This is a genomic window from Paenibacillus sp. J31P190, assembly GCF_059692075.1.
Genome location: NZ_JCAUAS010000013.1, coordinates 57,672 through 115,342, shown reverse-complemented (window position 1 = coordinate 115,342; position 57,671 = coordinate 57,672). Strand labels below are relative to the sequence as shown.

General features: G+C 45.4%; 47 protein-coding genes and 3 pseudogenes (1 of these 50 only partly in view). 35 read left to right on the top strand and 15 right to left on the bottom strand.

The annotated features are described in order from the left end of the window. Positions 1-163: 163 nt before the first annotated feature. The 4 genes from AC58U0_RS21940 to AC58U0_RS21925 all read left to right on the top strand — a co-directional run bounded on the left by AC58U0_RS21940 (position 164) and on the right by AC58U0_RS21925 (position 3,562). Positions 164-973 (top strand): transporter substrate-binding domain-containing protein, encoded by an 810-nt coding sequence (locus AC58U0_RS21940; RefSeq protein WP_497381103.1) that lies wholly within the window; start codon positions 164-166, stop codon positions 971-973. 97 nt (positions 974-1,070) lie between these two features. Next, complete coding sequence (locus AC58U0_RS21935; protein WP_497381102.1) at positions 1,071-1,727, top strand: amino acid ABC transporter permease; 657 nt, start codon at positions 1,071-1,073, stop codon at positions 1,725-1,727. Then, entirely contained in the window at positions 1,724-2,446 is a 723-nt protein-coding gene (locus AC58U0_RS21930; protein WP_497381101.1) for an amino acid ABC transporter ATP-binding protein, read from the top strand. The genes AC58U0_RS21935 and AC58U0_RS21930 overlap by 4 nt, the downstream gene beginning before the upstream one ends. 126 nt (positions 2,447-2,572) lie before the next feature. Continuing rightward, positions 2,573-3,562, top strand: coding sequence for an asparaginase (locus AC58U0_RS21925; protein WP_497381100.1), 990 nt, complete (start codon positions 2,573-2,575; stop codon positions 3,560-3,562). Between the two features lie 31 nt (positions 3,563-3,593). Here the strand turns inward: AC58U0_RS21925 and AC58U0_RS21920 are convergent, their stop codons facing one another. The 4 genes from AC58U0_RS21920 to AC58U0_RS21905 form a co-directional block, all read right to left on the bottom strand. Beyond that, positions 3,594-4,103, bottom strand: a complete 510-nt coding sequence (locus AC58U0_RS21920) for a DinB family protein (RefSeq protein ID WP_497381099.1) — start codon at positions 4,101-4,103, stop codon at positions 3,594-3,596. Positions 4,104-4,107: 4 nt separating this feature from the next. Then, positions 4,108-4,503, bottom strand: a complete 396-nt coding sequence (locus AC58U0_RS21915; protein WP_497381098.1) for a VOC family protein — start codon at positions 4,501-4,503, stop codon at positions 4,108-4,110. 62 nt (positions 4,504-4,565) lie between these two features. Next, entirely contained in the window at positions 4,566-5,540 is a 975-nt protein-coding gene (locus tag AC58U0_RS21910; RefSeq protein WP_497381097.1) for a helix-turn-helix transcriptional regulator, read from the bottom strand. A gap of 118 nt (positions 5,541-5,658) precedes the next feature. Next, complete coding sequence (locus tag AC58U0_RS21905; protein WP_497381152.1) at positions 5,659-7,410, bottom strand: sigma-54-dependent Fis family transcriptional regulator; 1,752 nt, start codon at positions 7,408-7,410, stop codon at positions 5,659-5,661. Between the two features lie 241 nt (positions 7,411-7,651). Between AC58U0_RS21905 and adh the strand changes: the two genes are divergently transcribed. The 5 genes from adh to AC58U0_RS21880 all read left to right on the top strand — a co-directional run bounded on the left by adh (position 7,652) and on the right by AC58U0_RS21880 (position 12,910). Beyond that, on the top strand, positions 7,652-9,172 hold the full coding sequence (adh, locus tag AC58U0_RS21900; RefSeq protein ID WP_497381096.1) for an aldehyde dehydrogenase: 1,521 nt from the start codon (positions 7,652-7,654) through the stop codon (positions 9,170-9,172). Between the two features lie 12 nt (positions 9,173-9,184). Next, entirely contained in the window at positions 9,185-9,550 is a 366-nt protein-coding gene (locus AC58U0_RS21895; protein ID WP_497381095.1) for a DUF779 domain-containing protein, read from the top strand. A 1,229-nt stretch (positions 9,551-10,779) separates the two neighbouring features. Next, the gene (locus tag AC58U0_RS21890; protein WP_497381094.1) at positions 10,780-11,979 is read left to right on the top strand and encodes an Alp7A family actin-like protein; all 1,200 of its coding nucleotides are present in this window, start codon (positions 10,780-10,782) and stop codon (positions 11,977-11,979) included. Then, positions 11,976-12,413: a hypothetical protein gene (locus tag AC58U0_RS21885; RefSeq protein WP_497381093.1), complete on the top strand. Its 438-nt coding sequence runs from the start codon at positions 11,976-11,978 to the stop codon at positions 12,411-12,413. Before AC58U0_RS21890 ends, AC58U0_RS21885 begins: the two co-directional genes overlap by 4 nt. A 38-nt stretch (positions 12,414-12,451) precedes the next feature. Next, positions 12,452-12,910, top strand: coding sequence for a hypothetical protein (locus tag AC58U0_RS21880; protein WP_057303609.1), 459 nt, complete (start codon positions 12,452-12,454; stop codon positions 12,908-12,910). A 95-nt stretch (positions 12,911-13,005) separates the two neighbouring features. Here the strand turns inward: AC58U0_RS21880 and AC58U0_RS21875 are convergent, their stop codons facing one another. Then, a complete protein-coding gene (locus tag AC58U0_RS21875) occupies positions 13,006-14,064 on the bottom strand; it encodes a phosphotransferase (protein ID WP_497381092.1) in 1,059 nt (352 codons plus the stop codon). Between the two features lie 198 nt (positions 14,065-14,262). Further along, positions 14,263-15,822 (bottom strand): annotated as a pseudogene (locus AC58U0_RS21870) (catalase); the annotation flags it as partial. 158 nt (positions 15,823-15,980) lie between these two features. Here AC58U0_RS21870 and AC58U0_RS21865 point away from each other — a divergent pair. From AC58U0_RS21865 to AC58U0_RS21845, 5 genes are all read left to right on the top strand, one after another. Continuing rightward, a complete protein-coding gene (locus AC58U0_RS21865) occupies positions 15,981-16,970 on the top strand; it encodes a substrate-binding domain-containing protein (RefSeq protein ID WP_497381091.1) in 990 nt (329 codons plus the stop codon). Continuing rightward, positions 16,967-18,430, top strand: coding sequence for a sensor histidine kinase (locus tag AC58U0_RS21860; protein WP_497381090.1), 1,464 nt, complete (start codon positions 16,967-16,969; stop codon positions 18,428-18,430). The genes AC58U0_RS21865 and AC58U0_RS21860 overlap by 4 nt, the downstream gene beginning before the upstream one ends. Next, on the top strand, positions 18,405-19,772 hold the full coding sequence (locus AC58U0_RS21855; protein WP_497381089.1) for a response regulator transcription factor: 1,368 nt from the start codon (positions 18,405-18,407) through the stop codon (positions 19,770-19,772). Before AC58U0_RS21860 ends, AC58U0_RS21855 begins: the two co-directional genes overlap by 26 nt. A 259-nt stretch (positions 19,773-20,031) precedes the next feature. After that, positions 20,032-21,483 (top strand): sugar porter family MFS transporter, encoded by a 1,452-nt coding sequence (locus tag AC58U0_RS21850; RefSeq protein ID WP_497381088.1) that lies wholly within the window; start codon positions 20,032-20,034, stop codon positions 21,481-21,483. A gap of 754 nt (positions 21,484-22,237) precedes the next feature. After that, entirely contained in the window at positions 22,238-22,891 is a 654-nt protein-coding gene (locus tag AC58U0_RS21845; RefSeq protein WP_497381087.1) for a cupin domain-containing protein, read from the top strand. Between the two features lie 430 nt (positions 22,892-23,321). Here the strand turns inward: AC58U0_RS21845 and AC58U0_RS21840 are convergent, their stop codons facing one another. The 3 genes from AC58U0_RS21840 to AC58U0_RS21830 form a co-directional block, all read right to left on the bottom strand. Then, complete coding sequence (locus tag AC58U0_RS21840) at positions 23,322-24,521, bottom strand: MFS transporter (RefSeq protein WP_497381086.1); 1,200 nt, start codon at positions 24,519-24,521, stop codon at positions 23,322-23,324. 121 nt (positions 24,522-24,642) lie between these two features. Continuing rightward, positions 24,643-25,806, bottom strand: coding sequence for an MFS transporter (locus AC58U0_RS21835; protein WP_497381085.1), 1,164 nt, complete (start codon positions 25,804-25,806; stop codon positions 24,643-24,645). Positions 25,807-26,441: 635 nt separating this feature from the next. Beyond that, positions 26,442-27,470 carry an NADH:flavin oxidoreductase/NADH oxidase gene (locus AC58U0_RS21830; RefSeq protein WP_497381084.1) on the bottom strand — a complete coding sequence of 343 codons (1,029 nt, stop codon included), beginning with the start codon at positions 27,468-27,470 and terminating at the stop codon, positions 26,442-26,444. 350 nt (positions 27,471-27,820) lie between these two features. Here AC58U0_RS21830 and AC58U0_RS21825 point away from each other — a divergent pair, with 350 nt between their 5' ends. Continuing rightward, the gene (locus AC58U0_RS21825) at positions 27,821-28,528 is read left to right on the top strand and encodes a DUF421 domain-containing protein (protein WP_497381083.1); all 708 of its coding nucleotides are present in this window, start codon (positions 27,821-27,823) and stop codon (positions 28,526-28,528) included. A 97-nt stretch (positions 28,529-28,625) separates the two neighbouring features. Beyond that, positions 28,626-29,996: a sodium-dependent transporter gene (locus tag AC58U0_RS21820; protein WP_497381082.1), complete on the top strand. Its 1,371-nt coding sequence runs from the start codon at positions 28,626-28,628 to the stop codon at positions 29,994-29,996. Between the two features lie 129 nt (positions 29,997-30,125). On the opposite strand, the pseudogene AC58U0_RS21815 reads toward AC58U0_RS21820, so the two are convergent. Together AC58U0_RS21815 and AC58U0_RS21810 are read right to left on the bottom strand one after the other, a co-directional pair. Next, positions 30,126-30,299 (bottom strand): annotated as a pseudogene (locus tag AC58U0_RS21815) (small acid-soluble spore protein H); the annotation flags it as partial. A gap of 108 nt (positions 30,300-30,407) precedes the next feature. Beyond that, positions 30,408-30,827, bottom strand: a complete 420-nt coding sequence (locus tag AC58U0_RS21810; protein ID WP_497381081.1) for a hypothetical protein — start codon at positions 30,825-30,827, stop codon at positions 30,408-30,410. A 245-nt stretch (positions 30,828-31,072) separates the two neighbouring features. On the opposite strand from AC58U0_RS21810, the gene rlmN reads away from it, so the two are divergent. The 3 genes from rlmN (at position 31,073) to AC58U0_RS21795 (ending at position 33,836) form a co-directional block, all read left to right on the top strand. Then, a complete protein-coding gene (gene rlmN / locus AC58U0_RS21805) occupies positions 31,073-32,170 on the top strand; it encodes a dual-specificity RNA methyltransferase RlmN (protein WP_497381080.1) in 1,098 nt (365 codons plus the stop codon). A 209-nt stretch (positions 32,171-32,379) separates the two neighbouring features. After that, a complete protein-coding gene (locus AC58U0_RS21800) occupies positions 32,380-32,982 on the top strand; it encodes a DNA-3-methyladenine glycosylase (RefSeq protein WP_497381079.1) in 603 nt (200 codons plus the stop codon). A gap of 146 nt (positions 32,983-33,128) precedes the next feature. Further along, entirely contained in the window at positions 33,129-33,836 is a 708-nt protein-coding gene (locus AC58U0_RS21795) for a dioxygenase family protein (protein WP_497381078.1), read from the top strand. 486 nt (positions 33,837-34,322) lie between these two features. On the opposite strand, the gene AC58U0_RS21790 is transcribed toward AC58U0_RS21795, so the two are convergent. Further along, positions 34,323-34,829 (bottom strand): hypothetical protein, encoded by a 507-nt coding sequence (locus tag AC58U0_RS21790; RefSeq protein ID WP_497381151.1) that lies wholly within the window; start codon positions 34,827-34,829, stop codon positions 34,323-34,325. A 369-nt stretch (positions 34,830-35,198) separates the two neighbouring features. Between AC58U0_RS21790 and AC58U0_RS21785 the strand changes: the two genes are divergently transcribed. Next, positions 35,199-35,729, top strand: a complete 531-nt coding sequence (locus AC58U0_RS21785; RefSeq protein WP_497381077.1) for a glycosyltransferase — start codon at positions 35,199-35,201, stop codon at positions 35,727-35,729. Positions 35,730-35,809: 80 nt separating this feature from the next. Here AC58U0_RS21785 and thrC read toward each other — a convergent pair whose 3' ends face one another. Continuing rightward, a complete protein-coding gene (gene thrC / locus AC58U0_RS21780) occupies positions 35,810-37,198 on the bottom strand; it encodes a threonine synthase (RefSeq protein WP_497381076.1) in 1,389 nt (462 codons plus the stop codon). A 134-nt stretch (positions 37,199-37,332) separates the two neighbouring features. Continuing rightward, a complete protein-coding gene (locus AC58U0_RS21775; protein WP_497381075.1) occupies positions 37,333-38,373 on the bottom strand; it encodes a copper amine oxidase N-terminal domain-containing protein in 1,041 nt (346 codons plus the stop codon). Between the two features lie 175 nt (positions 38,374-38,548). Here AC58U0_RS21775 and AC58U0_RS21770 point away from each other — a divergent pair, with 175 nt between their 5' ends. From AC58U0_RS21770 to AC58U0_RS21735, 8 genes and pseudogenes are all read left to right on the top strand, one after another. Further along, entirely contained in the window at positions 38,549-40,294 is a 1,746-nt protein-coding gene (locus AC58U0_RS21770; protein WP_497381150.1) for an ABC transporter ATP-binding protein, read from the top strand. A gap of 26 nt (positions 40,295-40,320) precedes the next feature. Next, positions 40,321-42,069 (top strand): ABC transporter ATP-binding protein, encoded by a 1,749-nt coding sequence (locus AC58U0_RS21765; protein ID WP_497381074.1) that lies wholly within the window; start codon positions 40,321-40,323, stop codon positions 42,067-42,069. Between the two features lie 422 nt (positions 42,070-42,491). Continuing rightward, positions 42,492-42,935, top strand: a complete 444-nt coding sequence (locus AC58U0_RS21760; RefSeq protein WP_057303588.1) for a MarR family winged helix-turn-helix transcriptional regulator — start codon at positions 42,492-42,494, stop codon at positions 42,933-42,935. A gap of 85 nt (positions 42,936-43,020) precedes the next feature. Next, positions 43,021-43,422 carry a DoxX family protein gene (locus tag AC58U0_RS21755; protein ID WP_057303587.1) on the top strand — a complete coding sequence of 134 codons (402 nt, stop codon included), beginning with the start codon at positions 43,021-43,023 and terminating at the stop codon, positions 43,420-43,422. A gap of 63 nt (positions 43,423-43,485) precedes the next feature. Continuing rightward, positions 43,486-44,445, top strand: coding sequence for a ring-cleaving dioxygenase (locus AC58U0_RS21750; RefSeq protein WP_497381073.1), 960 nt, complete (start codon positions 43,486-43,488; stop codon positions 44,443-44,445). After that, positions 44,442-45,050, top strand: coding sequence for an alpha/beta hydrolase (locus AC58U0_RS21745; RefSeq protein WP_497381072.1), 609 nt, complete (start codon positions 44,442-44,444; stop codon positions 45,048-45,050). Before AC58U0_RS21750 ends, AC58U0_RS21745 begins: the two co-directional genes overlap by 4 nt. A gap of 68 nt (positions 45,051-45,118) precedes the next feature. Next, the gene (locus tag AC58U0_RS21740) at positions 45,119-45,730 is read left to right on the top strand and encodes a flavin reductase family protein (RefSeq protein ID WP_497381071.1); all 612 of its coding nucleotides are present in this window, start codon (positions 45,119-45,121) and stop codon (positions 45,728-45,730) included. A gap of 81 nt (positions 45,731-45,811) precedes the next feature. Further along, positions 45,812-46,147, top strand: a pseudogene (locus tag AC58U0_RS21735) (FtsW/RodA/SpoVE family cell cycle protein); the annotation flags it as partial. Positions 46,148-46,391: 244 nt separating this feature from the next. On the opposite strand, the gene AC58U0_RS21730 reads toward AC58U0_RS21735, so the two are convergent. Then, positions 46,392-47,387, bottom strand: coding sequence for an LLM class flavin-dependent oxidoreductase (locus tag AC58U0_RS21730; RefSeq protein WP_497381070.1), 996 nt, complete (start codon positions 47,385-47,387; stop codon positions 46,392-46,394). Positions 47,388-48,070: 683 nt separating this feature from the next. Here AC58U0_RS21730 and desA point away from each other — a divergent pair. The 7 genes from desA to AC58U0_RS21695 form a co-directional block, all read left to right on the top strand. Then, a complete protein-coding gene (gene desA, locus AC58U0_RS21725) occupies positions 48,071-49,105 on the top strand; it encodes a Delta(5) desaturase DesA (RefSeq protein ID WP_497381069.1) in 1,035 nt (344 codons plus the stop codon). Positions 49,106-49,246: 141 nt separating this feature from the next. After that, the gene (locus AC58U0_RS21720) at positions 49,247-49,873 is read left to right on the top strand and encodes a TetR/AcrR family transcriptional regulator (protein WP_497381068.1); all 627 of its coding nucleotides are present in this window, start codon (positions 49,247-49,249) and stop codon (positions 49,871-49,873) included. Between the two features lie 68 nt (positions 49,874-49,941). Then, positions 49,942-53,052, top strand: coding sequence for an MMPL family transporter (locus AC58U0_RS21715; protein ID WP_497381067.1), 3,111 nt, complete (start codon positions 49,942-49,944; stop codon positions 53,050-53,052). 865 nt (positions 53,053-53,917) lie between these two features. Then, positions 53,918-54,880: an ABC transporter permease gene (locus AC58U0_RS21710; RefSeq protein ID WP_057303904.1), complete on the top strand. Its 963-nt coding sequence runs from the start codon at positions 53,918-53,920 to the stop codon at positions 54,878-54,880. Between the two features lie 18 nt (positions 54,881-54,898). Continuing rightward, positions 54,899-55,780: a carbohydrate ABC transporter permease gene (locus AC58U0_RS21705; protein WP_060645456.1), complete on the top strand. Its 882-nt coding sequence runs from the start codon at positions 54,899-54,901 to the stop codon at positions 55,778-55,780. Between the two features lie 153 nt (positions 55,781-55,933). Continuing rightward, positions 55,934-57,517: an extracellular solute-binding protein gene (locus AC58U0_RS21700; protein ID WP_497381066.1), complete on the top strand. Its 1,584-nt coding sequence runs from the start codon at positions 55,934-55,936 to the stop codon at positions 57,515-57,517. A gap of 88 nt (positions 57,518-57,605) precedes the next feature. Beyond that, positions 57,606-57,671: the start of a response regulator transcription factor gene (locus AC58U0_RS21695; RefSeq protein ID WP_497381065.1), read on the top strand. Its footprint extends 975 nt past the window's final position; the window shows 66 of its 1,041 coding nt (coding positions 1-66); the start codon lies at positions 57,606-57,608; the stop codon falls past the right edge of the window.

The window sequence follows — 57,671 nt, the reverse complement described above, 5'->3', positions numbered from 1 at the left end:
ATTTTCTAATGAAATTACTAGTCGCGTATGTAAACTATATTTTCATGTCATGTAATTGTTTTTGTAGGATTCTGTATGTTGCTGTAGAGCGGGAAGTAGTATGTAATTACAAAGTGATCAAATTAATCGATCTCAAATTTAATAGAAGAAAAGGGGTTCTTACATGAAAAAGGGTTTATCAGTAGTACTGGGAACTGTTTTAGCTTTAACACTTAGTGCTTGTGGAAATGGTGCTGCAACGGATAATAAGTCTACGCAGACTACACAGCCTGCACAAACAGCAGCAGCAGTTAAGAAATACACATTCGGTACAGATGCGACGTATCCCCCTTTCGAGTTTCAAAAAGATGGCAAGTACATTGGGATAGATATTGATTTAATCAACGCAATTGCCAAAGAAGAGGGATTTGAAGTTGAATTAAAACCTATGAATTTTAAAGGAATTATACCAGCTATTACATCCAAACAATTAGATGGCGCTATTGCTGGCATCAGTATTACGGACGAACGTAAACAGGTTGTTGCCCTTTCGGATCCGTATTACACAGCCGGACTTTCGCTAATCGTCCGAGAAGATAATACAACAATCAAAACGCCTGAAGACTTGAAGGGGAAAGTCATTGCTATTAAAAAAGGTACTTCGGGAGCAAAACAAGCAGATGAATATGGTAAAAAATATGGCGCTACAGTGAAGTATTTCGATGATAGTCCGGCCATGTATCAAGAAGTCGCCAATAAAAACGCCGATGTAACGATTGAAGACTTTCCGGTGATCTCGTACAAAATTGCAGTTGATCCGAATTCCAAGCTGAAAATTGTTGGGGATCGTTTGAACGGCGATAACTATGGTATTGCGGTGAGTAAAGAAAACGAAGAATTGATGAAAAAAATTAATGATGGAATCAAAAAGGTAAAAGCTAACGGAAAATACGATGAAATTATCAGCACTTATATGGGAAAATCCACTAAATAGATAACACAAGCGCTAACCTTTTGTCACCCAATGTTCGATGGGCCTCAGAAGGTTAGCGTCATTATGAATTCCATTAAAAAGGAAGGGTTGGGATCTGGTGACTTCCTCGTTTCAGGTTATTTTAGATGCATTACCCATGCTGCTGAAAGGCGCTCTAATTACCTTTAAAATTGTTATCATCTCTTTACCGATCGCTTTTCTTATAGGTTTAATTACGGGTTTGATGAATGTTTCTTCTAGTAAAATTCTTCGGGGTATTGCTACTTCTTATGTTGATATCATTAGGGGAACACCGCTGTTAGTGCAGGTCTTCTTTGAGTATTTTGGTATACCCGCTTTCTTTGATATTCGGATACCGGCAGAGACCGCAGGTATTATTGCCATCAGTTTAAATGCTGGTGCTTATATAGCTGAGATTTTCCGTGGGGGTATTAACTCTATTAACAAGGGACAGATGGAAGCGGCGCGTTCATTAGGGTTAAGTAAATGGTTGACGATGCGATTGGTCATTTTACCGCAAGCGATTCGCCGGATGATACCTGCTTTTGTCAATCAATTCATTGTAAGTATTAAGGATACTTCCCTTTTGTCCGTCATCGGAATTAGCGAGTTGACACAGAGCGGGGAGATTATTATCTCTGCCAACTATCGTGCTTTTGAGATATGGGGAGTCGTAGGTGTCATCTACTTTATTATCATCTATGCGTTATCCCGCTTAGCTTGCGTATTTGAGAGGAGGTATGCTTCCAAATGATCGTCGTACAAAACTTGAAAAAGAAATTCGGTACGAACGAAGTACTGAAAGATATTTCAACTACGATCCAAGAGAAAGAAGTGGTTTGTGTTATTGGACCTTCTGGATCAGGAAAGAGTACATTCCTGCGTTGTCTGAATCTTCTTGAGGATGTGACGTCTGGAAAAGTTGTGATCGGCGATGTCGAAGTCACTTCACCTACCACGAATATCGATCAATTACGTCAAAATGTAGGCATGGTTTTTCAGCTCTTTAACTTATTTCCTCATCTGACCGTATTGGAAAATATCATGCTGGCCCCGAAGCACATTAAAAAGGTAGATAAACAGCAAAATGAACAAATAGCCATGAAACTGCTGAACAAAGTCGGCTTAGCTGGGAAGCGGGATGCGTACCCTGATCAGTTGTCTGGTGGACAACAGCAGCGTGTAGCTATTGCCCGTGCGCTGGCTATGAATCCGCGTGTGATGTTATTCGATGAACCGACTTCGGCGTTAGACCCCGAGATGGTCGGTGAGGTGCTGCAAGTGATGAAGGATTTAGCCCATGAAGGGATCACCATGATTGTCGTCACGCATGAAATGGGCTTCGCGCGCGAGGTGGCAGATCGTGTCATCTTCATGGATGGAGGGTATATCGTAGAAGAAGGATCACCTTCCGAACTATTCGATTCCCCTAAACACGAACGTACCCAAGCATTTCTTAGCAAAGTCCTATAAATGGATTTATAATAAGGTAATATAAACTCACCTCTAGCAGGTCGCTCATTTTTGAACGGTCTTGATAGAGGTTTTCTACTTGTTGTTTGTTTATGTAACCGAAAATCATGCGAAAGGAGCGTTTCTATGAAAAAGATACTTTTGTTAGCTACGGGTGGAACGATCGCTTCTGTGGTTGGGGAGGATGGATTGACCCCGGGGATGACGGCCGATGAACTGATCAGCTATTTGCCGGCACAAAATAACCTGTATCAGGTAGACAGTAACGTTCTGATGGAAATTGACAGCACGAATATGCAGCCTGAGTTTTGGGTCCGCATCGCGGAAGCCGTGTACAACAATTATGAGGATTATGATGGATTTGTGATCACGCATGGAACGGATACGATGAGTTATACATCAGCCGCGCTTTCCTATATGCTGCAAAATATGAGTAAGCCGGTTGTTATTACAGGTTCGCAGGTTCCTATCCACAACAACCACACAGATGCCATCCAAAACATGCGCAACGCTGCCCAGTTTGCTTGTGAAGACATTGGTGGTGTATTTATAGTTTTTGATGGCAAGGTGATTAACGGAACAAGGGCTGTGAAAGTGAGAACCCGCAGTTACGATGCCTTTGAAAGCATTAATCATCCGTATGTGGCTTACTTTGAAGGCGATGAAATCAAGTACACTTCGTCTGCTATACCTGTGCACACTAAAGAGATAGAGCTGGACATAGCGCTATGTCCCGATGTTTTTTTGTTAAAGCTGCATCCTGGTACGAAGCCTGAACTTTTTGACTATTTGAAACAACACTATAGAGGTGTGATTATTGAAGGCTTTGGTTTAGGAGGGGTTCCTACCCAAGGTCGCAACCTTCTTCCGAAAATCATTGAGCTTATAGAAGCTGGAGTCGCTGTTGTCATTACAACACAATGTCTGGAAGAAGGCGGCGATTTGACACTATATGAAGTTGGGCGAAGAGTAGGCAGAGAACAGATTATTTCGTCGAAGGATATGAATAAAGAAGCGATCGTTCCGAAATTGATGTGGGCATTAGGCAAGAGCAATGACCTCAAAGAGATCAAGGAATTGATGGAAACGTCGATCGCTGATGATACCACTTTATAAAAAGAGAGTTATTTCGATAGCGGATCTTATTTCATTTATTTACATCATATAAGTAAAACACATAATCACTAGATACTCCTGCATGTCCGAGCTGACGGAGCATAGATGTGATGTTGCCGCGGTGGTATGTGCCGTGATTAACAACGTGCTGGATAAGCTCTTCAATGCTGGCATGCAGGACGCCATATTTCGGATTCGGAAAGTCTTTCACAGCTTGCCAATCGACATCGCTATTCAAAAAGATTCTGTAAGCCTCGGCTAGCTCCAAGAAGGCGGCCTCTAATTGTTTCAAGCTCTTCCCTTTGGTCTTTTCTTCAACCGTAACGATCAGCTCTCTGATTTGCTCATAGCTGTTTCCCTTCATGCCGGATAACCAGACAGTATCCACTCTGTAGATGTGCACAAGGCCGGCATGTATGGTTGGAAATACATCGCTCAACTCCTGCAGCAAAATTTCCTCCGGCAGTTCCTCTAAACGAGTGAAAACCCGCTTATTAGCCCATACATGATACTCGTAATTTTTGAGAATTTGAGTAGACATCGGATCAATCCTCCTTCTTAGTTGCTTGATAGAGTTCTATTAATGTGCCGTCTGCATCCCGAAAATGGGCAAGTCGTCCATTCCATGTCGGATGATGAAATGGTTCTTTGACGAATTCGATGCCTTTATTGGATAAACGTTGGTAGGTATCATCTATATTTTCAACTTCAATATTGAGTACAAAATTCGTTGCATAGCTGCCATTTTTACCCAAATCTTCACCCAATGCTTCACCCATGGCTTTGCGGGACAGCAGCTCGATACGAGCTGCGCCCGTGTTAAACAACGCGTACTCCATCGACTCTTCATACCAGTCCGCTTTCAATTCTAATAGATCCCTATAAAAAGCTGCGCTTTTGTGAAAATCATCTACCAAAATACGAACTTGTAATAAATTCATGATCGTTCCTCCTTAGGTTTCACCTAAGACCCATTGTAGCCCATCTTCACTGACAGAAATGGTCAGTCAAGCTGCGCAGCCGCATAATAATTGTGTAAATTTTTCGTTACCTCAATCATTTGGTTTTGGAGCAGCTGCGGCTCTTTAATGCGAAGGGTCCCCCCATAAGTCAGAAGAAAGTAGGGGAGATTAAACAAGATGTATCGCTCTTCCAGTTTAAAATGAGCTTCAAGCTGCGAACGTTCTACCAACGCATGAGCCAGAAACCAATGACCACATAAGTCATCTAGTGCTTGCTCTCTTCCTGTAATTTTGACAGATATGAGCTCATCCGGCTTATCCGAATCAGGCAGCACACTGGAAAGGATAAATTGGCGCGCCGAGAAATCAGCAGGCCGTTCAAACGTCTTATCCGTCGTAGCCAACTTTCGAATACGATCGATACGAAAGCTTCGAATTTCTTTGCGAAGATGACAATGACCTACCACATACCATTTGCTTTTCCAGCAAACAAGCCCGTAAGGATCCAAATGACGAGCTTCTGTTACAGATCCGTAGCCTTTTTGATAATCCATCAATATTGTTACGCTCTGAGCCACCGCCATTTCCACTTCTTGAAGCAGGGATACTTGCGAAGCATCAGCTTGGGGAAGAATGACGTCAAGACCTTGCTCATGTAGATGGATTTGATGGCGTTGTTCTTCATTGGTATACATTTTCAGCTTGGCGACGGCCTGACTTAATTTCTCACCAAACGGATACCCCGCCTCCTGGGCAAAAGCAGCCGCATGAATTAATGCTTTTTGTTCATCGAGATCAAATACGAGCGGTGCTTCATTGAACTGACCGAGCAAGCTATAACCGCCATGATGCCCGGAATCAGCAATAATCGGGACTCCGCTGGCACATAAAGCATCGATGTATCGATAGACGGTTCGGATGTTAATCTCCAGCTTCTCGGCAAGCTGCTTAGCTGTTATTCGCTTCTGAGATTTGAGCAACCACAGGATAGAAAGCATATGATCAGCTTTTGACATAATCCATACTCCTTTCCTAGGTAATGCTTTCCATATAGCACCATCATACCATCGATAGACCGATGAAAAAAACACCCAATCTCCAAGAGATAGGGCGGTAGGTCTAACTAATATTTCGTTAAAATAACGTTATGCCGTACTCCTCAATCTTGCGATATAGCGTCGTTCTTCCGATTTTCAATTGTCCGGCGGCCTTGCTAAGGTTCCATTCCGAGGCCTTCAGCGCCTTTTTGATCGCCGTGATTTCTGCATCCTTCAAGGTAAGTGGGTGATCTTTGCCTGATTCTGCTTGCACAGCCTCATCGGATTCTTCGAACGAAAGATGCTCAGCGTCAATTGCCTGTCCTCCAGCTAGGAAGACCGCCTGCATAAGAATGCCGCTAAGCTCTCTTATATTGCCCGGCCAGCTGTAGGTTGACAGCTTCTGCTGCGCGGCTTCCGTTAGGAATGGACAGGGCGAAGCATGCTTTTGGAGTAAATGCCCGGCTACTGTCAAAATATCGCTTCTTTCCCGTAAGGACGGCAGCGTAATATGTATCCCCTTCAACCTGTAATACAGATCGGCACGAAATCGGCCTGCCTTTATCTCCGTGGCTAAGTCCTTATTCGTTGCTGCAATGACTCTAATGTTAATTGCTTTGCTCTTCGCGCTGCCTACCGGAGTAATCGTGCCTTCCTGGAGTACTCTTAATAAAGCAGCCTGCGCACGTAGAGGCATGTCGCCTATCTCATCGAGAAAAATAGTACCCTTATGCGCGGCCTCGAATTTCCCGGCATTGCCGTCTTTGTTCGCTCCCGTGAAGGCGCCGCGAGCGTAACCGAACAATTCACTCTCGATCAGGCTGTCCGGGATGGCGCTGCAATTCAGTGCAATGAACGGCTCTGCCGACCGGGGGCTAGCGGTATGAATGGATTGCGCGAACAATTCCTTTCCGACGCCGCTTTCACCCAGTAATAAGACTGGAAAATCAGTCGCTGCCGCCTTCTTGGCCAGTTCTTTCTTCTGTATGAGGGTCGGACACGTGCCGATAATATCTCTAAACGCATACAAATGCTGCTCGTTTGCCGTCTGCTTTTGAATGGAGACGGACTGCCACAGCTTCTGATGCTCATTATGAATGGTTTCGACCGAAAAGCCTTCCAACTTCGTAAACACTTTGCCGATTGCGTCACTTCCAACAATGCGGATGGCGGCATGATTAGCACGAAGGATGCGGTTATCCCGGCTAAGAGAGAGCAGCGGCAAAGGATGATTAAGTGAGGAATGCTCGAGTTCTCTGAGGGTAATGAGGTGCTCCTTCTTCGATTCTTCCAGCAGAATTTTGTTCTGCAAAGAAAGGGCTGCCATACAGGCAAGTGTAAACGTATAGGCGTGGTAATTCTCTTGTTTGCCGCTAATATTGATGATACCGATCAGTTCGCCGATGGAATTGAAGACGGGGGCCGAGGCGCAAGTCAAGAAATGATTGGAGTTGAAATAATGCTCTTCGGCATGCACACGGACGGGTTTTTTCTCTGCGAGGGCGACACCAATGGCATTGGTTCCTTTTCTTCTCTCGGCCCAATTTGCTCCTACTTGCAGCTGAACCGCTAATGCCCGGCGGGAGAAATCGATGTCTCCGACCGTGTGAATAATGGTTCCCTCCGAATCGATTAGCAGCGCCATCTGGCCGGATTGCTTGATGCCTGTGTGCATTTGTTCGAATATTTGTTCCGTGTAATGAATGGTTTGCTCATTTTGCCTTAATAGAGATTGCATGTGGCTTCCGGTTAAGATGGTATCGTCAATGGGGTCGGTGGGCATTAAACCAAATTCGTGACAGCGCTTCCAAGATGACGCCGCTGCTTCTGATAAAAAGTTATTTTCCACGGATAGCAAAAATAAAACACCTCCATTGCAATCGGTTTCCTAACCCGATCATATCATAGTTGCTTTTATTAATGGAGTGCTGAAAGAAAGAATGTCCCAAAATGGAACACTTCCGTTGTTTCAGAGCGGAACAAAAACGAGTAAGCGTTCGCCATATTGCCTTATTGGACGGCATTCCAATAGGTTGGCACGATCCTTGCTTATTTATTTAACGTATTCCATTTTAAGGAGGCTGAGCTAAATGATTTATGCACAACCTGGACAAAACGGATCAAAGGTTACATTTAAAAAACGGTACGAAAATTTTATCGGAGGACAGTGGACTGCGCCTATTAAGGGCCAATACTTTGACAATCCATCTCCTGTAAATAACCGTGTTTTCTGCGAGGTTCCACGCTCATCTTCAGAGGATATCGAGCTGGCGTTAGATGCTGCGCATGCTGCAAAGGACGCATGGGGGCGCACGTCCGTTGCGGAGCGTGCCGTCATTTTAAATAAAATAGCTGATCGCATGGAAGCGAATTTGGAAATGCTCGCGGTTGCCGAGACCTGGGATAACGGAAAGCCAGTTCGGGAAACGCTTGCGGCTGATCTGCCGCTGGCGATCGATCATTTTCGCTATTTTGCAGGATGCATTCGCGCTCAGGAGGGCTCGCTCAGCCAATTGGATGATAATATGGTGGCTTACCATTTTAATGAACCCCTTGGCGTCGTGGGTCAGATTATACCGTGGAACTTTCCACTGCTTATGGCGACGTGGAAGCTTGCTCCGGCACTTGCGGCTGGAAATGCGGTCGTCCTGAAGCCAGCTGAGCAAACGCCGGCATCCATACTGGTGCTGATCGAGCTCATCCATGATTTGCTGCCGCCTGGCGTACTTAATATCGTCAACGGCTTCGGACTTGAAGCCGGCAAACCGCTTGCCTCGAGCAGTCGCATCGCGAAAATCGCCTTTACTGGCGAGACAACGACAGGCCGCTTAATTATGCAGTATGCTTCGCAAAACCTGATACCGGTCACCTTGGAGCTGGGTGGCAAGTCGCCGAACATTTTCTTTGAGGATGTGGTCGTACGTGATGACGCTTTCTTCAATAAAGCGCTCGAAGGCTTTGCGATGTTCGCCCTGAATCAGGGAGAAGTCTGCACCAGCCCGTCACGCGCATTAATTCAGGAATCGATTTATGATCAATTTATGGAAAGAGCCTTGAAGCGAGTCGCTGCCATCAAGCAAGGCAATCCTCTAGATACGGATACGATGATTGGCGCACAAGCCTCAACCGAGCAGGTTGAGAAAATTATGAGTTATATTAATATCGGTGCAGAGGAAGGTGCTGAATGCCTGATCGGCGGAGGTAGGGCAAAGGTGGATGGAGATATTTCCGAAGGCTACTACATTCAGCCGACCGTTTTGAAGGGGCATAACAAAATGAGAATCTTCCAAGAGGAGATTTTCGGACCGGTTCTTTCCGTTACGACGTTCAAGGATCAGGAAGAGGCTCTGGCGATCGCGAATGACACGCTCTATGGACTTGGCTCCGGCGTATGGACGCGCGACATGAACACGGCCTACCGGATGGGGCGTAGCATTCAAGCCGGCCGCGTATGGACGAATTGCTACCATGCGTATCCTGCCCATGCGGCCTTCGGCGGATATAAGAGCTCGGGCATTGGCCGCGAGAATCACAAAATGATGCTCTCCCATTACCAGCAAACCAAAAATCTACTCGTCAGCTACAGCCCCGACGCACTGGGCTTCTTCTAAGAGAGCCGTACGATGACGATAGAAGTGAGCAAGGTTGTTGCTACCGATGCCGCTCTAGAGCTAATCGAAATCTTAAAGGCCAAGCATGGACCTGTTATGTTCCATCAATCCGGCGGCTGCTGCGATGGCAGCTCTCCGATGTGCTACGCGCAAGGGGAGCTCCTTATCGGTGACAGCGACGTATGGCTAGGGGATATAGGCGGCGCACCTTTCTATATGAGCAAGCCGCAATACGATTATTGGAAGAATACGATGCTCATCATCGATGTGGTGCCTGGCAGAGGCGGGATGTTTTCGCTTGAGGGGCCGGAAGGGCGACGTTTTCTGACTCGCTCGAGGATGTTCTCGGATGAGGAACGGCGTGTGCTGTGCCTCTAAGTTTTTTATCGGGTAGGATCGGGAAACCCCTGCTTCCTTGACAAAGGGAACAGGGGTTTTTGTGCTGCAGGCAGCCTTTTACAAGAAAGGCTTCTCTCCTATTGGGCCTATATGATCATGAAGCAAATCGTAGACAGGCTGCATGCTGACGTGACAACGGTTTAGAGAGCAAATGAATTTGCAGTCCTCTTCAAGGAGGGAAAACCGTCTATAAAAAACTTAACTAACCTATTTTCCGATGAATAGGCAGCCGTTAGGCAGCCTTCTAGCATTGTTAACTCTGGATTTTGCCGAGCTGAGTGAGATTGTTGATACATGTATAACCATTTGGTAAGGACTTTGTTTTCCTGGTGTTTTTTTTTCTGGTTTTTGGGATAAATGGGGAATTAGCAAGGCAAGTTGTACAGCGTGCAACAATTTCCTTGATTTCTTCCTGAGAAGTTAAGGATGTTGTATGTTGGAGATTGTCGATTCATTGATCCAATCTTGTTTTACATGGAGGTGTCATAAATCGGGACAATCTTCATCTATGCTCAATTGAGATTGCTAGATAAATGAATCCCTATTACCGGTTGAATGATGTTGTAAAAAGTACAACAATTGCTGCCTAAATCTCGCCTTTCTCCCTTCGTTGTTGCATCATGTACAACAATTTGGTCCTATACAGGCCATTTCGCAACAAATGGGTTCAAAATTGTTGTACAAACTACAACTTCAAGCAGCCAAATAGCCTTTGTGCGTTTGAATTGTTGTAGATAATACAACATTGATAACCGTTATAGTCTATTTGCCTTCACGAAAGCAGAATGATTCTAAAATCGAATTTTGGCGTTTTGAAACCCAGTTGTGAGAGGCATAATGAATCAATCGACAGTCTCTTTTTTGCAGCATTCGCATGGAAAAGGTGTTATTTGCTTGTGTAAAATTGTACAAAATACAACATTCCACGGACAAGCATGCGAATGTCTTAACATAATCATAGTGTAAATTGCGTTGCATTAACCTCTCCAAAAACCAAATAAAGTTTAAACTTTAAAGCTTAAATCTTAACGTTTGAATCGTGAAGTTTAAAGCTTAAATCGTAAAGTTTAAATCTTAAACTTTAAACTTTAAAGTTCATTCCAATTAGCTGCTAAAAATACCAATTACTCCAAATACCCTCCCAATTGGCCCTAGTTACGCGAATCTTTATATAAACTCAAATAAGGCCACCGGAGAGGGGAATAGACTTGACAAAGAACGAAGTCTTAACCACTACCATCACGCTGTCTATCGATAATGGCAGCAGTCACGTTAAAGTGATTTACGACCATTTGGACTGTAACTTTATTTTCCCTAATGTGCTGGCACAACCGTTTGGTGAACGATTTCTTTTGATGGAACAAGGTGATCCCTTGGATTTCCTTGACGTACAGATTACATCGCCTTCGATTGAGAGCGATCAGTACCGACATGTTTACGTGGGTAACTTAGCGATCGGTGACGAAGGGATTATTCACGAAATTGTCGGGGATAAAGCGGTGCAAAAGAAGGCCCAAAGACCCGAAACGATGGTGACGCTCCTTACGGCTGCGGCGTATGCCATTGCCAAGAAACATGAGGATGCCATCAGGCGGGGGAAAAAGCGGATTAAAGCCGCTGTCAACTTGGGTACAGGTCTGCCGATTCGTGAAATAACGAAATTCCGTGAGGAATTTGCTCATAAGATTACAGGAGGCGTACATTCCGTTACATTCGGGACAACCCCCGTATTTAAAGGGATAACGGTGGAAATGGAATTTTCGCTTCCTACTGATATCAGCATAGACGATGTATCCGGTGTTTACGACCTAGAGGCCACTTCCAAATCGCATCTATCCCACAAAGGCTTCGGCATTGCGGATGTAGGTGGTGTTGACATGGATATCGCGTTCTTCAAACCCGGCCTTGATCTGGATCAGCGGCACTCTACTGGCGCTAAGATCTACCTCAATGATGCATTAGAGAGCATTCGCAACGAGGTTAATTCGCAAGGCGAGGAATTGATCGCAAGCACGGCGGAATTGACCCTCATGCTGGTCAACAAAGAGTATGAGATATATGCGGAGGGTAAGGTTGTTTTTGACATGACAAGCCTGATTAACCGGCATATGCGCATTTTAGCGGAGAAAGTGCTGAAATACGCCCGCAACTCCTGGAAGCATGTTCGCTATGCCAATGAGTTTTGGTTTATCGGCGGTGGAGCGGTCGTCTTGCAACCTTGGATTGAGAAGCTAAACGCTGAGCTGGGCTTGCCCATTAAGTTTGATACCGTGGAACACAGCCAATTCCGAAATGTGCGAGGCACCTTTCTTATGCTTGACCACGCGCTGCAACACGCGGACGAATCCGCCGCGGCAGCCAGTGCTGATTCTGAAGGATTGTCGGAGCGCGGGAGCGGTTCGGATTGAAAAAGCGTAGATCCACCGTTTACGTTCGCTCCGGTAAGGATGTTACACTCTATATTCCGTCTGATACTCCGCCGGAGGTTATCGATTATTTAAACCAACTGAAAATGGAAGGCATATTCAGTCAAGGGATCATGGATATTTTGACAAGATATGTTCGAGAAGAGCAATCGGGCAGAAGAACGATTACGGAATTATTTCCCGGGAAAGAAATGGTCTCGGACTTGGATGAGACCGTTTCTCTCGCAGACAGCTATAGTGGCATGGAGTCGGCAGAGCCTATTGAACCTGCTCATGAAGCGAATGATGATTTCAACCAGTCGAAGAAGGAGATCCCGGGTGCCAATGATCAGAAAAAATTCAGCTTGGCACAAATATTCAAGCAGTCTCGGCACAACTCGGGTAAGCTGGTACAACCCTCGGATGAGGGAAAATGAGTAGGTGAACTCCATGATAATGAAAAGGAGGACATCGGATGGACAACGGACAAGCTAAGGACGCAGCGCGTCATTTTAATCTTTCAGATGAAGTTTTTCACCATCCCGGCATGGATATTTATGCACAAATGACCTTTATCGTCTTGAAATGTTTTTCTTCGGAATCGAACATTCCAGGATTATCTGATATTGCTAAGCTCGGTCGCATGAGTCTCAAGCAGGCGACAAAGGCATTGCAACAACTCGTGGAGCTAAGAATTGTCTCCCACAAAATATTCCGCCGTATGGTGGGAGATTTCCAAGACGATCGGCTTTCCTGGGCTGCTAAGGGCTTGCTTACGTTTTGCAAAGAGAACCCGAACATCAACCTAGACGATTTAGTGGAACTATCCAGTGAATCGGGCGAGGATGAACATAGCATACGCAAGGCTCTTAAGGAATTGTACGAATATGGGTACTTGGAAGAGTACCCTGTATGGAGCAAAATCGCTAACTAAGGTATGGCGGACATAAGAATCAACTAAAAGGCATCCTGTAGGGTGCCTTTTAGTCATCTCCGTACCGTATTAAAGGCAATTTCGACGAAGATTGTTCAATCTGTGATTTCATTGACGACTTCATGGACATCTTCATGCTCAATCTCTTTAGGGATTGATTTTGCCCATTCATCTATTAAATCCATTGCTTTTAATCGGGGATCCCAGGTTTTTTTCAAAATATCGAGCATTTCACGGCTTCTTGATTCATGAGGGAACTGAGTAGCATGCCAAGCTTCTCGAGGCAATCCATATAAGGACGAAATTAATTTGCGCTCGGTCTCGTCTAATGGCCGCCGTTCTTCATACCCTTTTAACAACGCTAGTATGAAATCGGGATTGAATTGTGTAGTGTTCATGAGGGCTTTCGCTAGATCTACATAGATGGAACCCACTTTAACACGGTCCCAATCGATGATGAATAGTTGGCCGGTTTCAGAAATAATGACATTAGGGGAAGTAATATCGTTGTGTATCAATGCGGGACGGTTCGCTTCCTTCTCCAAAAGATTAACGATCTCGGGGCTGTTTAAGTTAGCCCATGCCCGATCGGTAAGGCGCTTACAGTACTTTCCGTATATTTTGTACCATTTGCGGTTCCGTTCATGGTTTTGAATAGCTTCATTCATCCGTCTACGAAAGAGGCGATCTTGGATTTTCCATAATCCGATTTGTTTATGCGTGAAGGGCCCTTTAGTGTCAAGGATACCACTGGATGTAGTATGTAGGATGGCAAGGGCCCGGCCAAGCTCTTCAAAATCTTCGTTCTTTTCCAAATTCCTCCCTTTTATCCATTCAGTCATATAGAAGGGGCGTTCGCGGTGTAAAGTCCATAACTTCCCAGAACGGGTAGTGAGCCATTTGGGCATGTAAGTGAATCCACTATTCATCAAGAGCTCTAGATACGTTGCTGTTGTTTTCATTTGGTGTACGGTACTAGTACGGAGGAGTGTATTTCGAAAAAAAGGCTTCAAGGCATAGGTGCCCATTTTCGTTTGTACTTGAATAATCGCGTTTTCTCGGTAAAAGGATGCAACCGTGCCTGATCTCAACGCTCGAAGGCCGAAGCGGCGAGTAATTTTGCGAATTCGGTGTTTCGTATAGGGATTTGCCATACGCAACCTCGCTTTATATAAGATGGGGGAAAGGAGTAGATATTAGCTAGACTATTCATCCCGGGGTACGGCTGTATGGTCTAATACCACGAGTGCAGCAAAAAACATTCAACTGGGGCAGCGAGGAAAACGAAAAAAGACCGGAAGGCTGTGGGCCTTACCGGTCATTTCTGTAAACAGGCGTTTCGTCTTCAATTTTTAATATCCGTCTGTTCGCTTTCCTGAGTTTTCGGCAATTTCAGCGCCATTTCTTTCAGAAGCGGAACCGAGGTGTGCCGAATCGGAGTTAGCTTGAGCAAGACCTTCAGAAACACGTCGACCGTAATCCGAATCGGCCTTTGTGAAATGTTCAATCATTTTATTCCGGATAATCGGCTTGCATATCTTCAGCGCATCTACCAAATTCGCAATCAATTCATCGCGTTCCCAATCTTCAAATTTACGATAGGTGTCTCCTGCTTGCCCAAAGTCGTTGGTTCGGCTGATTTTTTCACGGACTAATTTGTCATTATACATAGGTTGATGTTCTTTGCCGGAAGGAACCGCTTCTTTTAACCCGCCAAGTGAGGAGGGCTCGTAATTCACATGCGGATTTTGCCCAGGGGCCCGATCCACCATGATGGCCATTTGCCCATCTCGTTGGTTCGTAGCTACACGTGTTTTGGGGGCATTAATCGGCAGCTGAAGGTAGTTCGTTCCCACGCGGTATCGCTGGGTATCGGAGTAGGAGAAGGTTCGGCCCTGCAGCAGCTTGTCATCAGAAAAATCAAGACCATCGACCAGAACTCCCGTACCGAAAGCTGCCTGCTCGACTTCGGCAAAGTAATTTTCGGGGTTTTTATTCAGCACCATTTTGCCCACGGGTAAAAAAGGAAATTGTTCATGATCCCAAAGTTTAGTCGGATCCAGCGGGTCGAAGTCGAGCTCAGGGTGCTCGTCATCACTCAAGATTTGAACGCAGAGCTCCCACTCCGGGTACTCACCGCGCTCGATAGCTTCATACAAATCCTGCGTGGCATGACTTACGTTTTTACCCTGTATGCCTTCTGCTTCCTTCTGAGTCAGGTTCTTCATCCCTTGCTTCAGCGGTTCCCAATGATACTTGACTAAAACGGCTTGTCCTTCTTGGTTGACCCACTTGTAGGTATTCACACCAGACCCTTGCATTTGTCTATAGTTGGCTGGAATCCCCCACGGAGAGAACAGGAATGTGATCATGTGAGTGGCCTCAGGTGAGTTCGATACAAAATCGAACATTTTCTCCGGGTTTTGCAGGTTGGTAACGGGGTCCGGTTTGAAGGCATGAACCATGTCCGGGAACTTCAACGGATCACGAATAAAGAATATCTTCAAATTGTTGCCGACTAAGTCCCAGTTGCCGTCCTCGGTATAAAACTTTGTGGCGAATCCACGTGGATCACGAAAGGTTTCCGGAGAGTAATTGCCGTGAACGACCGTAGAAAATCGGACAAATACAGGGGTCTGTTTACCAGCCTCTTGAAAAAGCTTGGCCCGTGTATAGGTGGAAATAGGATCATTCCCCACTTTGCCATAGGCCTCAAAATATCCATGAGCACCGGCACCTCGTGCATGAACAACACGTTCAGGAATTCGCTCCCGGTCAAAATGGGATATTTTCTCGATATAGTGGTAGTTTTCGAGCGTTGAAGGCCCTCTATTTCCAATAGTTCGTATGTTTTGATTATCTGAAATCGGATGACCTTGTCGATTCGTTAAAGTCATTTCTTCATTTTCTTTGTCCATTATCTCCAAATCATCCTTCCTTAAATTGTCAGTAGTACCTTTTGCCATGTATAGGAAATTTATTCATCATCGAATACTAAACGTGATTTCCGTTTTATCTGCAGGCTCTGTATAATAAATCTATATTTTTTACTAAACCTCGGGGGTGCTCCATGTCAAAGAAAAAGTGGACGGTGGGGCTGATAGTCATAATTGTTGTTTTCTGTTATTTTTTATTCCAGTTTTTATCTTCTACACTTAAGATCGATCATCTGGTTGGGCAAATGGAACAAAGCAAGGTAGATGATAAACCTATCAAGCACGTTGTGCTTATAGCTCAAGAGATCGACAATCCATTCTGGAGAACGGTGGAACTGGGAGCCAAAGAAGCCGCGGCGCAGCTGGGTATGAAGATTGATTACATGGGGCCGATTCGTATAAATCCTGCTGAACAAATGAATCTACTGGAGAAGTCGATTGCTGCCAAGCCGGATGCTATTTTGGTCCAAGGAATAAAGGAGCAGCGCTACGATCTTCTGATCAGCAAGGCTTTAGATCAAGGTATTCCAGTGCTTACAGTAGACGCGGATGAACCGGCGAGCCGGCGCCTTGCCTACGTGGGAACAGATAATTGGGAAGCGGGCAAACGCATGGGGGAGCTTGTGGTGAAAGCTGCTGGCGGCAAAGGCCGTATCGGTGTCATGATCGGCAGCGAACTGGCGGATAATCAACAGCTGCGACTAGAGGGTTTCCGTTCAATTATTCGAAATACACCAGGATTTGAAATCGTCTCTGTCCGCTCATCAAATATTTCAAGGATTCAAGCCGCTAAGCAGACAGAAGCGATGTTAAACCAATACGCAAGTATTCAGACGATGGTCGGATTTAGCTCCTTAGATGCTGTTGGTATCGTGGAAGGACTGAAGGCAACGAATCGATCAGATATAAGCGTGTACGGATTTGATGACCTGGAGGAAACCAAGATGGGCATCGTCCAAGGAGCAATTCGAGCATCGATCGTTCAGCAGCCCAAAGAGATTGGATTCAAATCCGTTTCTTTGCTAGCAGAAATTTTCAAAGGGGATTCCATTCCGGTCCAGCACTTCACCGCTACGGATATTCTGGATAGAAACCAATTGAAGTTAAGTGTGGGCAGCCCATGAATATACGTAGAATGCTATTTATTGTTATCCCGATGCTTTTTATATTGAATAACGCGGTTGCTTATTTCATCTTTGAAAGCGGAAAAACGGTGCAGATGAGCTATAATGTGATGCTGGATCGGGTATTATTGTACAAGCAAATTGCCGGACAGACGCAGGGGAATCTTCGTGCTTTGAATGTTTACTTAATGGATCGAACAGAGAACAGCCGCAAGGCCTATATAAGTCAGAGGGATGAGCTTAATCAACTGCGGGAAAGCATGTCTGCACAAGGGACGATTATTCCAACTACTGATCTAGCAGTCCGCAGTTACCGCAATATGATCGATACTTTTATAGGGCAAGAAGCGGGTGTCATAGAGGCTTTAAACAGCCAAGGCTCTTTGGCTTATGCGGCTTTCTACGAAGAGGCTGAGCAGACAGCCGCGTACATCCAAACAGAAGGACACCATCTTATTGATTTGGAACTCAGTTATTACCAGCCTTTTTACAGACAAATTCTTATCCAAACCGATGTTATGAATCATTGGGGCGTCGCTATTTTTATTTTAAATACGCTGATAAGCGTCTTGTTTGCTTATTGGATTTCCCTAGGTATTACCCGACCGATCAAGCAGTTGGCCTTAACGGCTCAACTAATCTCAGACGGGAATTTGCAAGCTCCCCCTCCGCAGATTAGCGAGCATAATGAGTTTGGAATGTTATCAAAAGCTTTTGGGCGCATGCAAGACAATTTGAAAGAACTGATTATGAAAGAGAAAGAAAGCTTGGAAAAGGACAAGCTGGTCAAAGAATTGGAGCTGGAGGTTTTGCAAAATCAGATCAACCCGCACTTTCTCTTTAATTCCTTGAATGTCATATCCAAGCTTGCGCTGCTCGAGGGTGCTGAGAAAACAAGCGATCTCACGGTATCCATGTCGAATCTTCTTCGATATAATCTTCGAAGATTGGATCGTCCGGTGACGCTCAGGGATGAGGTCGAGCATGCCAAAGAGTATTTTACCATCCAACAGGCACGCTTTCGCGACCGGATTCAGTTTGTAACAGAAATTGACGAGAGCGGACTGGACGTGTACGTTCCCATGCTAACCCTTCAACCGATACTTGAGAACGTTTTCGTCCACGGTATTGAGGGAATGGAAGAAGGGGCTGAGATTAAGCTGGGCATTGCGTGCGGGCCTGGTGAAGTAAGGGTCTCCCTATCAGATAATGGGATCGGTATGAGCGAGGAGGTCCGTGAGTCTCTGCTTCACTTCGAATCCGAGCCGCTGCTTGGCCAAGAAAAGGGACAATCCACTGGCTTAGGGACGCGCAATGTGTTTAGACGTCTTGAATTATTTTATGAAAAAAAGAATCTTGTAGATATTCACAGTGAGCCGGGCCAAGGGACGACTGTCCTCATTCGGATTCCTGCTTCAGGAAAGGAGGATGGAGATGTATCGCCTACTGATCGCAGATGACGAAGCTTTAGAGAGAGAAGGCATAGAGTGGATTGTGACCCGAATGATGCCGAATACCTTTGAAATTATTCATGCAGAGAATGGCCGCGTGGCTATTCAAAAGGCAGATGAATTTCGGCCGCATATCGTGCTGATGGATATTCGGATGCCTGGCATTCAAGGACTTGAAGCGTTAAAGGAAATCAAGGCTCATAGTCCGCAGATCAAGATGGTTCTGGTTACAGCCTATGAACATTTTGAATACGCCAAAGAAGCCCTTTCCTTGGGGGTGAAGGAGTACCTGATCAAGCCGGCTAAACGCAATCAAATCGTCGCACTCCTCCAGCGGCTGGTAGCTGAAATTGACCAGGACCAAAGAAAGCGCGACGAGGAGTTCGCAATGCGTGATAAGTACTTCCATCTGCTCCCGTTGGCGGAAACGGAAATGGCTCTGGTCTTTATGTCAGACCAAGTGAATGAAACCGAGGTGGGATATCTGGCTGATATCCTCGAGCTTTCCATAGATAAAGGATGTGCGCTTGTGCTCGCTTTGCCGGAATTCGGGCATACATCCGAGCAGGAATTAAGCCTCGAAAAGAAAAAGGTTTACGAAACGGTAAAAAGCTTCGCCAAAGGATTTATCAAGAATAGGGTCGGTTGTGTGGTCAGTTCCATGGTCCATTGGCACATGGTCATTTTTCTACTCGAGAAGGCAGACATCAAGGGTGAAGAATTGCGCGATGAGGCTCATTCCCTAGGTGCTAAGCTGGTGGAGACACTCCACCAACAGCGCAGTATCGACGCTAATGTAGGCATTGGGTCCGTCCAAGTGGATGTTGAGGGAATAAGGAGATCGTATTTTGAAGCAGTCTTCGCATCTACGTATCCTAAAAAGTGGGGCAACCTTTGCTCATTTGAGGATCTGAAAATGCTCTCCCAGGAAGGTGAGCGGGAAACGGCTGATAAGTTGATTGCAGAAAACACTACCGAACGTACTTATGTGGAATTGGCCATCAAACGAATTCGTGAGGAACGTGAGCAGCGAACATGGAGTGTCCTAGACAACGCCATCACGTTCATTCAAGATAAATTCCGCGAGGAGCTTTCCCTCGAAGATGTTGCGGAGCATGCCCATTTGAACCCGTATTATTTCAGTAAAGTATTCAAGCAGCAAACGGGAGAAACCTTCATAGATTATGTGACAAGACTGCGGATCGAAAAGGCCAAAGAATTCATAAACGAAGGGCAATTCAGTTTAAAGGAAGTCTGCTATATGGTTGGTTATAAAGATCCAAATTATTTCAGCCGAGTATTTAAAAAGGTCACAGGGGTAACGCCTACCGAATACCGCAACCAACTTTAACAAAGATAAAGGTTCATGCAGAGATGCATGGACTTTTTTGCTTTTACACAACAAAAATATGCTAGTCTGCCGCCCTATATGAGGCGGAGAATTGCAGGCATCAATATTATGCTTGTAAACAGCAAATAAGTGAAGGGAATAGGCCCCTAGCTTGAACAAAACGCATGGTATAATGAGTCTCGCATTATACGGATTGACTATTTTTTCACGATAAAAGACTCGCACGCAGGTGCGGATAAGTCAGAAGGGATAATCGCTTATGAGCTCACATATAAACAATCAAGACCAACAAGTAAGCATGAAGTTTGTCACGCTAGTTTCGATGGTTGCCGCTTTGGGCGGTTTATTATTTGGATTTGATACAGCTGTTGTATCGGGTGCAGTCGGTTTTATGAAAGAACGTTTCGACCTCAGCGAGGTGCAAGTGGGGTGGGCGGTCTCTAGCTTAATCATCGGGTGTATCGTTGGAGCAGCTGGATCCGGTATGCTGGGGGACAGGTTCGGTCGGAAAAAAGTGCTGATTATGGCTGCGATCCTATTCATTATCGGATCCATCGGTTCCGCCATTCCAGATACGTTCACCGGTTATATTATTGCCCGGATTATTGGCGGACTGGGGATTGGTATTACCTCAACGCTATGTCCTCTTTATAACGCGGAAATAGCGCCTGCCAAGTATCGCGGCCGTCTTGTAGCCCTTAATCAGTTCGCAACGGTGACGGGTATCTTCCTCGTATATTTCATTAATATGGGCATTGCGGGGTATGGCGACGACGCATGGGATATTTCGACAGCTTGGCGATGGATGTTTGGCTTCGGGGTTCTTCCAGGCTTGCTGTTCTTAGTACTGCTTTTCTTTGTACCTGAAAGTCCGAGATGGTTAATTAAACAGGGGAGAGCAGCAGAGTCTCTTCCGATTTTACTTAAGATTCACGGCGACGAATTGGCCAGACAGGAAGTACTGGATATCAAGGAATCGTTCAGTCAGGAAAGCGGATCGATCCGCCAACTGTTCAGCCCCGCTTTGCGGCTTGCTTTAATTGTAGGTGTGGGACTTGCCATTCTCCAGCAAGTTACGGGAATCAATGCGATTATGTACTATGCCCCGGAAATTTTTAAGGAAACGGGTGCTGGCACGAATGCTTCGCTGATTCAGACCATTCTGGTCGGTTTGATTAATTTCCTCTTTACCATTCTTGCAATATGGCTCATCGATAAAGTAGGACGTAAGGCTCTTTTACTTGTTGGATCTGCCTCAATGACACTGTGCTTAGTCGTTATAGGCGCGGCCTTTCACACGGGACAACCTTCAGGGCCATTGGTGTTAATCTTTATTTTACTGTATGTAGCTTCCTTTGCTGTATCGCTTGGTCCTGTCGTGTGGGTGATTATGTCCGAAATTTTCCCGAACCGTATTCGTGGAAAAGCTACGGCGATAGCTTCTATGGCGCTATGGGCAGCGGATTATATCGTATCGCAGACTTTTCCTCCGATGCTTGGCTCTGCAGGGCCAGCGGTGACATTCTGGATATTCGGTTTCATGTCCTTGCTTACTTTCTTTTTCACATGGCGTCTTGTGCCCGAGACAAAGGGGAAATCGCTGGAGGAAATCGAAGCCTTGTGGTCTTCGAAAAAAGCTTCTGCTGCGAATCAAAGCAAAGAAGAAGAGGGAATCCCTTATAGAACTTTTCCTAATACACGCGAATCCTGAGTGCTCGTTGTGGCGAGATATAGCGGTTGTCGAGCCCCATTTACCATGAAAAGGAACGAAGATTCACTATTTTGAGCAAATGGGAGCTAAACAGGCATCTCGCGGAACGAGGCTACCTTATTTCTTTAAAAAACACGCTGCAGGTGCAAAAATGGATCAAATAACGTCCCCTCGTTCCACATGAATCGATATTTGAGCAAATCTCAGGAAATAACGCCTCCTCGTTCCCTTTGGACAGGTGGGAATAGGAACATGCTCCACCTATCAATGCGAAAAGAACCCCAACTCCTCAAAAAGGAGCTTGAGGTTCTTTTTTTACAGATCCTTGGCAGACAGGCATTATGATCATCAGCTATTTTGCATCGATAATGGGCTGCCAGTTACTACAGCATCATAATACCTTAAAGCTTTCTTCCCGAATATAAGAGAGCAATTCCTGCGTCATATCAAAAAATGCTTTTGTATGTTTGATTTCATAATTGCGGGGCCGATCAAAGATTTAGGCTAAAATTGTTGCATTTTATGCAACAATCGCGTGAAAAATGGGGGTTAGATTGCATAATTTTGTATAAATACAACTTTACACGTATAAGCAAGCCATTAGCATTTCGCTTCTTGGGCGCAGCATGCTTTTGGCGTATGCTGTTTATTTAAGAAATCTTACTTCAGCCAAAACTAGGCATTTGTCACGAATTAACTTCCATTGCATATCATGCAGATATATGAATTACAAGCGAAATGGAGTTGTTCCGAATTGACGACACCTGAAATAGCATATACGCAACCAGATGTTCAATACTTTTTTGATATCAATAAAAACCGATTAAAAACAAGGAATGCCGAAAATTTTATTAATCGATTGGGACGAGAGAATTTAAACACGCTGGGTAACGTTTCTTTGCTTGATATTTATTTAAGTAAAGGACGTGTTGTTGAACCGCATTATCATCAAAATGCATCAGAGCTTGTTTATTGTATTACGGGAACCGCTAGGGTTTCCTTAATTAATCCTTTTAATAATGTCATCACAAATGTGACGATAGTCCCAGGACAAGTGGCGAATATTCCGCAGGGCTGGTGGCATTGGGAAGTGGCTCTAGAAGATAGCACCCATTTACTCGCCATCTTTGATGCTCCGTATCCAGAGTATATATTCGGGTCTGATATTCTAACAAAAACACCAATAGAAGTCCTTGCCCATACGTATTGTTTAGATCCAGAACTATTGAGGAAAACTCTTAAACCTCTAGATAATCAAACCATTATAATTGGACCTACGGACGAATGTGTGTCAGAAATGCATAAGCGGCAGGCCACTCCCTCGTATTCAAACACGCCAAGTCATCCCCATGCAGCGCCTCAATACCAGTATCCCCCTCAAAACAATTATCATTATGGGAATCGCTAAAGTTGATTATGCAAAAAGAAAGGCCATAATTCGGTTTTCTTTAGAGAAAATCGGAATAGAACCTTTCTTTTTTTGCACGCTAAATGAATTCGATTGTCTTTTGCCGAAAGACTATTTTGTGCACCCTATGACGCAATGATGAAAAGCATCGTTACAGCATTGAAACGATGCTTGAGCTCCCTTGCAACAATGTAAAACATCGTTCCATCAACCTTTTATAAACAATTTTTCGCCCAATCGCCCTTGTAACGATGTAAAACATCGATGCAGCAATCGTAAAGCTACATCAACTTGAATCTAACGATGAAATACATCATTGCAGTAAAAGTGGCTGTACAAAAAGTCGCCGAAGATGACCGTGAAAAAGACTTTACGATAACAAAAGGGGCTGTCCCCAAAGAGACAGCCCCTTGTTTGTATGATTAAAGAGTTACACATTAGCAGGCTTGCGTTCTGCTAGATAACAAGCAAATCCTAAGATCAGCGCCAGTCCTACAAGTATAGCGCCGACCCAAGGGAGGGCTGTGATGGACAGATGGGTAATGACCCATCCCCCAATGAAAGCGCCAGATGCATTTCCTAGATTACCGGCAGAATGACTGGAGGTAGAAGCAAGTGCTGGCGCCGCCTGTGCAAGGCTCATAATTCGTACTTGCAGCCCAGGGAACACAGCGAAGGAAGCAGCTCCCCACAGGAAAATAGTCAGTACGGCAGCGGTTGGACTATAAATGGTAAAGGTGAAAAGAGTGAGAAGAACACATATCGAAAGGTAAAGTCCCAGTATGGAAGGCATCAGCTTCCAGTCTGCAAGCTTCCCGCCAACGATATTGCCGATGGTTACTCCACAGCCGAAGAGGACTAGAATCCAAGTTACGCTATGTTCAGCAAAACCGGTGACTTGCACAAGCAGTGGCGTAATATAAGTAAAGACGGCGAATAGGCCGGCGTTGCCTAGTGCTCCGATAAGCAGGTAAAGAAGGAGCTTGGGCTTGACGAGAGCGCTTATCTGCTTAACGATACTCGCTGGTTTGTCATGTCGAATTTGCGGTATAAAGATAAGAATGCCGATTAATGCAATGATTCCCATGATCGCAATCGCGCCAAATGATGATCGCCACCCCATGTGTTGACCGATGAATGTCCCCAGAGGAACACCGATAATATTGGCAATGGTAAGACCGGCCATCATGATGGAAACGGCCCCGGCACGCTTGTCCGGACGTACAAGATTGGAGGCGATAACAGCCCCGACCCCAAAGAATGTCCCGTGTGTCAATGCGGTTATCATACGGGCTCCCATGAGAATGGCATAGCTTGGAGCGAAAACAGAGATTCCGTTACCCAGAATAAATAAAACCATTAGCAGACATAACAGTTTCTTTTGCGGGATTCGGTGGGTGAGAACCGTCAGTATAGGCGCGCCAATAGCTACCCCGAGGGCATACATCGTAATGAGTTGTCCTGCGGATGAGATGCTGACATGCAGATCATTCGCGACATTAGGCAAAAGCCCCATGATGACAAATTCAGTCATTCCAATGGCAAAGGCGCCAACGGTAAGAGAAAGTATAGATATGGGGAACGGTTCTTTGGCTGTTTGTTCCTTGGTAATACGGTGAGATAACTCCATGATGTCAATGGCAACCTTTCTGTTGTGTGTACTAAAGCTCAAATCATAATCAAGTCGTGCCGATCAATAAGACCTTTTTCATATTATTTAGTTTTCTAAGCTTATAATCAAGACAATTCTTTTAAAAAATATGTAAAGAGGTTCGTTTTTTTGTCGAGCGATTGGACATTTTATTAGAAATAAGGAATAAAATGGCTGCCGTCAAGCACAACGCAAACAATATGAAATAAAGGAAAGGTGCGCCCATATGGTCAATGAAGATACCTCCAAAGGCACCCCCAATAATTCCGCCAAGTCCCGTAGTGATCGCTGCAAATACCGTTTGAAAGGTAGCCTGATTCTCGTCTTTGGAATAACTTTTCACCATTTCAACAGATGCGCTTGCGAAAAAAGCATAAGCCATTCCGTCTAAAAGCTGTGAAGCCAGCACCAGATAAATATCGTGCGTGAAAGCCAAAGTCAAACACTTGACCGCATAGCAAATTGCAGCCATGCAGAGGACAGGCAAACGTCCGATTTTGTTATTCAGCCTAGCTGATACCCAGAACATCGGTACTTCAATAATTGCTGCTATCGCATACGTGGTGCCAATCCAGGCTTTATTAAAGCCCATTTCTTTGAAATAAATAGGAAGAAATGAAAAGTTGATCGCAATCGATAAATTCACCAGCAAGCAAATCCCGATAAAGCCTAGAAACCGTTTATGGCTAATTACCTCTTTAGCCTGATCAAACATCGACAGCTTATGTTCGGACGGCTTGATTTTTGGAAATAGAAACAAAACACCGAGGACAGCAGCATTGATGATAAGGAAATAGAAAAAACTACTTCCGTAGCCGCTGCGTTCATAAATAATACCTGTGACAAAACTAGCCAAGGAAAAACTCAGGGCTCCCCAGAGACGAATGCTGCCAAAAGAAATACCCGCATTACTGCCAATCTCAACAGCCAACGCATCGCTTAACGAGGCAGAAGAAGATTGAAACCATGGGAAGAGAACCGAGAAGATCAATAAGGCAAAGTAGGCGTCAAAAAAGTAGAAGCCAAATGCGAGAATAGGGGATAGGATGGTACAAAGCATCAATATTTGTCGGCGATCGTTCAGCCGGTCATTCAGCATGCCCATAATGGGCTGAGCAATGACACTCGTAAAGGCCCAAAGAGATAGAAGCAGCCCGACCAGGGTAGAGCTTATCCCCTTATCACTAAGATATAGGCTAAGATAAGGCATTAATGCTGCCTGTCCGAGATAGTATAGGAAATAGTAGGACGCAAGACTTTTCATACAAGAATCCCCTCTCAGATGTCCCAACCAAATAAAGGGCATATACGTGTAATGTGTGAATTGATAGGAATCTGTGCCCATTTAACATCTTATTCTTTTCCCGTTACCTTGGCAATCAACTGCATTAAGGATTTTGGCTGCTCCATAGATCTTCAGGATCCGCGCTCAGGATGAACGCGGCCCTTTACGTAAGTTTAAATTTCGGTAAAGAGTGTTACTCCAATTCACTAGAAGAATAGCTGAAGCAAACAGGGTGTGGCTGTCCCAACACCTAGGGACACAGAAAATAAAAAAATGAGAAGGCATGGTTACTCCTGCCCTCTCATTTTTTGTTTTGTCGATTGTTGGGGAAAGCCACCTGACCACTAATACTATGTAGCGGAACGTAGAGGCGTTATTTCGGGAAAACAGCGCAAAAAATCGATTGAGAGGAACATGAGGGCGCTATTTGATCATTCAACACGATCCGGAGGCGAAAAACCGCGAAATAACGCCTCGTCGTTCCGCTTCCTCGTGATTGTGGGGGTTTTTCGAACAAATAGCGAATCGACGTTCCCTCTCAGCAAATTCGGGTCCAGTATATATAGGTAGAGAGGCTTAACATCAAAATGGCTATGGGATAGCGGCTTTCCGTATTAGTAAGCTCGAGTATATTGTTCCGGGATATGATTCGGTTCTTTGCGAAGTGTAATGGCTGCATGTGTAGCCCAGTACGGATCACGCAGCATGCCCCGTGCAATCGCTACGAAATCTGCATCTTCACTGCCGATAACGGACTCAGCAAGCGCTGGGTCTTCGAGCATACCTACTGCAATCACGGGTACATTCAGCGCTTCGCGGATTTTACGTGCGAACGGAACCTGATAGCCGGGGTAGTTGCCTGGTTTTCTCTCTCCAGCGGGTCCTTCTCCGCCTGAACTCACATGAAAAGCATCTACACCAGCAGCTTGGTAGGCTTTGGAGAGCTCGATGGCATGATCAATATCATATCCGCCATCGCCATACTCCACTGCGGAGATGCGGAAGATGAGCGGCATGTCAGCAGGCATTTCTTTTTTGACGGCTTGAATGACTTCTACGCCAAAACGGGCTAGGTCTTGACCGTATACATCATCTCGTTTATTGGTTAGAGGCGATTGGAACTGATGGATCAAATAGCCGTGAGCTCCATGAAGCTCGATCGTATCCACACCTGCTGTTACAGCACGGCGGGCGGCATCACCGAATTTTTGGACGACGTCTTGAACCTCCTCGGTTGTAAGAGCGCGCGGCATCTTGTAAGCCGAGCCAGGAAACTTAATCGCAGATGGGGCAATGGGGACTGCCGCGTCTTCTGCTTTGCGTCCAGCATGAGCGATCTGAATCCCGATTTTGCCATTATGCGAATGTACTCCTTCGATAATTCTGGCGAATGCTGGAATATGATCATCTGACCACAGTCCTAAGTCGAAATCAGTAATGCGGCCATCGGGATCAACATCCGTCATTTCCATAATAATGAGGCCAGTACCGCCAATAGCGCGGCTAAGATAGTGAACGTAGTGCCATTCATTTGGCTTTCCGTCTTTGGCCGTAACCGAATATTGACACATTGGCGCCATGACAATGCGATTGCTTAAGTGCAAACCTTTCAAATCATACGAAGAAAACAATTTCTGAGTCATAGTGATCTCTCCTTTAAGCTATTTATGAAGACAACCCTAACAAGGGTTCCTATTTGCAACTGATAGTCACGCCATTTATTATTAATGGTATTACAATTTAAAGCAAGTACCTACTTTTAAGTACTATAGTATCAAAAAGTATACTAAAGGAGTCGTTTACCATGGGTGATCAACGATTTAAGACTCGGTAGAAATGAGCAAACTCTCTTGCTATTCTTTGACGCGGTCATCCTGAGATTACTCCTTGAGTACACCTTATACAGAGGTTGTCGATAATTCTCGAGCTCTATCCGTGCTTGGTTTTTTCTTTTTTGTTTAGGAGATAATGACAGGGGAGGAGGGACATAAGTATGTATGCCTACGTGGAAATTCTGATTCGGACCGTTCTGGCTATTTTACTGCTTCTGTTTATAGCCAAAGTACTTGGTAAACAGACGATTTCCAATATGACGTTTCATGATTTTGTGACTGGTATTACATTAGGGGCTATTGCAGCTAATTTGGCATTCAATGAAAAATTAAGTCTTTCGCATATGATTTTATCGCTGATTGTCATTGCCATTACGTCCTATTTGTTATCCGTCATTGCATTGAAAAGCCGCAAAATGAGAAACTGGATATCAGGTTCCCCGACGGTACTTATTGAAAGCGGGAAAATTCTTGAAGATAACATGAGAAAAGTGAGATATACACTGGATTCATTAGATCAGGCCTTAAGGGAAAAGGGGATTTTTAATATAGAGGAAGTGGACTATGCCGTACTTGAGGATAATGGCGTGGTATCGGTATTAAAAAAAGACGAGTACCAATATGTCACTAAAAGGGATATGAAGCTTCTTCCAAACGCCCAAGTTTTTCCCGTTGAATTAATTATGGATGGGAAAATGATGGAGAAAAACCTAGAGAATAACGGACTGACTAAGGAATGGTTGGAACAGGAGGTAAAACGCAAAGGAAAACAGATATCGGACGTATTCTATGCGGCAAGAGGTACGAAACAACAACTTGTCTTTGATTTTTATGAAGATGGAATCCAACAAACCATTGATAAAGAATAAACGGATGTAAACTTTGTGAAATTTTACAAGGTGACGGGAGAAGGATTTTCCAGTAACATTATTGCATCTAAATAACGTTAGGAGATAATCATTCAACATGAGTAACGATCAGACATCAGGAAAAGCAGCAAGCAAAAAAACAGGAACGGTTGAACGATTTACGTCTACTGGTTTTATTTTGGCTGCAATCGGCAGCTCGGTAGGGCTAGGCAACATGTGGAAGTTTCCCTACATTACAGGTAAACATGGCGGTGCCGCCTTTTTCCTGTTGTTCATTATTTGTTTAATTGTTGTAGGCTTACCTATTTTGCTTGCAGAGATGACGATTGGCCGCGGCGGTAGAGGGAATGCATCGGTATCCTTCTTTAATTTGACGGGTAAAAAATACTGGGGAGCATTTGGGTTATTATCAATTCTAACCGCTTTCATGATCATGTCCTATTACGCGGTAGTCGCGGGATGGACACTCCATTATACGGTAGAGTCGTTTACTGGCCTCTTGTTCCAAGAGGGCTCCGACTATAAAGAGAAGTTCCTGTCATTCGCTTCGGGCTACTGGCCTATTTTCTGGCAGGCTGTTGTTATGTTGGTCACAGGGTGGGTTATTGCCAAGGGGGTTTCTGGCGGTATTGAGAAATTCAACAAAATTTTGATTCCTGGTTTTCTCATCATCCTACTCATTCTTATGTTCCGTTCGCTTACGCTCCCGGGAGCAGCAGAAGGGGTATCCTTTTTCTTAAAACCTGACTTCTCCAAGCTGGACGCGGAGTCTGCGCTAGTTGCTTTGGGACATGCATTCTTTTCCTTATCGTTAGGGATGGGCTGTATGTTAACGTATGGCTCTTATGTGGAAAAAAGACAATCACTCGGCACGGCGACGCTCGCCATCGGTTTCGGTGATTTGGTCTATGCTTTCATCGCGGGTCTAGTCATTTTCCCTACGGTGTTCTCCTACGGGCTTCAGCCAGGCGAAGGCGTAGGCTTGGCTTTCATGGCGCTGCCTGCAGCGTTCTCGCAAATGCCATTTGGTTTCTTCTTTGGTGGTCTATTCTTCTTGCTGCTAGCCATTGCGGCGTTAACTTCAGCGATTTCCATCTTAGAAGTTCCAGTCGCTTATGCTATGCACAAATGGCAGTGGAGCCGCAAAAAATCAGCGGTTATCTTATCTATCCTTTGTTTCTTAGTTGGTGTTCCTTCAGGGCTTTCTGTTGGAGGCGTGCTAGGGGACTTCCATCCTGGAGGTAAAAGCATTTTTGATTGGATGGACTTCGTTACTTCCTATGTACTGATGCCATTCGGTGGGTTGGTCGTTACCTTGTTTACTGGCTACGCGTGGAAAAAGGCTGGAGAAGAAGCGGGTTTGAAGGGTTTTTGGTATAAAGCCTGGATGTTCTTGTTGCGCGTGGTAGCTCCCATACTCATTGTTTGTGTGTTCTTGCATTCGGTAGGTATAATTAAATTTTCATAGACCTGTACCAAATATCATTAGTAAAGAGGATACCGCGAGGGTATCCTCTTTTTTTCTTACTTTTTTTCAATCATTCGACGGCAATGGACATATCATTTTAATGTCTTCCATCTCCAACATTTGAGAACGCTCGACTAGACTGTTCAGAGGGACACTTTGTTCATTTTCCGGTTGATCCAAAGGATAAATTCTGGCGGTTTCATTCTTTTCGTCGACATTTTGAATGTAGATTGGCGTCCCATTATAAGTGACATCTACCATGACAGGTGAAACCGCAATCTCTTGAGCGCGTTGATTGTTCATTTTTTAGCCTCCTTGACGTACTAGTTACATTATTTGTGGATGTGAAAGGATGTATTCATAAAAAGGCACCCCCAGCTATTTGGAGGTGCCTTACCTTTTATTCGATTCTCATACTAAGATGATAGCTCTAGCTAACCAACTAAATTTATTCAGCTGAGCTGTTGAACCGTTACCAACTGTAATAAATGAACCCGTAAAAGTAATTCCGCGGTTGATTGTAGACCTTTGAATATAACCTTCATAAAGCTGGTTGTTTATTCCTGGGATGCTGCCGCCCGGAACAAATCTTAGGAAAGTAATTTTACCCGAAGGTACGTCATACCATCCTCGAATGGTATTCCCGAATACCGTTCCTGTCACAAAGCCATTACGAGCGATTGTAGTGTTTAGCAGTCCTCTAAATCCATTTGCTTCAATAGACCATGTCGCTACAATAATAGGGATTTGAGTAGGACGCACACGACGTTTTTTAAGCAGAGCTGCTTGTTTTTTGAAATAAACAGGGAGTTTTTGAGTTTTGGATGCCATGTTTTTATCACTTCCTTTTATCCTATCCTATGTAAGAGCGGTGGGAACTGTATGGATTAATAGATTAGTAGAATAGCGTATTTTTCATAAAGGATGGTAAAATAAGAGGCAGATAAAGGAACGTGTATGGCCTCTCACTCCCCTTGTGTTCATGAAGGATTTTTGGCACAATAATAAACAGATGGTACGCTTCGGCTGCTTAGTAGAATAGGACTGTATGTGAAAGTCTTGAAAAGAGGATAACGATGAATAAAGAATCCATCTTTGGATTAACGTTGGATCAATTGATTGCATGGCTTGAGGAAAAAGGACACAAAAAATCGCGGGCATTACAAGTCTGGGATTGGCTATATCGGAAGCGGGTGACCGACTTCTCAGAGATGACGGATGTGAAGCAGGATTGTATTCAGAGTCTGGAAGAGCATTTTGTCATTCAGACGTTGACTGAACATACGAGGCAAGAATCAGCGGACGGTACGATGAAGTTCCTGTTCAAGCTGCAGGATGGTAATTTGATCGAGACTGTGTTGATGAGACATAAATTCGGGTTATCTGTGTGTGTAACGACGCAAGTTGGCTGCAACATTGGGTGCAGCTTCTGTGCGAGCGGGCTTTTGGCCAAAAGTCGTGATCTATCCAGCGCCGAAGTCGTGGAACAAATTATGAAGGTTCAGTTTCATTTGGACAAAGCGGGCAAAGACGAACGTGTCAGCCACATTGTTGTGATGGGGATTGGCGAGCCATTTGATAATTTTGAAAATATGGTTGATTTTATCCGTGTTGTGAAAGATCAAAAAGGTCTAGACATTGCCGCTAGACATATTACGGTATCAACTAGTGGTCTTGCTAACAAAATAATCGAATTCGCAGACTCGGATTTGAAGGTAAATCTGGCGATTTCTCTGCATGCTCCGACGAACGAGCTTCGTACCCGGATCATGAAAATAAACAAAGCGATTCCAATTGAGAAATTAATGCAGGCGATCGAGTACTATTTGGAGAAAACGAACCGGAGAATTACACTCGAGTATATTCTGCTGAAGGATGTAAACGACGGTAGAGAGCATGCGCTGCAATTAGCAGAGCTCATCCAGCATATCCGCCACCTTGCTAATGTGAACTTGATTCCTTACAATCCTGTGGATGAGCATAGTCAATATCAACGGAGCGAGCGGGAATCCGTGCGGGCTTTCTATGATACGTTGAAAAAGCAGGGCATTAGCTGCAGTGTTCGCCTTGAGCATGGGACAGATATTGATGCCGCTTGTGGACAATTAAGAAGCAAACAGATCAAACAATCCACAGGGGATAACCTGGGTCAGGATAGTCTGGTTGTAGGATAATAAAGGAGACAGGACCCCATCAGATATTGATCGGGTCTTTTCTTCGTAAAGAATATCAGCTGTGATATAAAGGGAAAAATGACTTAAGATCCAACTGAGATAGGTATAGGAGGCGTAGAATGTCAGATTTCAAAGCCGTTATTCTAGAAGAGGAAACTGCACCTTCTCATGCCATCGCATGCCAGCAATGTGTCAAGGAAATGACTTAAATGGAGATGAATGTTCTGTCTTCCCAACCCGTAGCTGCTGCATTTTTTGGGCAACCCACACTGCTCTTGGCTCGTTCACTGCTCGGTAAACTGCTTGTGAAAGAAACCGAATTAGGCATAGCTTCAGGCTGGATTGTAGAAACAGAGGCCTATAAAGGGCCGAGAGATCGCGCCGCACATAGCTTTGGCAATCGCAGGACACCGAGAACGGAAGTCATGTTCGGCCCTCCGGGCTATGTCTATACCTACGTGATGCATACGCATTGTTTAGTGAACATAGTAAGCGGGGAGCCCGGTCACCCAGAAGCTGTCTTAATTCGAGCTGTGGAGCCCTGCATAGGAATTGATCTTATGTATGATCGCCGCGGCCACGATAAAAAACGCAAGGATCTCACAAACGGTCCCGGCAAACTAACGAAAGCCCTTGGCATTGCAAAAGAGGATTATGGAAGGCCCTTCTTTGAGCGTCCTCTCTTCATTGCTGAAGGAAAAACAGTAGAATCCGTTGCGACTGGACCGAGAATCGGCATCGATAATAGTGGGGAGGCCAGAGAATATCCGTGGCGATTCTGGATCGAAGGGAATCCTTTTGTTTCAAAATAGCTAAGTATCTAAGGAGCTGCATTTTTTTCGTCTATCCTGCATCTATTTTCAGTAAACTTTAAGCCTATCTTCGGCTAAATTTCAGGGAATTTCCCCCAGCTCCATGCTATTCTATTCGTACAAGAGGTTGAAATGGGGGAACGACAATGGAAGAGAAGCAAACGGAGTGGGAATCATCGAGCACGAAAATAACGCGTCGCCGGTTCTTGGTATCAAGTGCTCTAATGGTCACCAGTGCGGCGTTAGCTGCCTGCGGAATCAATTTGGGCGGTGGAGCAACGACTGGAGAAGCAACGACTCAGCCTGAAGTTAGTCATGCGAAGGAAATAGCTAGCGAATCACCGAAAGCTGCGATTCTGGAGCCAACACCTGCGTGCGGTTCACCAGAGGAGATGACGCTGGCTGTCACCGAAGGTCCGTATTTTACACCGAACTCGCCAGAGAAAAGTTCCTTGCTAGAGCAAGGAATGAAGGGAACGAAGCTTACGCTTGTAGGCTACGTTGTATCCACGGCGTGTAAACCAGTTGCGCATGCGCTATTGGACTTCTGGCAGGCAGATGCCGACGGTCAATATGATAACAAAGGCTTCACCCTTCGGGGACATCAATATACGGACGATAAAGGCAAATTTACGTTGGAAACGATTGTGCCGGGCTTGTATCCAGGGCGAACTCGCCATATCCATGTGAAGGTGCAGGCGCCGAATGGTCAGGTGCTGACGAGTCAGCTTTTTTTCCCGAATGAAGCAGGCAATGCGAAGGATGGCATCTACAACAAGGCACTGCTGATGGACACTAAAAGCAATGCGGATGGCAGCCTGTCAGGCGCCTATCAATTCGTTGTAAAGGTATAAATAAAGAGGAGCCCATGAGAAATCATGAGGCTCCTTTTCGTTTTAGATATGTAAGAATTGAGGGTAAGCATAGCTTGTCCCCTGATTTTGCTGTATCTTTATCTTCTTCTTTTTGTCTCAGTCTTTTATCCTATGTCTCGGTCTACTCCCCGCTTAAGTTTTACAACGTACAACAATTCCGTTAGTTTCTTCTCATTAAGCAGTAAGTGTTGTATGTCGTACAACAATTTAGCCATATTTCATGGAATTGAGCTAATTTATTGGAAAATTGTTGTATTTCCTGCAACAATCGCGGAGATAACGCGGATGCAGCCTGCGTAAAGTTGTACGTAGTACAACTTTACGATTACCTTGGGCTAACATTGCTTGGAGCAAGCGACTTTTTGAATGAAAAAAGCTTGCATCTACTAATAAACTTGCTCCGTATTAACCGAACAAACACCACACTCGTCCAAAAGGAGGGCATAATCCGAATTCTTCATAGAGTTACATTGATTTCCGATTACGCGTAATTATCATCAAGCCGCCTGCTACGATGAGAACAATGGCAATGATCGGTTGGTTGTGGAAGAACTTGTTGAAAATGGAGCCTATGGAGAAAATGGTGAAGAATAAAAGGGACATGACCGTCAGAATGTTTATCGGGATGAGCAGCCATTTATTTCGGCCTCCGAACCAATATAGTTCGAATAAACCGACGGCAACAGCAAGCATGAATCCAGGCCACATAAGATGCCAGATATCGAACAGCATGGAGATTTGGCAGATGATGCCGGCCGTTAAAACAATCCCCCCTGGGACAAGTACGCCAACACCTCGCCGCTGCAGGATAAAGAAGTATAGCCAATGGAAAAATATGCCAACTGGTATGACAAACAAAGTTGGCCAGAAGTACTCAAAAATGGTACCGGTATTAAAAGTACTGTCACCTTTTAGAAACATAAAAATACCTAAGATGATCAATATAGGGCCCAAAAAGGCGCTGCGATTCATATTCAACATGCTCACTCCTAAACGTTATTATCCATTCTCAATTAGTTTAAGGATATCATGACATACAGAAAGTGTCTTCCTACTCAGGGGGAGGATGAGTATCGGTCGGAGGACTGATTTTTCTGCGTTGTAGTCTCTTTTTCTGGTTTTGGATCGTGAATCATTTTCATGAATGAAAATAGTCCATAAGCACACAATAAACGGACTATGTACACATTTATGCCAAAAGGAGAGATGTTGATGCAAGGCAAGTTTCTAAAATTAACGCTGCTATCGATATCCATAGCCTTAAGTGTTGTTCCGCTCAGAGCAGAGGCTAAAGTGGCAGACGAACACGCCGTCGTAAAAATGCAATAATACAGCCAATCAATGGTTAAGCTGAAAGGCGATTTAAGAAGGCTGTGGATCGATCATATTTTGTGGACGAGAAGCTACCTTGTAAGCGCACTTGCTGGTCTAGAAGATCAAGAGAAAGTGCTGGCTAGATTGCTCAAGAACCAGAGGGATATCGGAAATGCGATAAAACCTTATTATGGGGAAGCAGCAGGTAATAAGTTAGGAGACCTGTTGACAGAGCATATCGTCTTAGCGGGCAAAGTCGTAGCTGCAGCCAAAGGCGGCAATACACCTGATTTCGAGAAGTATAATAAGGAATGGTACCGGAATGCCGATGATATCGCCGCGTTCCTCAGCAAGGCCAACCCGAATTGGTCTATGAAAACTCTGCAGGATATGTTACACGTGCACTTGCAATTGCTCACAAACAATGTGGCGGCTAGGCTTAAAAAGGATTGGGAAGCGGACATCCACACGTTGGATCAAGGTGAGGATCATATGATTATGTTTGCGGATGTTCTTTCGGACGGGATTATTAAGCAATTTCCTAAACAGTTTAAGTAACAGGGATAGCAAGCCCCTAAATGTGCAGTGAAAAACAAAAAAGCCTCGAAGACAATTGTCTTCGGGGCTTCTTCGCGTCATTAGAAAAACTTAACGAGTTGATCCTTAATCTCATCGTTTGAACCGCCAACGACCGTCTGGAATTGCGGCTTATCAAATAGCGCTTGAATTTGCTGCGGATAAGTCTGCTCAATGCTGCGCAAACGGATCGACTCATCGAATTTAGCCGGATGAGCGGTCGAAAGGGCAACCGTCACTTCACCGTCTAGAGCTAGCTTGTCGGCAGCAGCTACCCCGCAAGCTGTATGCGGATCGAGCAGATACGCGTATTTTTCATAGTACTCGCTGATGGTATCCAGGCACTCTTCATTCTGCACGCCATAGGCAGCAAAATCAGCTTGCACGGCTTGCAGCTTGTCAGCAGGAATAACAACGCGGCCTTCGGCCTTGAATTGATCCATGATAGCCGAGACAGCTTGCGCGTCTTCGCCATAGAGGTAGAACAAGTAGCGCTCGAAGTTGCTAGCCACTTGAATGTCCATGGAAGGACTGTATGTTCCGCGGAATGCTCCTGGTTGGTAGACGCCATCTTGTACGAAACGCTCAAGAATATTGTTTTCGTTCGTTGCAAGAATGAGTTTATGGATGGGAAGACCCATTTTCTGAGCCAAGTAACCAGCAAAGATATCTCCGAAGTTACCAGTCGGCACACTGAAATTGACCTTATCAGCCTGATTATTGTTCGCTAATTGGAAGTAAGCATAGAAGTAATACACCGTTTGTGCCAAGATGCGGGCAATGTTGATTGAGTTAATCGCACGCAAATGGTAACGGTGCTTGAATTCCACGTCGGCGAACAGCTCCTTGATAATACGCTGGCAGTCGTCGAAAGTGCCTTCAACGGAAAGATTCAGCACGTTCGCATCGTCAACAGTGGTCATCTGCAGCTCTTGAACCTTGCTAACCTTCCCGTGTGGGTGAAGAATACAGATCCGGATGCCTTCTTTACCGCGGACACCTTCAATTGCTGAAGCCCCTGTATCCCCTGAAGTTGCTCCGAGAATATGGATAATCGAATTCGTTTTACGAGAAACGTACGAGTAGAGATTGCCTAAGAATTGCAGAGCAATGTCTTTGAAAGCAAAAGTAGGTCCGTGGAACAATTCCAGCACATACGTGCCATCGTTCAGACGTTTGACGGGTGTCACAGCGTCATCCCGGAAGGTTGCATAGCTATCGTCAACGAGCTGCTTCAGCTCATTGCGCGGGATTTCGTTATTCACATATAACGAGAAGATTTCAAGAGCCAACTCCGAGTAGGAGAGCTTTTGCCACTTCTGTAGTGTGTCTGCCGATAATTGCGGGATATGCTTAGGAACAAGTAAACCGCCGTCGTCTGCCAATCCCATCAAGATGGCGTCGATGAAGCCGATGGGTTCTACTTTACCGCGAGTGCTAATGTATTCCATATGAGTCCCCTTACGATTGAATTTTCAGCTATTGTATCAAAAAACAGACCATTTGGACAGTGTAGATGCTTTACAAATGAGCAAAAAAACCCTCCAAAGCGGGAAGGTTTCTTCGATATTTTTAAAGTATTAACCTATTCTTGTTCAGCAACTACAACGATTTTCCAAGCATTACCGATTGGGGGAAGGCTTTTCGTCAGTGCAGGTCCATAAAATCCGATAACATTCGCGCCTTTAACAAGAGCACTTTTCTCCACTTTGTCACCGTTTTTATCTACGATAGCCGTCTCGGCTGCCATTTGTAGAACAACCTCGCTCGGAGCTGTTTCCATTAAACCGGCACCCTTAATGAGAAGACTCACATTGCCCTTATCATCGCTGCGGACTTCTTCAACCACGCCAGATGTGCCCAAGCTGTTTGCCTCTATTTTCGTGTCCAAAACCGTAATTTTGGAAGTGGACGTTTGTGGCGGCAAGCTGAGAGTAACAGCCATAGAATGCTCTGCAGATATGGTTAAGCCAACGTGAAGATCGGAAAGACTAAGCTTAGTGCCATCCAGCATTTGATATTCCGTATCTTTGTTCACATTGAGGACCATCCCCTCCGTGCCAATTCCTTGAACCTGAATCGCTGTATAATCACCAACAGGTCGAATCGAGGTGATTACGCCAGTCGTTTGAACTTTCTTGACGTCCTCTTTCATCGCGATGGAAACCGAAGCTCCTTCCGTTGTGACAGATCCATGCAGCACTTTGCTGACAAAGGAAGCAGGCACGTAAAGCTTGTTATCGACCAATTCAGGTGCCGTACCAAGCGTTGTGAACATTTTATTAATCGCATAGCGATCTTCGCCAGTCTTCACGGTTGTAAATACATTGCCTTTCAACAAATCAACAGAAAGCGTTTCTTGATTCCAAGTGAGTTTGAAGCCTAGGCTCTTCGTTACAGCTCGAAGCGGCAGCATAGGTTCAGTCGCAGCAGGTTTCAAATAACCTTTCTCGGAAAGGGCTCCTCCATTGACTTGAACGGAAATAGCCGCTGGAGCAGCTTGTGTGGTGACAGGCATAATAGTAGTCGTGTGGACAGTTTCATTCGTTGCAGCATATGCGGCACCCGTCGTCATCATGGCGGATAAGGATAGAATAGCTAAGCTCTTTTTCATCGTACGATTCATGGCTGTAATACCTTCCAGTATGTAAGTTATGTTGGATAGTCTGTCTTCCTAAACGAAGGGTTTTTCCAGAATGTTGCAGGCGGACGGAAAGTTTCGTTAAAAACAACTTAATAAGTGGACTTCAATTGGCTTAAACTATAAAATCAATCTTAGTGGGAAATGGAAAGGGGTGGAAATCTTGTCTTTTGTAATCAAATTGCGGTGGTTTTTCAAAGAAAGATGGAAATACTACGTGCTTGCAATTAGCTTAATGATCTGTGTGAATTTATTGGCGACGATTCCGCCTAAAATGATAGGGAATACAATCGATCAGATCGGCAGCAGGAGTTTAACGGCATCTAGCTTAAGTCAGACTGTTCTTCTGCTTGTAGGCTTGTCTCTCCTATTATATGTAATTACTTATGTTTGGATCACGACTTTATTTGGCAATTCAGCACTTGTTGAGAAAGTGCTCAGAGGTCGTTTACTGGCTCATCTGACGAAAATGACACCGGCTTTCTTTCAACGCAACAGCACGGGTCAGTTGATGGCATTAGCTACTAATGATGTACTCGCTATTGGACAGACCGCTGGTTACGGCGTTATGACACTCGTACACACGTTGGTCGGGGCATCCGTCGTCATTATTACGATGATCTCCCTAATTAGCTTCAAATTAATGATTGCGGCGCTGATTCCTCTGCCTTTTCTAGCCTTTGTGATTAGTAAACTGGGTCAAAAAGTGAGAGTTCGCTTCCTTGCTGCACAGGCTTCTTTCGGCCAAATGAATGATCATGCACTCGAGTCCATCTCCGGTATTCGTGTGATTCGTTCTTATGTTCAGGAAGATCATGATCTGGTCGCCTTCGATAAAGTAACGTCAGAAGTGATGAATAAGAATAGACGCGTGTCCATGCTGAATGCGCTTTTTCAGCCGCTTACATCGTTGATTGTCGGTCTAAGTTACTCGATAGGCATTGGCTATGGTTCTTATATGGTCTTTCACAATGAGATCACGCTGGGTCAGCTGATTTCATTTAATATTTACTTAGGTATGCTGATCTGGCCGATGATTTCTTTCGGCGAGTTTATTAATGTCCTGCAACGCGGCAGTGCCTCGGCAGACCGTCTGGATACAGCGCTGACGCAGAAAGCGGATATTGTGGATGTTGATGCACCGATTGCGGTGAGTGTGCCGGAAAGTATCGAGATGAAGGATTTAACCTTTACGTATCCGACCGCAAACCATCCAAGTCTCGTTAACGTTTCTTTCCAATTAGAAAGAGGTCAGACGCTAGGGATTGTAGGCCGGACGGGTAGCGGCAAAAGCACGCTGCTGAAGCAGCTGCTGCGGCAATTCCCGATAGAACCAGGTAAGCTGCTGTTTGCAGGCGTGCCGATTGAGAGAATCGCCTTGGATCAAGTGAAGCGCTGGGTAGCCTACGTTCCACAGGAGCATCTGCTGCTGTCGAAATCCATTCGTGACAATGTCGCGCTGGGTAAGCACGACGCTTCGCCGGAAGAGATTGCAAGGGCCATTGAGATGGCCTCTTTTACCCAAGATATCGAGCAAATGCCGGAAGGTTTAGCGACAATTGTCGGCGAAAATGGCGTCATGCTGTCCGGTGGACAGAAGCAGCGTTTGGCAATTGCTAGAGCCCTTCTGATCGACTCGGAAATCCTGCTGCTCGATGACTCGTTATCCGCTGTCGATGCGCGGACCGAAAGCCGCATCCTCCAGCATATCCGTAAGGAACGCGCGGGCAGAACGACATTGATCAGCACGCACCGACTTTCGGCTGTAAGCCACGCGAATTGGATCCTCGTCCTAGATGAGGGGCGAATTGTCGAAGAGGGTACCCACGAAGAGCTGATGTTGTTCGGGGGCTGGTACCGTGAGCAGTGGGAACGTCAACAAATGGAAGCGAGTTTGGAAGAATGACAAACAGAAGAAGGGAGGACGACAAGATGCAGAAACCGTCCACGGCGAGAAGGCTGATTTCGTATGCGCTCGTCTATAAGTTCAGGATTATCGGCGCACTGCTCATTCTTTGCTGTGCAGTAGCCGCCGAGCTGGGCGGACCTTATATAACCAAAACCATTATCGATCAGCATTTGTCTACAGACACACGAACGATGGCGCCTGTACTTAAGCTGCTTGGTCTCTACATGGGCTTGCTCCTCGTAGCAAGCATCTGTAATTTTTCGCAAGCCTATTTGCTCCAATCTACGGCTTTGCAAATTATCAAAAACATGCGCATGGACTTAATGCAGCACATTCAGCGCATTTCTTTGCGCTATTTCGATAACACGCCGATCGGGCAGGTTGTATCTCGAATTGCGAATGATACCGAGGCTGTCCGAGACTTATTCATGAGCTTCATGGCAACGTTCGTCGTAAGCATGATGCAGCTAACCGGCATCTTCGTAGCTTTATTCATTCTGGATTGGCATCTCGCTCTTTTTTGCTTGGTGCTGCCGCCTATCTTTGCACTAATTATGGTTGTTCACTTAAAATATTCGAAAATCTTCATCACCATTATGCGTGCGCGGCTGAGTGATATGAATGCGATGATTAATGAATCTATCGTCGTTATGCCCATTATTCAAGCTTTTCGCCGGGAGAAAGTGACGCTTGAGGAATTCGAAGTACTGAACAAGGATCGCTATGTGAATCAACTTAAGCAGTTCCGCATCTTTTCCTTATCCTCTCGTAATATTGTGGGGACCATCGGCAGCTTGGTGACGGCTATGGTCATTTGGTATTTTGGTAGGGAATCGCTGACAGCTGTGATTTCTTTCGGGGTGTTTTATGCTTTCATCGATTATCTGGGGCGAATCTTTCAGCCGATTATCGGGATTTTCGATCAATTGACGAATGCGCAAAGAGCCTTTGTATCCGCGGATAAGGTGTTCACCATCCTAGACATGGAAGGCCAAGAGGTTGAAAAGACTGATAAGGTTAGCCGCCCGGAAGGCGTTGTGAAGTTCGAGGATGTAACCTTTGCTTATAAAGCAGGGGAAAACGTACTGAAGCATATTTCGTTCGAAGCTCGCAAAGGAGAAACCGTAGCCTTGGTCGGACATACAGGCTCAGGCAAAAGCTCCATCATGAACTTGCTGCTCGGTTTCTATGAACCGGATGAAGGCAGCATCACGATTGATGGACGCGACATCCGGGGGATGTCGAAGCAAGCGCTGCGTAAGCATATGGGCATTGTTTTACAGGACCCGTTCTTGTTTGCCGGAGATATCAAATTCAATGTGAGCCTATACAATGAAGAGATTTCGCTTGAACGCGTGAAAAATGCGCTAAGTGATGTAGGTGCAGCCTCCTTCATTGAGCAGCTGCCTAATGGCTATGATGAGCAGGTTGTGGAGCGGGGGAGCACCCTGTCTTCCGGCCAGAGACAGCTCATTTCATTCGCGCGAGCGCTGGCCTTCGACCCGTCGATTCTCATCTTGGATGAAGCGACAGCCAGCATCGACAGTGAGACGGAAGGGCTGATCCAGCGAGCGCTGAAGGTGGTAAGCGAAGGGCGAACGACCTTGATCATCGCGCACAGGCTGTCGACGATTCGCGACGCCGATCAGATTCTCGTGCTGCACCGCGGCGAGATTGCCGAGCGCGGTAATCATGAGACGCTGATGGCGCTGGGCGGCCGATACGCGAAGATGTATCAGCTGCAGAAGGGCGAGTCGGCTGTAGTGGGCTGACCTTAACATATGAAGCCTGCCTATAACTGAAGCATAGGACGTGTTTCAAAAGGATAAGTCTTTCCCGATAGGGGGAGGCTTATCTTTTTGTCATTTTACCTGAGCGCGGTCATTTTGGTTAAAGATGAAGATGCAAAAGTGCATGTATTTTCAGGTGGTTAGGACCAGCCTCAAAACGAACAATACTTAGCCCAAAAAGGCTCAAATACCAACCTTTCTTTTGACTAACTAAGCGGATACTAACGCATGATAAGCAGCGTGATAAAGAAAAGCACATTATTTTTCAAATTACCTGTTGACATCTATCTCAAAATGAAGTATCTTTAAATCAAGATATTACAAATTAAGATTTCGCAGCAAAGCATAACACACCACAGATCATCACAGCATAACAAAAAGATAAAAGAAATGAGGTGAACCAAATGAGTGAACAGAGAAACGAATCATTAGATCTCTATATTGCACTCTCCAGAGCAAGTGAATGGGTCAACGCCCATGGGGACCGCGATATTCGTAATTATGGATTGAATCGAACGGAATTCGGTGTTCTCGAGTTGCTTTATCATAAAGGCGCGCAGCCGATTCAACAGATTGGCGGTAAGGTGCTGATGAGCAGCGGGAACATCACCTATGTTGTAGATAAGCTGGAGAAGAAAGAGTTCGTAAAGCGCAAAACATCAACCGAAGACCGCAGGCTCATTTTTGCAGAAATTACGGAAAAAGGGAAGCAGTTTATTGAAGAAGTATTTCCCAAGCATACCGAGGTCATTGAGAAAGCAGTGGCTGGACTTACAGCAGAAGAGAAGAAGATAGCTAGTCAATTGTTGAAGAAGCTTGGTAGGTTTGCTCAGGATGGTTTCAAGTAGTTTGCCCTCCAATAAGAGGTGTTAACTACTTAACCTTTTAACTAATATCTTAAAATAAAGATTCTTAAATTGGAGGAGAATGAATATGAGTATCGCATTAGGATTATTAATTATTCGTTTGGTTGTTGGATTAAGCTTTATGGCGCATGGGGCACAGAAGCTGTTTGGTTGGTTCGGAGGCTATGGTCCGAAAGGAACGGGCGGCTGGATGGAATCCATCGGCATTAAACCCGGTGTTGCTATGGCGGTTATGGCAGGACTCATGGAGTTCGTAGGCGGTGCGTTATTCGCCGCTGGATTTGGTACAGTCATTGCTTCATTGCTCATCGTCATGACAATGGTCGTTGCGATTGTCAAAGTACACGCTAAGAGCGGCTATTGGGCTACCGCGGGCGGCTATGAATACAACTTGCTGCTGATTGCTATTGCGGTTGGCGTGGCATTAACTGGCGCAGGAGCTTACTCTGTCGACGCTTTATTCAATTAATAATCTTGGATACTTTTAAATTAGGTCTGGAATAATTAAACTAAACTAAAGGAGTTGGATTCAATGACACAACAACAACAACAAACAGCAGGTATTCACCATATCACAGCTTTCGTTCAAAATGCACAAGAAACGGTAGACTTTTATGCAGGGATTCTAGGACTTCGGATGATCAAAAAAACGATTAACTTCGACGCACCTGAAGTCTACCATCTGTACTTTGGTAATGAAATGGGAAGTCCAGGAACGATCATCACTTTCTTCCCATGGGCGCACTCTCGCAAAGGTCGCATTGGCGGCGGTCAAGTCGGTATCACAACGTATGCTGTGCCAACAGGCAGTCTGTCATTCTGGGAAGAGCGTCTAACGCAATTTGATATTCCTTTCGAAAAAACGCAAAGATTCACAGAGACATACCTTCAATTCGAGGATCGGGATGGTCTGAAACTTGAAATCGTAGAGCGTGAGCAAGGAGCGCCTAGCCAATGGTCATTCGGCGGTATTCCAACGGATAAAGCGATCAAAGGCTTCGGCGGCGCTGTTCTCTACAGCACGGCTCCTGATAAAACTTCGCAGCTGCTTGAGCAAGTGATGGGGCTTCAAAAAGTAGGGCAAGAGGGAGCTTACGCTCGATTCAAATCCTTCGGAGACTTGGGGAACATCGTCGATGTTAACGTAACCCCGATGGCCTACGGAGCTGGTGGAGCTGGTACCGTCCATCATATTGCATGGCGCGCCAAAGATGATGCTGAGCATGCACTATGGAGAAGCCATGTACAGTCGAATGGATTCCAACCTACGCCGATCGTGGATCGTCAATACTTTAACGCGATTTACTTCCGTGAAGAAGGCGGCATACTCTTTGAGATTGCAACGGATCCTCCGGGCTTTGCACGTGATGAACAGCCAGAGGCGCTAGGTGAGAAACTGATGCTGCCGGAATGGTTCGAGGAGAGCCGCGAACAAATCGAGCGTAATCTTCCGCCGATTCAAGTACGTGTATTGGAGGCGAAAAAACAATGAAACATATTTTTCAAAAAGGAACGGATATAACGGCTCCGGTACTCGTGCTCTTTCATGGCACGGGTGGCACCGAACGTGATCTTATGCCGCTAGCTCAGGCGATTTCACCGACATCGTCGGTGCTGAGCGTCAGAGGTAATGTGCTTGAGAATGGGATGCCGCGGTTTTTTCGCAGGCTGGCTGAGGGAATCTTTGATGAGGAGGATCTCATCTTCCGTACCAAGGAATTGTACGATTTCCTCGATCAAGCTGCCGTGGAACACGGCTTTGATCGTAACAATCTCGTAGCCATTGGTTATTCCAACGGTGCAAACATCGCCGGAAGTCTGTTATTCCACTATCCAGATGCACTGCGAGGAGCTATTCTCCATCATCCAATGGTGCCGCTGCGAGGCATTCAACTGCCGGATCTATCCGGGATTCCAGTCTTTATTGGAGCAGGTCAGAACGATCCGATCTGTTCTCCGAAGGAGACAGAGGAATTACAGAAGCTTTTAAGTGAAGCGGGATCAACTGTCGCTGTTCACTGGGAACAGGCAGGGCATCAACTAACTCGTTCGGAGGTAGAAGCGGCAGCGACTTGGTTCAAGACGAATTTAGCATGAGACCGAGTCTAGTAGCAGAGAGACTTTGAGCATGCTCAAAGATCCCTATATAAGGTGGGAGATGCGTTGTGAGATCCATTGATCCCTCAAGTCAAAGTGAGCGGGAAAACTATAAGCTATTGATAGGCAGCATAATTCCTAGGCCGATCGCATTTGTTACATCCCTATCTTCAGAGGGTGTGCTCAACGCAGCACCGTATAGTTACTTTACAATTGTGACGGCGAATCCTCCAATGGTCGCTATCTCCGTGCAGAGGAAGCAGGGTGTTCGCAAAGATACTTCGCGAAACGCCATCGATACTGGAGCTTTCGTCGTTCATATCTCTGACGAATCGTACATCGATCAGATTAACCAAACTGCGGCTGTGTTAGCGCCGAGCGAAAGCGAAGTTGCTTTAGCCGGACTTACACCCGTCGCGAGTGAGAAGATTGCCGTACCGGGCATCGCCGAAGCGAGCATTCGCATGGAATGTGTTCTGGAGCAAGTTATAACGCTTGGCGGAACAGACGAAGCACCTGCAGCCGATTTATTAATCGGTAGAGTCGTGCAGTTTCATATTGCTGAGTCCTTATATGAGAACGGTCATATTGACCCGAATGGACTTAAACCAGTCAGTCGATTAGCCGGTAACTGGTATGCGAAATTGGGAGAACAATTTGCTATGGATCGTCCCGTTTGAAATAAATAGGCAAGCCCTCGTGGCCCATTATCTTTCTTTCGAAAGAAAAATGGACTACGGGGGCTTTTTCTCTTTTTTTATTCCATATTCGTTGTCGTGGGAGAAGAATTTGGATTTATAGGAGCATCTGTTTTACTCATACTTTACTTTCTTCTCCTTTATCGAATGATCACTATCGCGCTGAACATCCGCAGCCAAACAGGCATATACATCATTGGCGGTATTACGGCCATGTTTCTGTTTCAAGTTTTCGAAAACATTGGGATGCTGATCGGTATCATGCCGATTACGGGGATCACCCTTCCTTTTATCAGCTATGGAGGGACCTCGCTTTTGATCAACATGATATCTATTGGCTTTGTTCTAAGTATAAAAATCTATGATGATATAGATGTAGAAGATAGAATCATTCATTAATAAACCAGTCAAATAAGGCAAGTCAGTCATTATCAAGAGGACACTCCCACGATGGGGTGCCCTCTTTTTGCTATGATCACTTTTTAAGCCGAAGCCCGTTTCTCTCGCAGGTCCTGTCTATAGCTGACTAAACCAAGGATCAATCCAAGAACCTGCAGCAGGGCTCCCGCTCAAGGCAAGAAGTTAAGCCCCATATGGGTGATGACCCACCCGCTAATAAAGCACCGCTAGGATTCCAACCTCTCTAGATCTCTTTGACAATCTCCGCCACAATTTCATAGGACCTCAAGCGAGCGTTGTGATCATAAATTTGGCCGGCGATGATCCACTCATCGGCTGCAGTTTGCTGCTGCAGCTCAGCAAGCTTCTCGCGAACGGTGTCTTTACTGCCTACGATGGAGAAGCTTAGGGCTTTGTGGACGTAAGCTTTCTCTTGAGGACTCCATAGGGACTCCATGCTGTCCACGGGTGGGCTCAGCATGCCAGGACGGCCGCGCACGATGTTCAGAAATTGCTGGTGCTGCGAAGTCGCCAAATGCTGAGCTTCCTCATCGGTTTCGGCAGCAATAATGTTAACGCCGACCATCGCGTACGGCTTCTCAAGCGCGCCTGACGGGCGGAACTGACGGCGGTACAGATCAAGAGCCGCCAGCAAATAATCCGGAGCAAAGTGACTGGCGAAAGCGAAAGGAAGCCCCAGCTGCCCAGCCAGCCGGGCGCTGAAATCACTCGATCCGAGCAGCCAGATCGGGATGTCTAGCCCTTCGCCCGGCACGGCGCGCACGCCTGGTACACCCGTACCCAGCGCCGGATTGAGATAGCCGCGGAGCTCGCTCAGCTGCTCCGGAAAGTCATGGCCGTCGCTGCCTAAGCCGCGGCGGAGCGCTCTTGCCGCAGGCTGATCGGAGCCAGGCGCACGCCCTAAACCAAGATCGATGCGTCCCGGAAACATCGATTCCAGCGTCCCGAACTGCTCGGCGATGACGAGCGGTGCGTGGTTAGGCAGCATAATGCCGCCGGAGCCTACGCGAATCTTCTCCGTAGCCATAGCGACATACCCGATGACGAGTGATGTGGCAGAGCTGGCAATACCCGGCATGTTATGATGTTCGGCGAGCCAATATCTATGGTAGCCCCACTTTTCAACGTGTCTGGCTAAATCAACGGAACGGTGAAATGAATCTCTTGGCGTACCGCCGGCAATAACGGGAGCCAAGTCCAAAACAGATATAGGTATCATTGAATAGACCTCCATTTTTTATATACACTACTATACCAGCATTAAGTAAGGTGCGCTTAAATGGGTCAAGCTAGGAGTAGTTACCTCCTGCGACCACAAATCAAAGTTCATTATTTGTTCACTTAGACTTATCTATTTGTATACAGACATTTCCTTTAATAATAATTATAATTTTTACATATATGGAAATAATTATTTAAGCAATATTTGCAGAAAGGCATACGTTAGTTCCTTCTATGGAGCTAATTTTGGGAGAGATTATTGTATTTTGCAACATTTGAAGGGTATAACAACGATTTGTTCGCCTAATGTTGTAATAAGATCAACTTCCTATTCACTTGGTCAAAGCATGGAACAAGCTTCGGATCATACGAAATCATTATTGGTTGGTTGTAGAAGGCGGTTTGTATTTTATTCCGTATGAGAAACCTCTTTTTATGGGAAAATAAGGGTTAGGTTGCCATTCGCAGGATGATTTTTGGGTTGTGCAGAATAGTAAAAAATATGGTCTAATGCACATATGACTTATATTGCATTTTACAAAAAGCGTTTTGGAACCTATGATGAGAGGGCAATGTAACATTTCTTCTCTTATAACGGGAACTTAAATGAATTCCCAACGTACTACATCAGGTGGCACAAATCAGTCCGGTACGAAACGGAGAGAAGGAGCTTTAATTAGAATGACTCAACAAGACAAAGGTGGGTGGCGGTCTGACATCGCGCCTTACGAAAGACCACATATGAAGCACAGTGTGTGGCAAATCATTAATACATTGGGACCCTTTTTTGTACTTTGGTATTTCGCCTTCCTAAGTCTATCGGTTTCTATCTGGCTTACGTTCGTGTTAGACATTATTGCAGCAGGATTCCTGATTCGAATCTTTATTATTTTCCATGATTGCTGCCACAAATCTTTTTTCAAAAATAAAATCGCGAATGAAATTGTTGGTACATTAACAGGCATTTTGACGTTTGTCCCTTATCATCAGTGGCGTCATACCCACTCCGTCCATCACGCATCCAGCGGTAATTTGGATCGTAGAGGTGTCGGCGATATATGGACACTAACGGTTGACGAATATATGGCATCTTCTCCGGCTAGAAGACTATATTATCGGGTTTACAGAAATCCGATTGTGATGTTTATTGTCGGACCTATTTTCATCTTTTTGATTGATTACCGTTTTAACCGCAAACGCGCAGGAATGAAAGAACGTATGAATACGTACATCACGAACTTGGGTATCTTTGGGAGCATTGCACTGCTTTGCTCAGGTATGGGTTGGCAATCATTCCTCCTAGTCCAAGGTCCGATGTTTTTAATTTCAGGTATGGCTGGGATTTGGCTTTTCTACGTTCAGCACAACTATGAAGACTCGTACTATGAGAATGACGGAGAATGGGATTATATGAAAGCGGCTATGCATGGAAGCTCTTTCTACAAATTGCCTAGAATTCTGCACTGGATCACAGGTAATATTGGCTTTCACCATATTCATCATCTGAGCCCGCGAGTTCCTAATTACTATTTGGAAAAGGTTCATAACAAGAACGCTGAGCTTCGCAAAGTGCAGACAATTACATTGAAGACAAGCTTGGAATCCCTTAAGTTCCGTATTTGGAACGAGGAATCGAAGAAGTTCATACAGTTCAAAGATCTCAAGCCTTTCAAGTCGAAAAGAATCATCGAGACTCTCAAAGCTAAGGCGGAGTAGTGTTTCAAGAAGAGTCGACGGCCTCAAGCAGCATACTGCTTAGGTTGTCGGCTTTTTTTCTTCGATTCTATGCTTGCAAAAAAAGAAGTACACACGTTATAATCATTCCATTACGTCAAAAAGTGAACAGGTGTTTATTATATGCAGGTTTTAAAAGATGACATAAAAAAGAGTATCCGCCAAGCGGCATTGTCTGAATTCAAGAAACATGGTTATATGAAAGCTTCTATTCGGCATATTGCAGACGCTGCGGGTATTACACCGGGCAATATTTATCGGTACTTTAAAAACAAAGAAGACCTATTCTATGAGCTGATACAACCGGTTTATGAGCAGCTTGCTGCTTACACCCTAGAGATCAAGAATGAAGTTGATTTCAAATTGTGCAAAGAAACTGCCGATCATCTCGTTATTTTACGTAAAATTGATGCGACGATTTTGCAGCTTTTCAAGCAATCGAGTGTTGAGCTGACCATCCTCCTAAATCTGAGTGAAGGCTCACGCTACGAAACGGTGAAACAGGAACTCATTACTTTGGTATATCAAATTTTGGAGAACGTGTTTGCCACAACGAAACAAACTCCAGCCCCGCTCGAAGTGAATGAGCAGCAATCTGCACGGATGCTAGCTGTTACGCTTATTGAGGGGATGAGCCTTATTCTGCGCGATTATGAAGATGGCGATACCATTAAGGTGCTGGTTGATGAACTGTTGTACCTGTATTCTGCGGGTATTTCAGAAAAAATAAAACTTCAAGGGCAGTGCTAAAATTTTTTGATTCAAAAATGAACGCTTGTTTACTAACGATTACGTAAATCGGAGGAGGAATTAGAGAGATGAAACAAATAATTAAATGGCGCTGGACGATTGTCGCCCTGTGGCTGGTAGCTACCGTGGTTCTCACGGTTTTTCAACCCGATGTGAATGCCATTTTAGGGCTCAGGGGCCAAGATCCGCTGCCAAAGGACAGTCCATCGAAAGTCGCTACATCGATTTTAAATAAAATGAATGGGGTTGAGGGGACTAGCGATATCATCGTGTTCCACAACCCGAATAAACTGTCTGATGCGGACATGAAGCAGATCGAGTCAGGTATTACGAGTATGAAGAACCATCAAACGGAGCTTGGGTTCGATCAATTGCTTGATCCGTTCTCACTGCCTGACGCGAAGTCCTCGCTTATATCGGAGGATCAGACGACATTAATGGCTAGCTTTAGTTTGGATAAAAGAGGACGTCATGTTGATGAGATTCAACAGGAGTTTGAGGCTGTTTTGAAAGATGTGAACGTGGATTACTACCTCTCAGGTGAGGACTTCATTCAGAACGATTACATCAAAGCCTCCGAGTCTGGTGTGGCCAAAAGTGCGGCGTTAACGGTTATCTTCATCCTAGCGGTGCTAGTCATTATGTTCCGTTCCGTTGTTATTCCAATTGTCTCGCTGCTTGCTGTGGGTATTTCCTACTTGTGCTCCATGGGGATTGCCGCGCAGTTGATTGATAAGTTTGAGTTTCCAGTGACAAGTGTCACGGAGATGCTGTTGATTTTGATTCTTTTCGGCATTGGAACTGACTATAACATCCTGTTGTTCAATCGGTTCAAAGAAGAATTATCCCACGGTTTGTCTGTGGATGAAGCCATTATTGTGACGTATAAAACGGCTGGGAAAACGATTTTTTATAGCATTTTGACTGTATTTATTGCTTTCGCGAACTTGACTTTCTCGGATTTTGGTATTTATAAATCAGGCAATGTGGTGGCTATTGGTACCGCGGTGCTCTTGCTTGAAATTATGACGGTGACTCCTTTCCTCATGAAAGTACTGGGCAGTAAGCTGTATTGGCCTTCCAAGGGTGCAGCTGGGCATAAGGAAAGTAAATTTTGGGCGAGCTTGACGGCTATTGCGGTGAAAAGACCGGTGATCACAACGCTGCTTATTCTGATTGTGATGATTCCGATTGCCCTTTCTAACCATCAGAAATTGTCTTTTGACCAGTTAAAAGAGTTAGGAAATGGCCATGAATCCACCAAAGGATTCAGCCTCGTAGCGGATCATTTTAGCCGAGGTCAAGCGCTGCCGACCATGGTCGTGATTGAGAATGATAAAGCACTTGATAATAATGACGGATTAGCCGCAATTGATAAGCTAACGGACAAATTGAAGGGTGTTCCGGGCGTAGATAAGGTGTCCAGTGTGACGCAGCCACAGTCGAAGCCGATTGATAACTTCTATATTTCGACCCAAACTTCGACCGTTGCAGAAGGAATTACGGCTTCGCAAAAGGGCGTTAATCAAATAAAAGATGGTTTGAATTTGATGCAGAGCAAACTGGTTAGCCCAGATTTGTCCGGCACCGACCAGTTAGTTGATGGAACCGGCAAGGTTCACGATGGCTACAGCCAGATTACTGCTGCGCTTGGGCAAGTATCGAAGGGCATCGCGCAAGGGGCCGACGGAGCTGGTGAGCTAACTGCGGGCATTGCGAGCTTAAAGGAAGGCATGGCGCAAGTCGAGGCTAACACGTCGAAAATTAGCAGCGGACTTACGCAGCTGCAGCAGGGTTATAGTGCTTTATCTGACGGCTATCGTCAGATTGAAGGGAAGCTTCCTGGCATTCAGCAGGGGTTGACTGGGATGAATGGGCTAATTGGCGGGCTGGGGGAAAAGTACAGCCAGTTGAAAGCAGATGCCGATTACACGAAGCTGAAGCAAACGGGTGAGGGCTTGGAATCCGGTCTCGCCCAGCTGAACGGCGGGTTGAAGGAGCTTGGCGCGAATGCAGCCAAGTTGAATGGCTCTTTCGCTGAGGCTGCTGCGGGACTTACGCAGATTAACGGTGCGCAGTCGCAGCTTGCTGCGGGATTGGCTTCCCTGCAGAGCGGCTCAGAGGCGCTTGCGAAAGGGCTGAAGCAAGGCAGCGCGGGCAGCCAAGAGATCGCCGCGAACATGGCGAAGTTGAATGACGCGCTGGGCAGTGTCAAGGACGGGCAGCAGAAGCTGAACGAGGGCTTGTCGGGCTTGGCTGGCGGGATGAGCCAGCTGAAGGACGGCCTCGGCCAAAGCGGCAACGGACTGGGCGATGTGTCCGATGGGCTCGGCAAAACGAGCCAGTTCCTGACGCAGCTGAACAGCTCGAAGACGTTTTTCATTCCGAAAGAAGCGCTTGTGAGCGCGGATTTCGGCAAATCGTTGGACAGCTTCATGTCCAAAGATCGTAAGAGTACGAAACTCATCGTCATACTGAAGGATGATCCGTACTCGTCAGCGGCTATGGACACCATTGAGGGGATTAACGCCGAGTTAGCGTCTAGTTTGAAAGGCACAGTGCTTGAGAAAGCGAAAGTCGGTGCCGCGGGACCAAGCTCGACGACCTATGACACAAACAAAGCACAGCTGAAATCGTTCAACAGCACGGCGATCATCGTGATCATTGGCGTATTTATTGTCCTGTTGTTCGTGATACGCTCCTTCTGGCCAGCGGTCTATATCATCGTGTCCTTAGTGATTTCCTACTATGTAGCCATGACCGCTACCAATATCGTTACAGATAAAATCATCGGTGCAGACGGCGTTTCCTCATTCGTACCGTTCTTCTCCTTCATCATCATCATCGCAGTCGGCGTCGACTACAGCATCTTCTTGATGATGCGGTATAAAGAGTTGGGCGAATTATCGCCGTCAAAAGCGATTGTTCAGGCCGCTAAGCACATCGGCGGCGTGGTAATCTCGGCTATGGTCATCCTCGGCGGTACCTTCGCGACGTTGGTTCCATCAGGTCTAGTTCTGCTGATTGAGCTAGCCGTAGCAGTGATCGTTGGGCTCATCGTGCTTTGCTTTATTTTGCTGCCGATGCTGCTGCCGGCTTTGCTGGCTATGCCTGAGGCGTTGCGGATGAAGCGCAAATCAGCGGCTAGGCAAGTGTCCGCGGAGAGTAGAACCGCATAAGGATGAAGTGAATGGATTGATAGGGCGCCTCCCACATTGTGGGTGGCGTTTTTTGTTTATCTTGTGGATGTGGTGGCTTTAGCGATGATTTTCATCGTTAACATGATGGTATTGAGCAGCAGCCCGACTATAGCGATGAAAAACAGTCTTAGGAGCGGGGATATTCACTTAAAGGCAGAGTAGATGGAAGCCTAACGATGAAATTCATCGTTTGAGAGAATGTATTGAGCAGCAGTCCGACTTTAACGATGAAAAACAACCCAACGAGCAAAAAATTTCACTTAAGAGCCAAGTAGCATGAATGAGGGCTGGACGTGTTGGGAGTTGGAGGGAATTTGGATATTCGGAAGCGGGCTCTGACTGAGCACGAAAAACGCACTACACTACATGCATTTTGTGCATCAAAATTAAGCGGTGAATGTCTGTTGGAGGGTTTTATATGCAAAATGTGCAGCTAATTTCTCCCAAAAGCGTTCAAAATCACGCTTTCCGGGAAATTTGCTGTAGGAAACGCAGCTAATTCATCAGTTCAGAGTAAGTTGAGCCAATTAGCTGCATGTTTTGCAGCAAAAGGTGTTGAAATCTTACGCATGTCACGCGATAGACGGGGAGATGTTCGATACTGTGAAGGGCGGATGCTAGCAGCCGAAGACTTCTTTTGTGATTCTCACATTCCTCCAACGACTCCCGCACGTCCAGCGCAAGCCGCCCTCCGCCCCGCCATACGTCCAAAACAAGCCGCCCCGCGGCACTTCCCCACCTAAAAAAAACACAAGTGAGTGAAAAGACAATCCATTGTTGCAAGCGCTTTAGCAGGGTACGATGTAGGTATAACATCAGCGAAGAATAGTGAGGGGGGCCAAGAATGGCGGTCAACGCACAAGCGGTAAAAAAGATGAATCAGCGCTCGCAGGTACGTAAAGGTAGATCCTTTCTGCGAACGTTCTGGAAGTATAAGGCGCTGTATTTGATATCGCTGCCGGGGATTTTGTATTTTATTGTTTTCAAGTATGTGCCCTTGTTAGGTTCAGTCATTGCTTTTCAAGATTACAACATTTTTGATGGCTTCACGGGAAGTGAATGGGTGGGGTTTGAGCATTTCACTCGGATGTTTGCCCATTATGACTTCCTTAAGATTTTGAAGAATACAATTCTGATCGGCATTTACGACTTGGTACTGGCTTTTCCAGCGCCAATCATTCTCGCCTTGCTGCTTAATGAGCTGCGTGTTGTCGTGTACAAGCGGTTACTTCAAACCGTTGTTTACATGCCTCACTTCTTGTCGTGGGTTATTGTGAGCGGGATTGCGATCGGTATTCTTTCTCCTTCAACGGGAGCTTTGAACCATCTCATCACTTGGCTGGGTTTCGAGCCGATTTATTTCATGGGTGAAGAGTCATGGATTCGTACAGTGCTCATTTCTTCGGGTATTTGGCGTGATTCCGGCTACGGTACCATCATTTATTTGGCGGCGCTGGCAGGAATTAATCCGGATCTGTATGAAGCTTCTGAGGTGGATGGCGCGAACCGCTGGAGACAAACCATTTCAATTACGCTCCCGTCGCTTCTACCAACCATTATGATTTTGTTCCTCCTTCATATCGGTAAATTTTTGGACTTTGGCTTCGAGCGTGTTTACGTGTTCCTGAACCCTCTGAATAAAGAAAATGGTGAAATTCTAGACACGTATATTTACACTGCGGGGTTGTTAGGTCAGCAGTTTAGCTATACAACGGCAATCGGACTTTTCAAAGCACTAGTTGGCGTAATTTTTATTGTTACGGGTAATATTTTAAGCAAAAAAACAACGGGTGAAAGCTTGTACTAAGACGGAGGTGAACGCTTTATGAATCGCAAGCCGACAGCCGGCTGGCAAGTTTTTAACATCTTCAATGTGCTGTTTCTGACTCTTCTATCGCTAGCGATGCTCCTGCCGTTCTTAAACGTGCTGGCCCAATCGTTCAGTTCTTCGGAAGCCATCGTGAATGGGAAGGTATTATTTTTACCTGTTCAATTTACATCAATCAACTATCAATATGTGTTTAGCGATGCAGCGATCTGGCGTTCCTTCGGAGTGACCGTGTATATTACAGTAGTGGGTACCCTGATCAATCTGATCGCCACGGCATCACTAGCGTATCCGGTGTCTCGACCCGAGTATGCTGGCCGCAATGTTGTCGTTATTATGGTTCTCATTACGATGGTTTTCACAGCTCCGCTGATTCCTAACTTTATTTTGATGAAAAATTTACACCTGACGAATTCGCTCTGGGCCTTATTGCTTCCAGGTGCCATCAGTGCTTTCAATTTTTTCATTATGCGGTCGTTTTTCTTGCAAATTCCGAGTGAATTGATTGATTCCGGACGTATCGACGGCTGCTCCGAGCTTCGGATGATCTGGAATATCATTCTGCCTTTGTCCAAGCCGGTCATGGCTTCTCTGGGGATCTTCTATGCGGTGGGTCACTGGAATACGTACCAAAGTGCACTTTACTATATTAACAAGCCTGCCTTATGGCCGCTTCAGGTAAAGCTTCGTCAATTGATTGTGTCTGAGGATATTAGTATTGATCCTAACGCTTCTCAATTCAGCGGACTTGCTCATATGGATCCGGAAGGGATCAAGATGGCGACTATTATTATTGCGACGATCCCCATTATTCTTATCTACCCGTTCTTGCAGCGCCATTTTGTCAAAGGAATGATGGTGGGTTCTGTAAAATCTTAAGGAAATAGTGCTGAATGAAATCAACAATTTCTACAGCATTCTAAAAAAAAGACAAATCGAACTAAAGACATTCCATATCGGCAATTTGTAAACGCTTTTACAATGGAGATGTGAAAGCATTCATATCTCAGTGAAATGAAAAGAGGGGTAGAAATGAAAAAATGGATTCCCACCACGATGGCAGCCGTAATGATGGCCAGTTTGCTGGTTGCTTGCTCTTCTAAAACCGCTGAACAACCGGCATCAAGCGCGGCGGCTGGCACGTCAAGCACAAAGCCTGCTGAAAAAACGAAGTTCTCCATCTCCTTGCGTACACTCGCATTCGGACATGTAGAGAAGTCGCCTGATATTAATCAAGACAAATGGGTGAAAAAGTTAGAAGAAATGACGAACTCCGATATGAATATCGTGCTTGTTCCTCACAAAGAATATGAGCAAAAAATGATTCAGATGTTTGCAACCAATGACATTCCTGACGTTGTACAGGGCAGTGGCGGTGTGAACGGTAAAGAAATGGCAGGTTCCGTGAAGGCTGGCGTGTTCACGCCGCTTGATGAATTGCTGAAGAAGTATGGACCGAATCTGCTCAAAAAAGTGCCAAAAGACGCTTGGGATAACGTAACTTACCAAGGTAAAATTTTCGCCATTCCGGAATACTTGTCCAATCCGTCCCGTCGCTCTATCTTCGTTCGTAAAGATTTGCTTGATAAAGCAGGCCTAGGGGTTCCTAAAACGGTTGACGAGTACATGGCCGTACTTCGCAAGTTCAAAGAAATGGGCGTTGAGAACCCGTACATGGGTCGTGAAAACTTCAAGTATTCAGACTCCTTCTTCGGCGCATACGATGTGTTCCCTTATCTATCCATGTTCGAGAAGCAAGGCGATCAAGTTCTGCCGAAGTTCTTTGACACAGAGAATATGACGAAAGCGCTGCAAACGTACAAAACGATGTTTGATGAAGGCTTGATCAACAAAGAGTTCGCAACGATCAACGCTACAGTATTCAAAAACACCATCCTTGCGGGTAAAGCAGGTATGTGGTCCATGAACGCGAATGAATTGCTGCAATGGGAAACACAGCTGAAAACAACCGTTCCAACGGGCGATATCGAGATCATCGCATCGCCGACAGGACCAGATGGAAAAGGTGGTCACTACTTATACGGACCTGCTCCGCGTGCTTACTTCATCAATAAAAATGCTAAAAATGCTGCGCAAATTATCCAGTTTTTTGATTGGATGATGTCAGATGAGGCAGAGAAATTCTTTACTTTCGGTATCGAAGGTGATACGTACAAAACGGTGGATGGCAAAATTGATTACAAAGCACCGACGGATACGGCGGGTGTCGATGAAGAGCGTTACCGTCAATCCTTCTTGTGGCTTGTCCAAGATACGACTTATAATAAAGGGACACTAAGCTTGACGGACGAAGGTAAGAAATTAATGAATGTCTATGACACAACGTTAAAGAATGAAGGACGCGACGGTATCAGCTTCGAGCCACGTCTTGAATCTTTAATGAAAAATCCGGACATTTCGCCGCTTTCCGACCAAGCTCCTCCAGTCATTCTCCAGCACATGGTCAAAATGGTGTACGGCAAAGAGCCGATCTCCGATTGGCCGAAAGTATTGGAAGAGTGGAAATCCAAAGGCGGTAACGAAGTAATCAAGGAAGCAACAGAGAAATTCAATAGTAAAGATTCCGGTACGACCGTGTCGATGCCGCGTAAATAAGCTCATCTGCTGAGCATGACCGCCTCCTCACGTGCCACCAGCCCGTGGGGAGCGTGCATTTCATAAGGGTTTGAAAGGAGCATTCCTCATGTACCGCATACTCATTGTCGATGACGAACCGATGATACGCAAAGGCTTACAGAAACTCGTTGAA

Excerpts from the sequence above, each read along its gene's own strand:
- AC58U0_RS21940 (WP_497381103.1), top strand. The coding sequence starts at position 164 with ATGAAAAAGGGTTTATCAGTAGTACTGGGAACTGTTTTAGCTTTAACA.
- AC58U0_RS21795 (WP_497381078.1), top strand. The coding sequence starts at position 33,129 with ATGGAAGAGAAGCAAACGGAGTGGGAATCATCGAGCACGAAAATAACG.
- AC58U0_RS21785 (WP_497381077.1), top strand. The coding sequence starts at position 35,199 with ATGGTTAAGCTGAAAGGCGATTTAAGAAGGCTGTGGATCGATCATATT.
- AC58U0_RS21930 (WP_497381101.1), top strand. The coding sequence starts at position 1,724 with ATGATCGTCGTACAAAACTTGAAAAAGAAATTCGGTACGAACGAAGTA.
- AC58U0_RS21865 (WP_497381091.1), top strand. The coding sequence starts at position 15,981 with ATGTCAAAGAAAAAGTGGACGGTGGGGCTGATAGTCATAATTGTTGTT.
- AC58U0_RS21745 (WP_497381072.1), top strand. The coding sequence starts at position 44,442 with ATGAAACATATTTTTCAAAAAGGAACGGATATAACGGCTCCGGTACTC.
- AC58U0_RS21925 (WP_497381100.1), top strand. The coding sequence starts at position 2,573 with ATGAAAAAGATACTTTTGTTAGCTACGGGTGGAACGATCGCTTCTGTG.
- AC58U0_RS21760 (WP_057303588.1), top strand. The coding sequence starts at position 42,492 with ATGAGTGAACAGAGAAACGAATCATTAGATCTCTATATTGCACTCTCC.
- AC58U0_RS21820 (WP_497381082.1), top strand. The coding sequence starts at position 28,626 with ATGAGTAACGATCAGACATCAGGAAAAGCAGCAAGCAAAAAAACAGGA.
- rlmN (WP_497381080.1), top strand. The coding sequence starts at position 31,073 with ATGAATAAAGAATCCATCTTTGGATTAACGTTGGATCAATTGATTGCA.
- adh (WP_497381096.1), top strand. The coding sequence starts at position 7,652 with ATGATTTATGCACAACCTGGACAAAACGGATCAAAGGTTACATTTAAA.
- AC58U0_RS21775 (WP_497381075.1), bottom strand. The coding sequence starts at position 38,373 with ATGAATCGTACGATGAAAAAGAGCTTAGCTATTCTATCCTTATCCGCC.
- AC58U0_RS21855 (WP_497381089.1), top strand. The coding sequence starts at position 18,405 with ATGTATCGCCTACTGATCGCAGATGACGAAGCTTTAGAGAGAGAAGGC.
- AC58U0_RS21920 (WP_497381099.1), bottom strand. The coding sequence starts at position 4,103 with ATGTCTACTCAAATTCTCAAAAATTACGAGTATCATGTATGGGCTAAT.
- AC58U0_RS21875 (WP_497381092.1), bottom strand. The coding sequence starts at position 14,064 with ATGGCAAATCCCTATACGAAACACCGAATTCGCAAAATTACTCGCCGC.
- AC58U0_RS21830 (WP_497381084.1), bottom strand. The coding sequence starts at position 27,470 with ATGACTCAGAAATTGTTTTCTTCGTATGATTTGAAAGGTTTGCACTTA.
- AC58U0_RS21835 (WP_497381085.1), bottom strand. The coding sequence starts at position 25,806 with ATGAAAAGTCTTGCGTCCTACTATTTCCTATACTATCTCGGACAGGCA.
- AC58U0_RS21850 (WP_497381088.1), top strand. The coding sequence starts at position 20,032 with ATGAGCTCACATATAAACAATCAAGACCAACAAGTAAGCATGAAGTTT.
- AC58U0_RS21800 (WP_497381079.1), top strand. The coding sequence starts at position 32,380 with ATGGAGATGAATGTTCTGTCTTCCCAACCCGTAGCTGCTGCATTTTTT.
- AC58U0_RS21790 (WP_497381151.1), bottom strand. The coding sequence starts at position 34,829 with ATGAATCGCAGCGCCTTTTTGGGCCCTATATTGATCATCTTAGGTATT.
- AC58U0_RS21840 (WP_497381086.1), bottom strand. The coding sequence starts at position 24,521 with ATGGAGTTATCTCACCGTATTACCAAGGAACAAACAGCCAAAGAACCG.
- AC58U0_RS21880 (WP_057303609.1), top strand. The coding sequence starts at position 12,452 with ATGGACAACGGACAAGCTAAGGACGCAGCGCGTCATTTTAATCTTTCA.
- thrC (WP_497381076.1), bottom strand. The coding sequence starts at position 37,198 with ATGGAATACATTAGCACTCGCGGTAAAGTAGAACCCATCGGCTTCATC.
- AC58U0_RS21910 (WP_497381097.1), bottom strand. The coding sequence starts at position 5,540 with ATGTCAAAAGCTGATCATATGCTTTCTATCCTGTGGTTGCTCAAATCT.
- AC58U0_RS21730 (WP_497381070.1), bottom strand. The coding sequence starts at position 47,387 with ATGATACCTATATCTGTTTTGGACTTGGCTCCCGTTATTGCCGGCGGT.
- desA (WP_497381069.1), top strand. The coding sequence starts at position 48,071 with ATGACTCAACAAGACAAAGGTGGGTGGCGGTCTGACATCGCGCCTTAC.
- AC58U0_RS21705 (WP_060645456.1), top strand. The coding sequence starts at position 54,899 with ATGAATCGCAAGCCGACAGCCGGCTGGCAAGTTTTTAACATCTTCAAT.
- AC58U0_RS21710 (WP_057303904.1), top strand. The coding sequence starts at position 53,918 with ATGGCGGTCAACGCACAAGCGGTAAAAAAGATGAATCAGCGCTCGCAG.
- AC58U0_RS21765 (WP_497381074.1), top strand. The coding sequence starts at position 40,321 with ATGCAGAAACCGTCCACGGCGAGAAGGCTGATTTCGTATGCGCTCGTC.
- AC58U0_RS21810 (WP_497381081.1), bottom strand. The coding sequence starts at position 30,827 with ATGGCATCCAAAACTCAAAAACTCCCTGTTTATTTCAAAAAACAAGCA.
- AC58U0_RS21755 (WP_057303587.1), top strand. The coding sequence starts at position 43,021 with ATGAGTATCGCATTAGGATTATTAATTATTCGTTTGGTTGTTGGATTA.
- AC58U0_RS21825 (WP_497381083.1), top strand. The coding sequence starts at position 27,821 with ATGTATGCCTACGTGGAAATTCTGATTCGGACCGTTCTGGCTATTTTA.
- AC58U0_RS21715 (WP_497381067.1), top strand. The coding sequence starts at position 49,942 with ATGAAACAAATAATTAAATGGCGCTGGACGATTGTCGCCCTGTGGCTG.
- AC58U0_RS21700 (WP_497381066.1), top strand. The coding sequence starts at position 55,934 with ATGAAAAAATGGATTCCCACCACGATGGCAGCCGTAATGATGGCCAGT.
- AC58U0_RS21720 (WP_497381068.1), top strand. The coding sequence starts at position 49,247 with ATGCAGGTTTTAAAAGATGACATAAAAAAGAGTATCCGCCAAGCGGCA.
- AC58U0_RS21895 (WP_497381095.1), top strand. The coding sequence starts at position 9,185 with ATGACGATAGAAGTGAGCAAGGTTGTTGCTACCGATGCCGCTCTAGAG.
- AC58U0_RS21915 (WP_497381098.1), bottom strand. The coding sequence starts at position 4,503 with ATGAATTTATTACAAGTTCGTATTTTGGTAGATGATTTTCACAAAAGC.
- AC58U0_RS21750 (WP_497381073.1), top strand. The coding sequence starts at position 43,486 with ATGACACAACAACAACAACAAACAGCAGGTATTCACCATATCACAGCT.
- AC58U0_RS21860 (WP_497381090.1), top strand. The coding sequence starts at position 16,967 with ATGAATATACGTAGAATGCTATTTATTGTTATCCCGATGCTTTTTATA.